We start from the raw sequence: 57,671 nt of genomic DNA, 5'->3' as shown, positions 1-57,671 counted from the left end.
CGCCTGCCGCACGGCGCTTGCCCGGCGCGGGGTGGCGCATGTCACCATCCCGGTGGACACGCAGTCGCAGGATGTCGGCGACGATGCACGGTCATCCCGCAACGTTGCAAACCATCTTTCGGACCTGATGGCACAGGGTGCCCTGTTGCCGAGCGATGACCAGCTTGCCCGCGCCGCTGCCATCGTGAACGCCGGAAGTAAGGTCTGCATTCTGGCCGGTGCCGGCGCCATCGGGGCAGAGGAACAGGTGACCGCCCTTGCCGAACGGCTGGGTGCGCCTGTGGGCAAGCCGCTGCTTGGCAAGGGCGCCCTGCCCGACCACAGCCCCTATGCGGCCGGTGGCGTCGGACTGCTCGGCACCAAACCTGCGCAAGAGGCTTTGGAGACTTGCGACACGCTGTTGATCGTCGGGAGTTCATTTCCCTACATCGAGTTCTATCCCAAACCCGGCAGTGCGCGGGCCGTGCAGATTGACCTCGACGCGACGCGGATCGGCCTGCGCTATCCGGTCGAGGCGGGACTGGTAGGAGACAGCGCCAAGGTCATAGAGGCGCTGCTACCCCGCCTCGACTACAAGGAAGACCGCAAATTCCTGACGCAGGCGCAGGAAGGGATGAAGGCATGGCGCGCGCTGATGGAGGAACGCGGCACCCGCAGCGACCATCCGATGAAACCGCAGGTCGTCACGCACGAACTCGATAAATTGCTCGACAATGACGCCATCGTCACCACTGATTCCGGCACCACGACCACATGGGTCGCGCGGTATATCACCATGCGCGGCGACATGAAGTTCTCCTGCTCCGGCAACCTCGCGACGATGGCCTGCGGTCTGCCCTATGCCATTGCTGCGGCGATTGCCTATCCCGACCGGCAGGTCGTGGCGGTGGTGGGCGACGGCAGCTTTACGATGCTGATGGGCGAACTTGCCACCTGCGTGAAATATAACCTGAACGTGAAGATTATCATCATCAAGAACGACTCTCTCGGCCAGATCAAATGGGAACAGATGGTCTTTCTCGGCAATCCTGAATATGCCTGCGACCTGCAACCCATCGACTTCAATATTGTGGCGCGCGGGTTCGGTGTGCAGGCTGTCACCATCGACCGCGCCGAAGAATGCGGTGCAGCGCTGAAAGAGGCGCTGTCCCTGCCCGGCCCGGTCCTGATCGAGGCCGTGGTCGACACCCACGAGCCTCCGATGCCGCCCAAGGCGACGGTGTCGCAGGCTGCCCAGCTCGCCAAGGCCCTTGCGCGCGGCACTCCTGACGGTGGCAAGATCGCGCGACGCATCGGCGTCGATGTGGTGCGTGAAATCATATGACGAAGGTGCCATCACCGCGCTCCGCGCAACCCAGTGAACATGACAATCGCGCGGGCCAAGGCCCCGAGATGATAACGGATCAATTGTCGCTGGAAATTAGCAGGCAGAAACGTGCCTGACTTTTCTATCGACGACGTGATCATCCAGTTTGCCGTGGTCGTCGCGGCGGCTTTGATCGTGCAACTGGCATTTGAACGGACCCGTGTACCCGGGCTGATCGGACTGATCATTCTGGGTATGCTGATCGGCCCCGGCGGTGCCGCAATCCTGCCTGATGAACCGGTGGTCGAGCTTTTCGGCTCGATCGGGCTGCTTTATATCATGTTCATCGCCGGGGTCGAAATTGATATCGATCAGGTCAAAGACCGCAAGGTCGAAGCGGCATCCTTTGGCGCTATGGCGTTTGCCTTTACCTTTGTCTCGGCCTTCGCCGTGGGGCTGCTTTTCGAGCTTGATATATGGGGTGCCCTGCTCTTGGGTGCGGCGCTGTCGTCGCATACGTTGGTGGCCTATCCGATGGTCAGCCAGCTTGGGCTTGCGGAACGTCGGCCAATCGTCGCGGCCACGGGGGGAACGCTTTTGACGGATACCACGTCGCTGCTGGTGCTGGTCATGATAATCCGTGCTGCCGAAGGCGACGGAGGATGGTCATGGATGGTCCCGATGGTGTCGCTTGCGGCTCTGGCAGCGGCTGCGCTTTATATTGTCCCGCGCCTTGCGCGCGCAGTGCTGTCGCACGACCTGCATACCTTTCCCGAGAAAGCGTTGTTCGTCATGACAATCCTGCTGGTGCTTTCGGTCCTGGCGGATCTGATAGGCACAGAGGACATTCTGGGCGCGTTTCTGGCGGGCGTTTGTCTGAACACGGCTCTACACCGGCGGGAGGACCTCAAGCAGCATATCGAATTTGTCGGGCGGATGCTGTTCCTGCCATTCTTCTTCGTGGACACAGGGATGCGTCTTCATCTCGATGCCCTGCAAGAACTTTCGACGTGGTTTCTGGCGGTCATCCTGATCGCGGTGATCATCGTCACAAAGGGCCTGAGCGCTGCAGTCACAGCACGGTTGTTCGGATATTCAAAAATCGAGGGGCTTGCCGTTGCAAGCCTGTCCTTTCCGCAGGCTGCAGCGACGCTTGCGGTGGTCGTCATCGGCCTCGAAATGGATCTGGTCGATCCGGGAACGGCAGATGCGATCATCATCGTGATCTTCGTCACCTGCCTTCTTGGATCGCTTCTGACCCGTTATTCTGTGAACCGGATGGCAGGCGACAAATAACGTCACGATTCCTGCGGTGTGCGACCAGTTTCTAAGTCAGTAATGACAGTCGCAGCCGCATACCGGGCATCAATGTGTCAGGGACGCAAAGCCACAAACAAAGAAGCGCCACCGCGCAGCAGGCGGATCAACAGCGGGCGGTCCTCTGCCATGGCCTCTGACCAGGCCTGCGAAATATCACCGGGGCCGTCCACCAGCTGCGTGCCCGCTTCGACGATCACGTCATTGCGCCTGATGCCGGCTTCCTGCGCCGGGCTGCCGGGGACGACGTCCTGCACCATCGCGCCGCTTGATCCGGGCAGGTCCAGTTCGCGCCGGATCGCGCTTGGCAGTGGGCTTAAAGCAAGACCAAGACGCATGCCCTCGGGCAGCGCATCGTCAGGGGCCTCTGCCGGCGAGTCCGGCGTTTCTGGCGGGCGAAGCTCACCTATCATCACCTCGACCTCCATCTCTTCGTCGCCACGCAGGATGGTCAGCACCGCAACCGTGCCCGGCGCAAGCTCTGCAACCGCCAGCGACAGGTCGCGCGGCATTTCGATGTCCTGATCGCCCAGTTGCAGAATGATATCGCCCATCTGCAACCCGGCGTCATCAGCCGGTCCGTCCGGCACCACCTGAGAGACAAGAACGCCCTGCACATCATCCAGCCCCAGCGCCTCTGCCAGTACTTCGGTCATTTGCTGCAGATTTACACCAAGCAAACCGCGGCGGACTTCGCCATCCTCGATCAACTGGTCCACGATCAGCGTGGCAAGCCGCGACGGGACGGCAAAGCCGATCCCAACATTGGCGCCGGTGGGCGAAAAGATGGCGGTGTTGACGCCGACCACTTCACCCTGCGCGTTAAAGAGCGGCCCCCCCGAATTACCCTGATTGATCGATGCGTCGGTCTGCAGAAATTCGTCGTAGGGTCCTGACCGAATGTCACGCGAACGCGCAGACAGAACACCCACGGTCACCGTCTCGCCCAGACCAAAGGGGCTGCCGATGGCGATGGTCCATGCGCCGGGAAGCAACGCATCTGAATCGCCCCATGACGCGACCGACGTACCCTCGGTCAGGTCGTCCACCTGCAACACGGCAAGGTCGGTCGCCGGGTCAGTGCCGATCAGTTCGGCAGGCACGCGCGATCCGTCGGCCAGCAGCACCTCGATCTCGGTCGCTTCCTGAATGACGTGGTTGTTGGTGACGACATGCCCTTCTTCGCTGATGACGAAACCCGATCCCTGCGCGGCGGCGGTGCGTGGTGGCGCGTCCGGCTCGGCCCCGCCAAAGGGCAAATCCCCCGCCCCGCCGCGCATTGGCCTTTCGCGCTGGGGGCGTTGTGCAATGATGGCGACAACCGTGGGACTGACCTCTGCCACGATCTGGGTAAAGTCGACGGGCGACGCCTGCACGGGTTGGGGTGCCTGCCCTTGTTCCTGCGCCTGTATCGCAGCCGGAACAAACGCAAGAAGCGACACGATGGCACCGGACCAGGCGACGTTTCGGAAACGGTTCATAACTTATGTCCTCCGATAAATTGGGTTGAGAGGGCTTTCGCCCGCTCGCATAAAACTGTGAAACGGACCCGCCGGGGCTGATAATACCGTCAGCCATTCACCAACGACGCTTTCCCGAACACGTCAGCGAAAACCAAAGCAAGCGCGGATTGTTCCGGGTTTCGCGCTGTGCCAACGGATCTACAGCGGGTCGGAGCGCGCCAGATCAACCTCCAACTGCGCGGACAAGGCTTGGTACAGGGCGTCCGACGTGCTGACCACGCCGCTTTCGAGGTTCAGCTTCGCGCTGAAGACATCCAGATTGAAACTGCTGACGCACGACCAGTTTCCGTCCACCAGCGCGACCTTGGCGTGAACCATGCCGGGCGCGTAGGCGCGCACCTCAACGCCATGCCGTCGCAGCGCATGTGCAAAGCGATGGCCGATCAGGTCGAGGACACGATAATCGCTTTTCTTCGGTATCAACAGCCGTACCGCCACGCCGCGTTCGGCAGCCGTCAGGAATGCTCGCCAAAGGCTGCGATCCGGGACCAGGTAAGGAGTCGTCAACGAAACCGATCGCGACGCCCCCGCAATCCTTTCAGGTAAAATCTTGCGCAGATCGAAAGGCGTGTGAACAGACGGCCCGCTCATTGCGAATGACCAGCCGCGATCCGTCACCGCATCGCCAGCCCTCAAAAGCGGGTCCGGCGACAGGTGCTGCGCATAACGCCATAACCTCTCGAATTCGGACATGATCATTGGCGGCAGCGGACCACGGACAAGGATCATCGTATCGCGCCAGTTCGCCATACGGTCGTGATAGCACGAGCCGCCGATCATGTAATTTGATCCGTCGCAGACAAGGGTCTTGCGGTGCAGCCGATGCAATCTTCTCGTTGGACTGCGGAGAATTCCGGCGACACCGTTGAACATCATGATACGGCCACCATTCCGGATCAGGGCGCGCCCGCCTTCGCTTTGCGCAAGCCCCAGACTTCCCAGCCCATCGGCCAGAATTCGCACCGCGACGCCCTGCCTTGCCTTATTGGCAAGCAAGTCAAGGAGCCGTCGCCCCACACCTTGCGACGCAAAGATATATTGTTCCATATTGATGCTGTGCTTCGCCGCGTCGCATTGCTCGAAAACTGCGTTCCAGATCGCCGCGTTGTCTTGAAACAGCTCCCACTCGGGCTCGGCGGACAGCCAGCGGGAAATACCTGATGTTTGTTCTCTTGCGGACATAGCATGTAAACGTCGTCATGCTCCCGAATGTTCAATCCCATCGTCACGCTTCAGGTTTTCCGCCAAAGCGTGTCCGCCATTCGGGCATCGCCTTGTCTCATCGGTCAGTTACATACCCGATCCGTCACGGATCTTCACGTTATCATCGCTCACCCGTTTAACTGACATGAGAGCTTTCATGGATACATTATCTCGCTGACTTTTCCTGTGCTCCGGCTGCTTGGTCATACGCGCACCCGGATCGACTTGGGATCGTAGAACGGCGCAAGGCTCGCTTCTGCGGGCACGATGCGTCCTGCGATTTCAATAGTATAGTCCGACGCCAACATGGCGTCGGCGCACTCGCCCGGTTCGCGACATGGCACGTAACCGAGACCGACAGCCGCGCCCAGCGCGTGACCGTAATTACCGGATGTCAGAAAGCCGACAATCCGGCCATCGCGCAGGATCGGCTCATTGTGGAAAAGCAGCGGCGCGGGGTCGCGCAACATGAACTGGACAAGGCGGCGTGAAAGCCCTTCTTCGCGCTTGCGCAAGACGGCATCGCGACCGACGAAATCGGTCTTCGCGGTTTTGACCGCAAATCCCAGCCCAGCTTCCAGAACGTGATCTTCGTCGGTGATATCATGTCCGAAGTGACGATAGCCTTTTTCGATGCGGCAACTGTCCATTGCATGCAGACCGCACAGTTTCAGCCCGACCTGTTTGCCCGCCTCGATCAGTGTTTCAAAGACATGTACGGCCTGATCGGCAGACACATAGAGTTCCCATCCCAGTTCTCCGACATAGGTCACACGATGCGCCCGGGCCAGGCCCATGCCGATTTCGATCTCTTGGGCTGTGCCAAATGGGTGTGCGTCGTTGCTGAAATCATTGGGCGATACCAGCGACAGAAGCTCGCGCGAGCGCGGACCCATGATGGGCAATACGGCTTCGGCTGCGGTGACGTCGGTGATCACGACGAATTCATCTCTCAGATGCTTTCGCAGCCAGGCCAGATCCCTTTGCAATGTGGCGCCCGGCACGACAAGGAAGAACACGGTCTCTGACAACCGGGTAACGGTCAGATCGCACTCGATCCCGCCGCGCTGGTTCAACATCTGTGTATAGACGATGCGACCGGCGGGAACATTCATATCATTGGCGCAAAGCCGGTCCAGAAACGCCAGCGCATCGCGACCCTCCACGCGGATCTTGCCAAAGGACGTCATGTCCAGCAGCCCGACACCTTCGCGCATCGCCATGTGCTCTGCCCGCTGATTGTCGAACCAGTTCTGGCGTTTCCAGCTGTAGCGGTATTCGCGTTCCTGCCCGGGAAGGGCGAACCAGTTGGCCCGTTCCCAGCCCGCGACTTCGCCGAACACGGCACCATGGGATTTCAGACGTTCATGAAGCGGCGAGCGCCGAATACCCCGGGACGTGGCCATCTGCCGGTAGGGAAAGTGATCGGCGTAAAGCAACCCCAAGGTTTCGGTCACCCGTTCCTTGAGATAGCTACGGTTCTTCTGGAAAGGTTGCGCGCGCCTTATGTCAACCTCCCAAAGGTCGAAAGGGGGCTCACCATCGTTCATCCACTGTGCCAGCGCCATACCGGCACCGCCAGAGGAAACAATCCCGATCGAATTGTAACCTGCTGCCACCCAATAACCCTTCACCTCCGGTGCCTCGCCCAGATAGTAGCGATCATCCGGAGTGAAGCTTTCGGGGCCGTTGAAAAACGTATGAATCCCCGCTTCCGCCAGCATCGGCATCCGCTCGACCGCCTGTGCCAGAATAGGTTCGAAATGGTCGAAGTCTTCAGGAAGCTGATCGAAACAAAAATCCTCGCTGATACCGTTCATGCCCCAGGGCTTTGCCTTGGGTTCAAAGGCGCCAAGCAACATCTTGCCTGCATCTTCTTTATAGTACGCACATTCATCCGGCACGCGCAGAACCGGAAGCTGGGTGAGGCCCGGAATACTGTCGGTAACAACATAGAAATGCTCACAGGCGTGCAGCGGCAGCGTCACGCCATTGGCAGCGGCAAGATCGCGCCCCCACATGCCGCCACAGTTCACCACCATGTCGGCATCGATGTGACCAGCTTCGCCACCGCCTTGCCAGTCGACGCCCGTCACCTGGTTATTCGCGGTCGTGACCCTTGTGACCTTGACCTGCTCGATGATTTTCGCACCACCTGCCCGGGCGCCTTTGGCCAATGCCAGCGCGATGTTCGCCGGATCAGCCTGACCGTCGCCGGGCAGATGAACGCTGGCAACGACATCCTTCGGGTTTAAATGCGGATAGAGGTTCAGCACCTCTTGGGGGCTGAGTTCACTAACTTCGACGCCAAACGCGCGTGCGAGGCTGGCCTGACGATAGATTTCCTCTCGCCGTTCATGGGTCAGAGCCACGGTGATCGAGCCGCATTGCCGAAGGCCGGTCGACAGCCCCGTTTCCGTTTCAAGATTGCGATAAAGGTCAGCAGAATATTTGGCGAGCCGGGTCATGTTCTGACTTGCCCGCAGTTGCCCGATCAAACCGGCCGCGTGCCAAGTCGTACCACTGGTTAGCTGCTTGCGCTCCAGCAGCACGATGTCTGTCCAGCCAAGCTTTGCCAGATGATAGGCGACTGAACATCCTGAAATGCCGCCGCCGATGATGACCACGCGCGCATGCGCAGGAACGTTGACCATTCTACAGCTTTCTTTGTGTTTAGGCCGACATCGAGACGATGAAGGCGCTGGGATTGTAGGCAATCGGCGCTACCCGGGGGGGGCGAAGGTTACGCCCTGATCCGGGTGTTCTTCGGGTCCCAGAGGTCATTTTCATCGTTGATGGTTGCCGGATAGCGTTGGTCAAAGATCTCGACCTCCAGTTCGACACCGGGAATGTTCAGATCATTTTCGATCATTCCAAGACCGATACAGGCGTTAAGCCTGTGGCCCCAACCGCAAGAGGTGAGTTCGCCGACGATGCGATCTCTGTGCCAGATCGTAGACATGTAAGGGGCATCACGCTCCGCGCTCCTGATCTTCAGTGTGACAAAGCTGCGCGGGCGCGGTCTGTCGCGCTCGGCCAGCAAGGCGTCGCGACCGCGGAAGTCAGGTTTTTGCCAGTCCACGAAACGTGCAAGCCCCGACTGCAGCACGGTGTAATCGGTGGAAAGGTCGCCTTTCCATGTGCGATACCCTTTCTCGATGCGCAGCGAGTTCAGGGCAAACATGCCGAACGGGCGCAGACCATGCGGCTGACCTGCCGCCAGAACGGCGTCCCAGACCATTGCGGTATCATCGGCCCGCGTGTGCAATTCCCAGCCCAGTTCACCTGCAAAGCTGACCCGCGCGACCCACACATCACGGCCCGCGATCTTACCCCATTGATGGGTCAGCCACCCTTTGGAAAGATCGGCTTCTGCGTCAGCATCCTGCAAAATATTCCTTGCGCACGGGCCGGTCAGGATCTGTGTCGCCCATTCGGCGGTTTCGTTAGTCAGGGAAAGCCCGTCGCCAAGTTGCGCCTTCAACCATTCGTAATCATGTAGCTCCGCTGCGGCGGCGGTGATCAGCACGATCTCGTCCTCGGCCATTCTTGCTACCGACATCTCTGTCACGACGCGCCCCGCGTCATCGGCAAAATAGCCCAGGCCCAGCCGTCCGACCGATGGCATCTTGCCGGTCATCTGACGCGACAGCCAGTCGGCCGCGCCTGTTCCGGTCAACCTGAACCGCGAAAATCCGGGAAGATCTAGAATGCCGGCCGCATCACGCACTGCGGCACATTCCCCGCGGACCGCTTCGAACCACGGCCCTTCGCGCCGCCAGGTCCGCTGTGCCTCTTCGCTGGTGTCGTCATCGGAACGGGCATACCATAATGCCCGCTCCCAGCCGTTGTAGGGGCCAAACTGCGCACCCAATGCCGCGACACGGTCATGCACGGGCGAAAGCTTCTTCATCCTGCCTTCAGGCCAGACATGATGCGGGAAATGGATTGCATATTCGTTGGCATAGATTTCCTTGCCTTTGGCGATGGCATAATCGGCATCCTCGAAACCGGTAAAACGCCGTGGATCACAGGACCACATATCCCATTCTGTCGCGCCTTCGGTAATCCATTCGGCCAGCACCTTGCCCGCGCCGCCACCCTGGCAGATGCCAAAGGTGAATACGCATGCCTCGAACGCATTCGGCACGCCGGGCATCGGGCCGATCAGCGGGTTACCATCGGGCGTGTATGGGATCGGCCCGTTGATGACATTCGTGAGTGCGGCGTTTTCCAGCAACGGAACGCGTGCCATCGCATCTTCGATATGCCATTCGAGACGGCCAAGATCGTCAGGATATAGCTGAAAGCTGAAGTCTTCGGGGAACGGATCGTCCGGGGTGACCCAATGCGCCCGGCAATTTCTTTCATACGGGCCCAGGTTGAAGCCATACTTTTCCTGCCGAAGGTAGTAACTGCTGTCCACATCACGCAGCAGCGGAAGCTTGTGGCCGGCTTCCTTTGACCAGGCCTCGATTTCCGGAAGATTGTCGAACAACATATATTGGTGGCTCATCACCACCATCGGCAGGTCGCGGCCAAACCAACGCGCCACTTGGCCCGCGTAATAGCCTGCTGCGTTGACGACAAATTCACAGCGGATGTCCCCCTTGGCTGTCGCGACAATCCATTCGTCACCGTCGCGTCGCACGCCCGTCGCGGGACAATGACGTTCGATGCGTGCGCCCATCTGACGCGCACCCTTTGCCAATGCTTGGGTCAACTGCGCGGGATCAATGTCGCCATCATAAGGATCATGCAGCGCGCCGGTCAGACTGTGTGTCGATATGAACGGATATTTCCGGCGCAGCTCCTCTGGTGTCAGGATCGTCAGGTCCATGTTCTGCTGACGCCCCATCCCCACCACGCGACGGAACTCGTCCAGACGCTCTGCGCTATGACCGAGACGAACCGAGCCAGTGACGTGATAGTTCATCGGGTAATCGACCTCTACCGCCAGACGACGGTAGAGATCTGCCGAGTATCTTTGCATGTTCATGATCGACCAGTTTGCAGAAAACGTGGGGACATTTCCGGCCGCATGCCATGTCGATCCTGCCGTAAGCTCATTCTTTTCCAGAAGCACGCAATCAGACCATCCCGCTTTTGCGAGATGATAAAGCGCCGAGACGCCGACAACGCCGCCTCCTATGATTACAACCCGGGCAGAGGTCGGAAATGCGGACATGAGGCGCCTCCTTAACAAAACCCTACCGGGTGCCACCAGCTTCATCAGCTTAAAATGAAAATCAAGATAAAAATTTCATTTTATAATAATTTTTAAGAAAAGTTCATTGTCACTGTTTTTGCAGCCTTGCTCTTGGCGGGGTCTGAAGGGATGCTACGGTTGCAAATCGCTGATCAGGACACTGCCTTGATGTTGAACAATCTCGTCGGCAACGACATCAGAGCGCTACGAAAATCGCGCGGCGTTACCATCAAAGAATTGTCGCTTGTGCTCGGCCGCTCGGTGGGCTGGCTCAGTCAGGTTGAAAGAGATCAGGCCATTCCATCCATCAAGGACATCGCAACCATCGCATCGCATTTTGGAGTGAACATCAGCTTTTTTTTCAGAACAGCCAACCAGCGTCCGGAAGAAAGAGGGCTTGTGCTCAGAGCCGCCGAACGCAGCTCGATCGGTTCGAGTGAGAGTGGCTTGATCGAGGAGCTTTTGTCGCCTTCACTTGGTGGTAGCTTTGAGATGATCAAGTCTACTTTCGCCCCAAGGGCGAGCAGCAGGGGAATGCGAACGCCCCGAAAGACAGAAGACGGCGGCGTGTTACTGTCGGGGCAACTGACCCTGCGGATAGGGGATCTGGAGGTTCACCTCAACGCCGGCGATAGCTTTCAGTTTGTCGAGAAAGAGTACGGCTGGTCGAATAACAACAGCGAGCCAGCAGTGGTGATCTGGATCGTATCGCCGCCGATTTATTAAAACATCAGCCATGTCGATCAAGCATGCCCCGCGCAGGCAGACATTCCCGCATCGGTTGCGCCGAACATCCGAATTTAGCCTTAAATCATTCATTGGATGGTGCTGGCGATGGTCCCGGCCTGCGCCGCCCGCCATTTTGCCGGGGGCATGCCTTCCCACTTTTGGAAAGCTCTATAGAACGAGCCATGGTCGTCATAGCCCAACAAATAGGCGACTTCGGAGATGTCTAACCCTGATTGAAGCAGGTAGTCGCAGGCCAGGACATGCCTTACGCCCGACAGCAAGGACTGGAAACTGTGACCTTCCTCGCGCAATCGCCGCTGGAGGGAGCGTTCGCTGATCGTGAGATCTCTTGCAATTCTGTGCAGCTCCGGGCGTCCGGCCGTCAAGCTGCGACGCAGCAGCCAACGCACCTGATCTGCCAGCGTTGTCGATGGACACAGGTCTTCGACTTGTTTCTGCAGGCTCTGGTCCAGCAGATCCAGCAGTTCATGGTTATAGCTCTGGAAGGGCCTTGCAAGGTCAGACGCGTGAAAGATCAGTCGATCCTTCTGGGCGTGCCAGCGGACTGGACACTTGAAATGCTCAGAAAAAGCGCGACGCGACGCACCGCGACGCTCGATCCGCATAGGGCGAATGTCTGCACCCGTGCCAGAGCTTGCCAGATTGATGATTGAAGCCATGGTGGCATCGGTCAGGGCCATGGGGACGGCGGCCAGCCCGTGTGGCCAAGAAACAGTGACATGACAGGTACCGCCATCGGTTTGGACGTCCATTTCCTCGGGCGCGCAGAGCATCTTGAACCGCCGCACACGCGCGAGTGCATCTCTTAAGTCGCGCGCATGATACCCGACCAAGAAAGAAGGCGGCATGACAGAGCCATCGAGGGCGTTCGCTAGCGCGAGCCCCACATCAGGACCCTTCAGCACCTCCAGCCCGCCCCAAAGCGCAAAGAACTGCGCGGTTGTCAGATGGGCATCCGCTTGTCCCGCAGCAACAGGTAATGCGGCCGCGCGCAGCAGCTCGGACCGCCTGAGGTTCAGGCGATCCACGCCCAGCCAGAAGGCGGGCGGAATCTTAATGCGGTCGGGTAAGGTCATCTTGCCTGATAGCCACCGTCGATGCTCAGGACGTGACCGACAACAAAACTTGACTCATCTGACAACAGCCAAACGATGCCATTGGCAATCTCTTCGGGTTGTCCGAGACGGCCTATGGGATGCATGGCGGCCAGACCCGCTTCGTCCGCTTCAATTTGGGCAGCAATGATATCGGTACGGATTGCACCTGGGGCGACAGCGTTAATGCGTATACCTTCGGCAGCGTGATCAAGGGCCGATGATTTCGTGAGTCCGACGACCGCGTGCTTGGTCCCGACATAAGCTCCTGTCATCGGTACGCCGTTCAGGCCCGCGATGGAGCCAAGGTTGACGATGGCCCCTCTCCCTTGCTTCTTCATCTGCGCGATTTCATACTTCATATCGTAGTAAAGCCCAAGAACGTTCACCTCGATCATGTCACGGAATTTCTGTGTGTCTGACTCATCGATGCTTGCGGCTTCGTTATAAAGGCCAGCGTTGTTGACAGCCATGTCGAGGCGTCCGAATTCGCTTACGATCCGATCAATCAGCGCCTCTGCCGCAGCCTCGTCGGTCACATCGTTCTTGATGAACCGCACCTGAGCGTCGCCAGTCGCAACTGCTTCGATTTCCTTTACTGCGCGCGCTCCAATATCTTCACGGCGCCCGCTGATGACAACGGTAATACCCTTGCCTGCGAGTTTCTTGGCGGTTGCCTTGCCGATGCCGCTAGCACCGCCGGTGATGAGCGCAACTTGGTTGGTCATGGGATAATTCCTTCTGGTTGACTTGAAGGAGATTTATGGACAGCAGCCACGCTTCGATACTGCGAAAGCCGCCATCGGACTGGCCTTATACGCCAATCTTTACATGCGATCCGCCCGTCTGGCCAATGGAGATGAGCACGCGGAAACTTGGCGCGCGCGACGACGATCACCGGAAGGGCAAGCTGAAACAGCCTCAGATGCGATGAGCCACTGGGCAGAGAAACACGTTATAACTTTCGCTTCACCTCATTTCATTCTGATTACCTAGTAATTTTTTATAAAATTCATAAATTTATCCAAAATCAGGGATGGAAGAAGAAAACTTCTTGTGATCAGAGGGCCTGCCACCCCGACGAATAGTCGCGTGCGTTGCGCTCAAGCTTTCACACTGGGCAAGTTTATATTCGTTAATATACTGATTATAAGTGATAAAAACTTGATGCGGAGATAACGATGTTTAATGCGGTCGATATGATCGACACCTCGGTAACGATTTCATCTTGCCTTGGTTCGGCTTGCACTTTACTCAGTAAATGAAATAAAACGAAACTAAATGTTGGAGGAAGATCCATGGGCAGGATTCTGGGACGCAAGATCACGCTTGGCCTGGTCATCGGCAGCCGTGCTTTTTTCAGTCCGGCGCCATGCAAGGCTGCACGCGACGAAATCACGGCAGAACTGGAGGCTTTGGGCGTGAATATCATCACCCTGCCCTTTGAGGCGACAGCGAATGGTGCGGTGCAGTGCGTCGAGGATGCACAGCTCTATGCGCAACATTTTCGCGAACATGCTGCAGAAATCGATGGCCTTGTGATCTGTCTGCCGAACTTCGGTGACGAAATCGCAATGATCGAACTGGTCAACAGGGCAAAGCTGGACGTACCCATTCTGGTACAGGCCGCGAATGACGAAAACGATCAGGTTGATGTCCATTCGCGCCGTGACGCCTGGTGCGGCAAGATCAGCGTCACGAATAATTTCTATCAATATGGCATCCCTTACAGTGAACCGTCCCACCATACCTCTGATATTGCTTCCGATGAATTCCGCGCCGATCTGCGTCGTTTCATCGGTGTATGCCGCGTGGTCGGCGGTGTGCGCGGTGCAAGGTTGGGCGCTATAGGCGCACGTACCAAGCCTTTCCAGACGATGCGCTATTCCGAAAAACTGCTGCAACGCGCCGGTGTCACGGTCGTCACAGTAGACCTGTCCGAACTGATGGGGCGCGCCGGCCGGTTGGCGGATGACGATCCGGATGTTTTGGAAAAGATGGAGAAAATTCGCACTTACGGCCGCATCGCACCACATATCACCCACGATCAGCTGACAAGGCAGGCAAAATGGACTGCCACGGTAAATCGCTGGATCGCGGAAAACGAATGTGACGCCTCTGCCATCCAGTGCTGGAGCGCGCTGCAAGACAACTTTGGCTGTGCGACCTGCGTGACGATGTCCATGATGAGTGAGGAACTGATGCCATCGGCCTGCGAGGTCGATATCATGGGCGGCCTGTCGATGTATATGCTGGCCCTCGCCTCCGAAGCGCCGCCTGCGATCCTTGACTGGAACAACAATTACGCCCGTGAAGAAGATATGGTCGTCGCCACTCATTGCGGCAACTTCCCGAAATCCTTTATCGGCGACACTCCTGAAATCGGCGAGCTTGATGTGCTGGGCGAGGCTCTGGGGCGCTCCAAGTGCTTTGGCGCGGTCAAAGGCAAGGTGAAGGCCGGTGACATGACCTATTTTCGCGTGTCCTCGGACGACACCGACGGTACGCTCAAGGCCTATGTCGGCGAAGGTGCATTTACCGACGATCCGTATGCCATGGATGGCGGCATCGCGGTATGCCGCGTGCCGCGCCTGCGCCAATTGATGGGATTTGTAACCCAGCAAGGGTTCGAACATCACGTCGCGATGGTCAGGGGCCACCATGCCGCAGTCCTGAACGAAGCGATGACCCGCTATCTTGGCTGGCCGTTCTACGATCACGACACGCCGCCCGAACCGCAACTGTTTCACCCGCGGAGATTCTGATGTCTGACCGGTCCAATACGCTCGCGACGATCCGTGACAACGCCCTCTGGATGCGCCGCCGGGCCATGTCGATGGTGCATAGCGCACAATTGGGGCACATCGGTGGCGATTTTTCCGCGACCGATATTGTCGCCACGTTGTTCTTCGGGGTGCTGAACTTTGACCCGGATCAGCCCCGCAAACCTGACCGCGATCGCTTTGTCATGTCCAAGGGGCATGCCACAGGTGTGCTTTATACCGCCCTCTGCCGCGCTGGATACTACCCGGAGGCGTGGCTTGATACCTATATGCAAGCCGGGTCAAGGTTGAACGGACACCCGAACCGGCAATATCTTCCCGGAGTCGAGGCGAATACCGGCCCGCTTGGCCATGGCCTGCCGATTGCTACGGGTATCGCGATTGCAGGGCAGATCGACGCTTCAAATTACCGAACCTTCGTCCTGACAGGTGATGGCGAGATTCAAGAAGGGTCGAACTGGGAGGCCGCGATGACGGCCAGTCACAGAAAGCTGAAGAACCTGACTGTGATTATCGACCGCAATCGTCTGCAACAGGGACAAAGCACGGAAGAGACCACAGCCGTCGATCCTTTGCCCGATAAATGGGCCGCCTTTGGATGGGACGTGATCGAGGTGGACGGCCATGATCATGCGCAACTGCTTGACGTTCTGGGTGCCGCGCCCCGTGACAAACCGCGGGCGATCATCGCGAACACAATCAAGGGCAAGGGTGTTTCGTTCATGGAGAACGACGCAAAATGGCACCACGGTGTGCCCAGCGACGAAGAATTCGCGCAAGCTATGAAGGAACTGGTCTGATGGCCGACGCTACCACTCTCACGAGGTCCGAATATAAGGACTGCCGCACCGCCTGGTCCGAAACACTGAGCGAACTGGCAAAAGCAGACGACCGTATCGTCGCCGTGGTCAATGACTCTATCGGGTCATCGAAACTGGGCGACTTCGCCAAGGCTTTTCCCGAACGCACTATCAACGTCGGCATCGCCGAACAGCTGATGGTCGGTGTCGGTGCGGGGCTGGCAAATGGGGGCAAAGTGCCGTTCGTGTCCGCAGCAGGGTGTTTCCTGACGGGACGCGCGCTGGAACAGATCAAGGCCGACGTGGCATATTCAGGCTATAACGTGAAACTTGTCGGCCAATCGTCCGGCGTCGCCTATGGCGAGCTTGGCGCGACGCACCATTCCATCGAGGATCTTGGCTGGTTACGCCAGCTGGGCCAGATCACGGTGATCGTGCCCGCGGACAGTTGGGAAACGGCACAGGCCGTGCGGTGGGCCGCAGATCACGACGGTCCGGTCTACCTGCGTGTGTCCCGGATGAAAGTCCCAGATCTGGACATAGCGGATCGCGTGTTCCGGCCAGGTCGTGCCGAGATTGTTTGCAAAGGCTCTGACATCGCGGTCCTCGCCTGTGGCACCACGGTGCATCTGGCGCGCGATGCCGCCGCCGCGCTTTCAAAAGACGGCATATCAGCGCGGGTTCTGAACGTCTCGACCATCAATCCGCTGGACGAAGAGGCGGTGGCCGAGGCTGCGGCGACCGGCCATATCGTGACGGTGGAAGAAGCGCATATCCGCGGTGGCCTTGGCGGCGCCGTCGCCGAATGGACCGCGGCAAATCATCCTTGTCGCGTCACGCGCATGGGCTTTGACGGGTTCAGGACAACCGGGTCGGTCGAACATCTGTTCGAAGACGCAGGTCTGACGGCGAAGGGCATCGCAGCACAGGTGCGCCGGGTGCTGTCGAGATGATACGCATCCTTGCCATCGACCAGGGCACCACCAATACCAAGGCGGTGCTCTTCGACCAAAACCTCGCGCCGGTCGCGACGGCAAGTTGTGCCACCCGGACCGCTTACCCCGCCGATGGTTGGGCAGAACAATCGGCCGATGATATCTGGGACAGTGTCAAGACCGTTATCGCCGAGATCGTGGCATCCGAAGGGACCGCAGGCATCGAAGGCATCGCCATTTCCAACCAGCGCGAAACTTTCGTGTTCTGGGATGTCGAAGGAGGCCCGCAGCCTTGCCCGGCAATCCTGTGGCAATGCCGACGCACCTCGGCCTCTTGCGCCGCTTTGGTTGCGGTGGGGCATAATGACATTGTCAGATCTGCGACAGGTCTTGGCATCAATCCACTCTTCCCCGCCTCAAAACTCACTTGGGCGCTTGAGAACGTGCCAGAGGTTGCCGCCCTTCATGCGGCAGGTCGATTGCACGCCGGCACTGTAGACGCGTGGTTGTTGTGGAAGCTGACAGGCGGCGCCGCTTTTGCCACAGACTATTCCAACGCTTCACGCACACTTCTTTTCGATACTGGCACATTGGGCTGGTCGGACGAGCTTGCTGACATCTTTGGCGCACCTCTCGACATCCTTCCCGCACCGTTGCCCAGCGATACCCGTTTTGGCGAAACTGCCGAAGGGACGACCGCACTACCTGCCGGGCTGCCGATCTTGTCGATGATGGGCGACAGCCATGCTGCGCTGTACGGCCACGACCTGCGCAAGCCGGGCGAGGTGAAAGCCACCTTCGGCACAGGATCGTCGCTGATGACGCTGACGCTCGGTCGCGTCGCTTCGGAAAATGGTCTGTCCGGTACCATCGCCTGGAGCGAGGCAGGCGCGACGGCCTATGCGCTGGAAGGAAACATAACCGTTTCTGCACAAGCCGCTCAGTTCGTGGCAAAATTGCTGGACGTGCCCTCGCCGACTGAACTGTCCAAGCTCGCTCAATCCATACCAAACGCCAATGGCGTCAGCTTTGTGCCAGCTCTCGCGGGGTTGGGCGCACCTTATTGGGATGATAATGCGCGCGGCACTATTGGTGGTCTAACACTCTCGGCCACGCCCGCACACATCGCCCGCGCGACTTTCGAGGCGATCGCGCACCAAGTGGCGGACGTCTTCGAAGCGATGGAGGCTGATATAGGCGCACCGCTTGAGGCCCTGAGGGTGGACGGCGGCGCATCCGTCAATGACTTTTTAATGCAGCTTCAGGCCGACCTGCTCGGCCGCCGTGTGATCCGAAGAAATATGGCCGAAGTTGGCGCACGCGGCGCTGCCGCCATGGCCTTGCGCAGCCTTGGTCATAAGGTTGAGACTACGCAGGACACGCAGCAGATTTTCACGCCTGCCATGCCCGCATCTGAGCGCGTGAGCCAACGCGACGCCTGGAAAACCGCAGTGCGCCAAGCGCGGTCGCGCATATGAGGTCGGACAATTCAGCTTTGCAATGGATCGCCGCATCATCAGCCCGATCCGAGATACAATGTCCTTCAGAGCCGGGTCGGCATCGACACAATTGACAGAGGCATCAACAGCATATAGCCGCATGGCATTCTCAGGGCGGGGTGTAATTCCCCACCGGCGGTCAGAGCCCGCGAGCGCCATTCCTTTGGGATGGGTCAGCAGATCCGGTGGAACTCCGGGGCCGACGGTATAGTCCGGATGGTAGAGAATGGGGTGTTCAGGCGAGAGCCTGTGCATTCTGACGCTCTGGGATTCTGTCATTTTGAAAGGATCAAGAGCAATGACAAAATCCCCAAAATTCGCCTTTATCAAGGCGCGCTGGCATGCCGAAATCGTTGATCAGGCATTGATCGGCTTTGAAACCCGCATGAGGGAGTTGGGTATCAGCAACAACGTCGATGTCTACCAAGTGCCTGGTGCATTTGAGATGCCGCTTTTGGCACAAGAGCTTGCAAAGACCGGGCAATATGCGGCGATTGCCGCCGCCGCGTTGGTTGTGGACGGGGGGATCTACCGACATGATTTTGTCGCCCAAACTGTCGTATCCGGCTTGCTGGAGGCGAGTATGAAAACCGCTGTGCCAATCCTGTCAGTGTCGTTGACGCCGCATCATTTCCAACCTTCGGATGAACATCGTGATTTCTTCATGCAGCACTTTGTCAAAAAGGGCCGGGAAGCCGCTGATGCTGCCGTCGAAGTGGTCGCACTTTATCAAACATTAGCGGATACAGACAACGCTCCTGACTAAAGCCTCCTGCATCGCTCGTTTTTGAGCGGTGCGCGTGTTTCTGGGCGGAGCTCCTGTAGCGGGATCTGCCATGATATAATGTTCATAATTTGTAAGTGATGTTCATCCCCGATGATGCCTGCGGCCCGCCGGTCCCAGTGATCGCGTAATGCGCAGCAGAAAGCTGATAAAATCTAAAAATAAAGCCCATTCCAATTGTTTGCGGTTGTTCTAAGAACTGAAACAAATATAAAATGGAAGTATAAAATAACTATCGAAAGTCATATCAGGATGAGACCAGCAAAGGGTACAGGACGTGGGGCGAGCGGTTCGGCAAAAGGCCAATCCGGCGTCCCTCTGGCCGAACCCCGCCGGATGATGATCCTTGAGTGGGTCCAGGAGGAAGGCAGCGCCAGGGTGCGTGACCTGGCGCAGGCGTTCAAGGTTTCAGAGGCGACGATCCGCCATGATCTGGAACGGCTTGAGAAAAGCGGTCAGATCTCGCGCGAGCATGGTGGCGCGTTCCTCAAAACCATGCCGCAGCAGGTCAAGTCTATGACGCTGCAAAGCAGTACGAACATGGTCGAAAAACGCAAGATCGGTCAGTTGGCCGCAACGATGGTGGCGGATGGTGATTCCATCATCATCGACTCAGGCTCTACCACCACCGAATTTGCGCATTGCATAAGCGACCGGAACGCCTTGAACGTCATCACCAACGCGCTGAACATTGCGCTTTTGCTTGGTGCGATCCCATCAAACACGATCCACATGCCCGGCGGTCAATTCAAGGCACCGACCCTTTCGTTGAGCGGCGAGAGATCAGGCAAATATTTCGAAGGGCTTTTTGCGCAAAGGCTGTTTCTGGCCACCGCCGGCCTGTCGTTCGACAGCGGCCTGACCTATCCTGCCATTGGCGACACCTACGTCAAGAATGCCATGATCGCCGCGGCAAGCGAAGTCGTTCTTCTCGCAGATTCCAGCAAAATCGGGCGCGTGTCCTTCTCGTCATTGGGGTCGCTTGAAAGGGTGGATATCCTGATTACCGATAGTAACATCTCGGATGAGCATGTCGTCCAATTCGAAAATATGGGGCTGAAGGTAATGGTCGCAGTCTGAAACGGCAGGTTTGCCCCGCTAGGGCCTCCACAATCTCGACAGGCGCCCGCGTCGCTTGATCGGCATCCATGCTGGTCTGCAGTCAGCCTGCAGCGTCGAAAACTCGCTTGCAGCAGCCCCGGTGATGACGGGACAAACTTTCGACATCCCGGGGCAAGGGCCTGGCATCTCAGTCTCGTTCGAGCCTGATGCCAGTCTCAGTATCGAAGAAATGTGCGTTGGGGCTCGACAAGTTCAGATGTATCTTATCCCCTGCCGCAATGTTCAGACGTTCCGACAGGACGCAGACCACGCGCGACCCCGCAACGTTGGCGACAAGGTGCGTCTCTGCACCTGTGGGTTCGACCACATCGATGGTTGCAGGGACGCCCTCTCCCTCGACCGCCAAGCTGATATGCTCTGGACGCAAGCCATATACCACAGGCCGACCGCGCGCAGATCGGGGCGCTGTACCCAATGGCACGCGCAGACTTTCGCTGACAGCCAAGGCAGGCGCCGCATCCTCGGTAATCGTGCCGCGCAGGAAATTCATCGCCGGCGAGCCAAGGAACCCCGCAACAAACAGATTGCACGGATTGTCATATAGATCGAGTGGCGCGCCGATCTGTTCGATGTGGCCACCCTGCATCACGACAATCTTGTCAGCCATAGTCATCGCCTCTACCTGATCATGCGTCACATAAACGATGGTCGATCCCAGACGCAGGTGAAGGGCCTTGATCTCGGCCCGCATCGCGACACGCAATTTGGCATCAAGATTCGAAAGCGGTTCGTCAAAGAGGAATACCTTGGGGTCGCGCACCATGGCCCGGCCCATCGCAACGCGCTGGCGCTGCCCGCCAGACAACTGCCCCGGTTTGCGGTTCAGTAGCGGCATCAGATCAAGGATATTGGCGGCGTGCTCCACCTTCTCACGAATCTGCTGTTTTGGCATACCCTTGAGCTTGAGTCCAAATCCCATGTTTTGCTCAACCGTCATCTGTGGATAAAGAGCATAGTTCTGGAACACCATGGCGATGTCGCGATCCTTGGGGGCGACGTCGTTCACGATGCGCCCTTCAATCGTGATCTCGCCATCAGAAATGGATTCCAAGCCGGCAATCATCCGCAAAAGCGTCGACTTCCCGCAGCCCGATGGACCAACCAGAATGACGAATTCGCCATTTTCGATATCCACCGAAACCCCGTGGATCACCTCCACCCCACCATAGTCCTTGAACAGGTTCACAATTTTGACGGCCGACATTGTTTGTTCCTTCCTCCCTGAACGATACTGCGGCGCCCGGTGCGCCGCAGTGTATTTTATCCGAACGACAATCAGGTTCTGCGGCGCACCCGGATCGCGAGATAAGGCTGCGTCGGAAGTTCGACGCCGAAGGCGGCATCCGGCTTGCCCCCGCGGATGATGTCGCCGTGCCGGATCGTGTGCTGCTCGGGTGCCGTGACGACCTTGGCCGGTGTGACAGTCATGTTCCAAGTGTCGATGACATCCACATCATACGCGGCATCGTCTTTGGGCAGCCCAGTAGACCAGATGGACGGCTGATGCTCGCCCAAGTAGATGTAGCTGACATCGCCGTCTGCTGCGCCGGACACGCGACTCCAGGGCCACTCGCCCGAATGGCCACGCGGTGTCAGCCCGTCCTTGACGTCTTCTTCGAGCAGGTTTCGCAGGAACGCAATCCGCGCAGGCGCCTCTCCGTGCAGGACGCCACCCTTGGCCCACCAAAGGATTTCGTCGGGGTGCTGATAGGTTTCGCCGTGGCCGATATATCCGCCGCGCATCATTGTGATCCAGTAGCGGTGCACGAGTTCCTGCGGGGTAATATTGCCCCAGCATTGCAGGATATTGCCCTCGTATTCAGGTTCGTCGTTGACCACGGGCTTGCCATAGGTTTCGCGCCATTCGGCCGTGCGTTTTACGTCCCAGTTCTGGATGCAGGTATGGGTAACCCACGGTTTGCGGTGATCGTAATTGGCGTTAACATCGCCATTATGAATCGACGCGAGGTGCCAGTAAGGATCATTCTCTTCAATGATCTGGAAGTACCGATCCCACTGGTGCATGGGTTTGGAGTCGATCATGAAGTCATATTCATTCGCGAGCGACCACCATACATTACGATAGGCAGCTATACGCGCGGTCAGATAGGCGACATAACGGTAGTCCTGCTCTGCCGGCATGTTGGCGTGATCCCACCGGTCGTAGGGGTGGAAGATGATGATATCGGCCTCGATCCCCATGTCCGCCAGTCTGCCGATCTGGGTTTCGAAATGCCGAAAAGCGGCAAAGTTGGGCTCGTCAAAATTCCACTTCCCGTCGTCGTCGGGCATAAACACATCATGCAGGGGGGCGTTGGTATTATAGGGATAATCCTTTGGAAAGACCCCCATGCGGATCTTGTTGAATGGTGCTTCGGCCAGAGTTTGCAGCGTCTGTTCCTGAAGGTCGAGCGGCTGATGCGTCCAAGCGTAACAGGTCGTGCCGAACGGCATGTAAGATGTGCCGTCGGCATAGGCAAAGTGGAACTTGTTACGAACCTTCACGGGTCCACGGTTGTTCTTTCCCGGCGCGGTCGCGACGAACGAGCCGGTTTTGCCGTCCAGCGCGGGTGTCGCAGAGGCGGTTTCATAGGTCCAGTCGCCCTCGACATCGGGCATGAACCGGATCTTGTAGGTTCCTTCGCCGTCGTAGAAACCGGGTACCCGGACGACACGCTCCTTAAATCGGAAACTGGCCTCCAGGGCGACATCAATATAAGGGTTGCCTTCAGATGGCCCTGAAAGCGCCACTTCGAACATACCCCATTTTTCAATCACCTTGTCCGACATTGCAGCTCCTCCTCTGGCTTTTCCTCATTCGGCCGCAGTCGCGTCCACATGCTGGATGACATGAGTTGAAATTTTTAGCAACCATTTGATGTCGATTATTTTCGTTTACTCTTACCTTGCAGGCAATAACAGGCGTCAGCGCATCGATCAGTGCCGACGTACGTTCATCAGCAGCGTTAGGGGTGTGATAAACAGTAGTTTTCGCACATTCTAGCTCGGCCCTATGCATATTTAGTTACATTCTTGCGCCGAGGAAGGCAAAAATGCGCCGTCTCTGCCGCATAACTAGGTCTATAACGGCTTTTTTGGCTGATTTCTCATGTGGTAATCTAGAATATTAATTCGAAAGACGTAGACCTTGACAATAGATGATAGCAATGCAAACTTATCGAAAGTTAAAGTAAATAGCCCGCAGTGCGCGAGGTGCTTTGACGCCATCAATCTTGTCAGGGAGGGAACCAAGATCATGACACTCAGCAAAAAGTTAGGAACCTATGGACTCAGCGCGGCGCTCGCCGCCGTTGCGGTTCCGACGTCTGGCCTCGCCCAGACCGGCACGTCAGAGCCGGTGACCCTGACAATCACCACTACCAGCGGGAGCCAGCCAATCCTGTTCAACTGGGCCGCCGAGAGCTTTAAAGAAACCCATCCGCACGTCACCATCGAGGTGATCGATTACGCCGACGACTGGTATAACCAGAATGCGGTGCGGCTTTTCAATTCCAGCGACCGGCCCGATCTCGCGTTCTTCTGGTTGACGGGTTTCTATCACACCTTGGTTGATGCCGGTGTGCTGGAATCGCTTGACGACCTTTATATCGACGCCGGTTTCATGGACATCCTGCCGGAAAGCTCGCTCGACGTAGCAATGGCGTCGGACGGGTCGCGTTACGGCGTGTCAATGAGTTCGATCATGTCGCCGCTGCTGATGTACAACCGTACCGCTTTGGCCGAAGCGGGATTTGACGGCGAGCCGCAGACGATGGAAGAATTCATCGATATGGGCCCCGCATTGCGCGAAGCCGGCTATATTCCCTGGACTTCGGGCCTGGCGAACGCCAGCCAAGCGACACAGCTTTTCGACATCAACATCCGCCGCCATGTAGATGACGACACCTATGCGAAGCTGATCTCAAAAGAGATCATGGATTATACCAGCCCCGATATCGTCGCAGCTTTCACCACCATGCAGCGCATGGCGAATGAACTGATGGCCCCTGGTTCCGCCGGTGTAGAAGCGCTCGAAGCGCGAGGGCTGTTCGCTCAGGGCCGTGCTGCCTTTTTCAGCGACGGTTCCTGGAATCTCGGCGAACCGAACCTGCATGGTGAAATACCTGAAGGCTTCGACCTTGGCATCATGCCCTACCCCCCGGTTTCCGAAGGATCGAATTACACCCAAGGACTTTATGACGCAAACGGCTTGGTGATTCCGAAGGATTCCAACAACCTGGAGCTCGCGAAAGAGTTCATCACGCATATGCTCAGCTATGATGTCCAGCGCGGCATGGGTGTGGTCAATGCGCAAACGCCGATCCGAACCGACATCACCGCAGAAGATCTTGATTCTTATCACCCCGATATTGCAGCGATCTATCAGCGGGGAATCCAGATGGGGAACCACCGTCTGTTCAACACGATCATGCCAGGCGCATATCGCCCCGCAGCAACACAGCTGATCCAGGGTCTTGTCGGTGGACAACTGACCCCTGAGCAATTCGCCGAGGAGTTCACCGCCATGGTCGCGTCGATCCACTGACCTGACTGCTGCCAATGAAGAAAGGCGCCCGCGTGCGCCTTTCCTTGACCTTGCGATCCGTTCATTCCCTGGAGCCAGCCAATGACCCGTTTTGAATCCGATACGGTCGGTCCAAGCACCACTGTTAGGCGGCCGGCGCCGGCCCGTAAAATATCCCCACCCCCCAGCCTCAGGTCGAGAATACTGGCGCATCGCGCCGCCTATGTTTTCATCTTCCCGTCGATCATATTGATGATGCTGTTCATGATCGTGCCGTTGGTTCATTCCATCGTGATGAGCTTTCACAATTGGAACGGGATCACGCAGCCGGACTATGTCGGATTGGCTAACTACGAACGCTTGTTCAATGACCGTAGGTTCGTCGGCGCCATCCGTAATAACATGCTCTTTCTCGTGCTTTTCACCAGCATGACGATCATTCTGGGCTTCCTTTCGGCTGTCGCGATCTCGCGGCGCATGAAAGGCTGGCAGTTCTACCGCTTTGCGTTTTTCGTGCCCTATATCCTCGTGACCGCAGTCATCGCCGTGTTGTGGGGGCAGATCTACGAGCCGTCTTTCGGCTTTCTGAACACCGCGCTAAGGTCTGTCGGTCTGCAAAGCTGGGAACAGCTCTGGCTGGGAAATCACAACATTACAATGTATTCGATCGTGACGATAGCGATCTGGCAGATCAGCGGTTTCACAATGCTGCTTTATCTCGCCGCGATGGAAGGCATCGATCAGGAAATCCACGATGCGGCGACCATCGACGGGGTGAATGCCTGGCAGCGCTGCGTGTATATAATCGCGCCGATGGTCAAGCAGATCACATTTGTCCTTATCATGCTGCAGATCATCGCGTCGTTGAAGACATTCGACTTGATCTGGGTGCTGACGAAGGGGGGTCCTTTCTATGCCTCGGAGGTGATGGGCACCTATCTTTACCGTGCTGCTTTTGAACAACAACAGTTTGGCTATGCCTCAGCCGTCGCAGTCGTCATGACCGTGATCGTGATGGCCGTGACCATCGTCTATCTGGCCTTAACGAACCTGCCGGGCAAGAAATGAAAGGACAATCCATGAGCCGTATTTTCGGGCTTTCGATCGGCTACTTTGGCCTTTTAATCTGGTCCGCGCTGGTTTTCCTGCCACTAATCTTCATGTTCCTGTCATCATTCAAGACGCATGGAGAGATCCTGCGCACACCCTTTAGCTTGCCCAGCCAAGTTCAGATCGAGAACTACATCAATGCGATGGTCAACAGCACCATCGGGGTCAGCTTCGTGAACAGTGTGATTGTCACGGGGGGGTCACTGATCCTTGTCGTCGCACTGTCGCTGACTTGCGGCTATGCATTGTCGCGGTTCCGGTTTCCGGGAAACAAGCTGCTGCTGCTGGGGCTTGTCGCGCTCTTGACCCTCCCGGTCCATGCGCTTGTCGTCCCGGTTTATTACTTCATGGATATGTTCAACCTGCGCAACGACAGGATTGGCCTGATCATGCTCTATACTGCGTTTCACCTCCCTGTCAGTATCATCATCATGCGCGCCTATTTCGAAAGCCTGCCAAAAGCCGTGGAAGAGGCCGCCCAATTGGACGGATGCGGCGTGTGGGGCGTGTTCTGGTATGTTGCAATACCACTCTCTAAGGCCTCGATCGCGACAGTCGCCATCATCAATGTCGTCGGAATTTGGAGTGAGTATCTCTTCGCGTCAGTGCTCATGACCAATCCGGCCGCTCGCACGCTCCCGGTGTCCGTCGCAGCCTTGGGGACCGGTGAAGGCGGCGTAGACCTGGGTCTGCGCTTCGCGGGGCTCAGTATCGCAACGATACCCGTACTGTTGCTGTATTTTGCCTTCTCGCGCCAGATCATGAAGGGAATTGCAGCAGGAGCGGTCAAGTAACTGCGCCGCGCTGCAACGACTGAAACAGCAGCAGGATCATCCGCCACATGTTCATGGATCACATCGAGCGCCAGCAGCGGATGGCGCAGATGATAGAAGACCCCCATGAACAGCACGAGGTCGAAGCGTTCGCGCAGGCTGGAGATGTCGTAAACCGACATCTGGCGCACGTCGACATCCTGACCGGCGGCGTCGATGACAAAGGCTGCCTGCCGCAGGTAATGCGGGGCACTGTCGATGCTCAGCTCCCGGCCCGTGCCGCTTCATTTCGACCGCGAAGAACCCTGCGTTGCAGCCGATATCCATCAGGCTGCGGCCTTCCAGATCGTCCTGCAGCACATCGCGGAAGCCTTCACATTTTTGGCGGGGATAATCGCCCAGGAAATGATCGGGCGCAGGGTCTATGCGCCGGATACTGAGGTTGTGAACCCACGGTCCGAGCGCTGCGATTTCGCTCCGGATCTGGTTTTGTGTCGTCGTTAATCGTGGCTTGCGCACACACGCGCGTGAGGGCAGGTGTGTCCTGCACGGCAACGATAATATTCTGTGCGTTTTTAACCGCAACGTGTCCGATCTCAAGGCATCACCCCTGCGGTACACCAAGATATTCCTACCGCCTGAGAACCTGCGGCGGCACGACAAGATCACGTCACCTTCTCGCCCAGCGTATGCTCGATCCAGAGCTTTTGAACCGAGATCATTGCGACAACGGTAAGCGGTGCAGCAAGGATCAGACCGACCAGGCCAAAGAGAAGGCTAAGCAACACCTGCACCGCGATAAGCAGCGCTGGCGCAAGATTGACGGCTTTGTGTTGGATCATCGGCACGATAATACTGCCCTCGACATTCTGGATCACGATATAACCGGCCAGCACGATTAGCCCCGTCTGCATCCCCTCTGCGAAACTCACCGCGACAATCGGCACAGTGGCAATCAGCGGGCCGATAAAGGGAATGAAGGTCAGTAACGCGGTCAGCACTGCAAGTGCAAACCAAAGATCGATGCCCATCAAGAACAACCCGAGCCCAACGGTGACGCCGAGCAGGGCCATCGAAGCAAGCTGCCCGAGAAACCACCAGCGCAGACCGTGCGCGAGGGCAGACAGCGTGTCTTCTGCCACATAGCGCCGCACAGGTGGCACCAGCCGTACCAGACCGCCGCGGTACAGGTTCGGACTAGCTGCAATAAAGAGCGTCATGACAATCAGGATGATGATATTCGAGATCGCGCCAGCGGCTCCCATGCCGAAAGTTGTGACATACCCGGCCACATCCCCTGCCGTACCGGCAAGATCACCGCCATCCTCGTTCATCTGTTCGAGATACTCGGTGGCACCCAGGTCGGCGAGCCATTCACGCGCGCGTTCCACAAAGCTGATGACGGTCTCGCTGATCTCCTGAAATTGCTGCACCAGTCGCCGTGCCGTCAGTACGATTGCCCCGATGACCAGCGCAAAGAGGCCTGCCACGACGATCACGATGTTCCAGCCTCGCGAAACCGGCAAATGCCGCGCCATTGCGCGCGCCGCGCCATCCAGCCCGACGGCGATCAATACAGCGGCAAAGACAAGTAGAAGAACATCTGCAATGAGGTAACTCAGGGTAAGAAGCCCGGCCGTGAGAAGGACCGTCCCCGCTGTGATCCGGCTATGCTGTTCCATCTGTCACCCTGTATTGTTCTGACTGAACCATTATTGGAACGGCTGCGGCCCGATCAAGTTCCCTTGATCGTCCATGCGCGCCAATTCACAGAGGCCTCAGGCGGCAATCGCGCGCCCCCGCGGGCGTGACGCTTTCGGCGGGCTATGTTTCGTGATGCCTATGCCGGGCGCAGTGCCTCACAAATGCGGCGATCCCGAAGGTGATGAACGGGTCAAGCCCGCAAGACCCCTTCGCGCGGGCCTGTCAGAATCTGCAGGCATCCGGCGACCGCGTTCGATGCCGGTTATTTTCCCTAGCGAGCGCATGATCTATGAACAACGATGCATGGCAACCAGCCACCCCGTTGGGATCGTGTTTTAACGCTGACGGCTATTATGGCGATGATATTGGCACCGCCATAATAGCCAGTCGTGATGTTAATGACATCAAATTTGAACTAAAAATTTTTACACTCGTTCACGTAGGCAGGATCGTTCACCATTCGAAATATGTGATGAAATTAGCTGAACTTTTCTTATAGTAAACATCCTCAAAAGTATACATAAAAGAAGATATTTGCTTATTTTTGCCTAATTAAAGACATCGTTGTGCCTTATTTGCGACATTCGCGAGCACGCTGTGTATATCGCGCGCTGCAATGGCAGTCGGATCGCGTGCCCTGAGTTTACCGGCCGCAGGAGCGGAACAACGACAATTCCCGCACAGCGCGGCGAATAAAGCTGCCCGTGACGGCGCAGTTACTAGCGCCTTGAATTGGCCTTATTATCTTCTTACCCAACCGTGGACAGCACGCCGGACCTGATTAATCCCGTCGCGGCTCAAAATTTTTCCTGGGGCCTTGGAAGAGGACACTTGAACCCAAAGGTCTATGTTCATGCGTCAAAATAGACGAGAATCTCTTTCCGGACAAATCGTTGGTTCCATCATTATCTTCTTTGCAGCTTGGGTGCTGAGCCTTTTGCTTGTCGGTCACAATGCGATCAGTCTGACTGACACGACCGCCGCTGAAAGACAGGAACGGTTCGTGACGCGCAATCTGGCTGCCGAAATCGACGGTCTTCCCAAAGAACAACAAAGCGCGACGGTCTGGGACGAAGCGGTTCTTAGAACGCAGATCCGCGATTACGACTGGATGGATGAAAACCTTGGCACCTGGATGCAGACCTACTTTGGGCACAACGAAAATTATGTTCTGGATGCGTCAGACCAGCCGTTTTTCGCGACGATTGGAGAAGCGCGCGCTTCACCCGACACGTATGACGACCGTGCCGTGCTTCTTGCGCCGCTTGTGGCACAGCTTCGTTTGGACATTGCCGCATTGAGCCATGGTCTGGAAAACGCCTATGAAGAGTTGGTAGAAGCAGCCGTCGTGACACCCCTATTGTTTGATACCGGGGCGGCCATCGTAAGCATCGTTCCCATCATTCCCAATAGCGGAACGGTCGATCAGACGCCGGGGACGGAGTCGCTTCATGTGGCGATCCGCTATATGGATATGGCTCTGGCCCAAGAAATTGGTGAGGCTGTCGAGCTTCAGAAGGTCGCGTTCACGCCCGCCCGTCCCGAAAGCGGGCGGGCGGGCGTACCTGTGATGGATTCGTCCGGCACGCCCATCGCCTGGCTGATCTGGGAGCCGGAGCGCCCGGGAATGAAACTGCTGATGAGCCTGTTGCCGTTACTGCTGGCAAGTCTGGTGGCAATCGTGCTTTTGCTAAGGTGGCTGGTTCAGCGTCTGAAGCGGGTTTCTGAACAGTTGCAGGTCAGCGAGGAGCGGCTGCAGCAATCCCATAAACTTGAAGCAGTCGGACAGCTGACCGGTGGCATCGCGCATGATTTCAACAACCTGTTGACGATCATCATGGGGAATACCGAAATCATACAGGAGAAGCTTGATCCGCAGCACCCTTTGCGCCGATACGCCGACAACAGCGCCAAGGCTGCGGATCGTGCGGCGGAACTGACAAGCCGGCTGTTGGCATTCTCGCGCAAGCAAGCGCTCCAGCCACAAGTCGTCGACGCAAACCTCGTGCTTGCGGAAATGGCAGGTATGTTGAGACGCACCCTGAGCGAAGATATCGCGATCAGCATTTTGCCCGCACAGGGTTTGTGGCGCACAGAGGTGGACATCGGGCAGTTTGAAGCGGCGATTCTGAATCTTGCGATCAATTCCCGTGATGCGATGACCGGGGGTGGCACCCTTACCATAGAGACGGCAAATGTGTTTCTGGACAAGACCTTCGTCGCGACCGAACCGGGTTTGGCGGCGGGTGACTATGTCCTGATCGCGGTCGCGGATACAGGACATGGTATTCCGAAAAGCCATATCGCGCGAGTGTTCGAACCCTTCTTTACCACAAAGGCTGTCGGGAAAGGCACGGGTCTGGGGCTGAGCATGGTTTACGGTTTCGTCAAGCAGACTGGCGGCCATATCTCTGTTTCTTCGGAAGAAGGCGACGGGACGCTGATAAAACTATATTTTCCTCGCCATGATGGTGACGCGGACGCGCTGGAGGTGGCATCCGTCAAAAGCCATGTTCAGCACGGAAGAGAAACCATCCTGATTGTCGAGGATGACGGTCTGATCCTGCAGCAACTTGCGGCGCAGTTGGCCGATCTGAATTATGACGTTTTGGCTGCGCCATCAGGCGCACCGGCCCTTGCCATGCTGCGTGAGAGACCTGACATTGCCCTTTTGCTGACCGATGTGGTGCTTCCAGGTGGCATGAATGGCCAGCAGGTTGCAGAAGCCGCGCGTGCGATCAATCCGAGCCTCAGGGTACTCTACACCTCCGGCTATTCCGAAAATGCGCTCATCCATCATGGACGTCTCGACCACGGCGTGGAGTTATTGAGCAAGCCATACCGACGATCCGAACTTGCCGCGAAAATTCGCAAAGTTATGGACGCATCGGTATCTGATTAAGCACGGTATCTACGCCGATCAAAATTTTGGAACTGCTATTTTTCGTTAAATCAGACCAGTTACGCTGCTGAGCAAGGAAAGCGTCGACGCGCCAATTCACTTATCGTACAGCATCGCCGCGCGCTTTTATCCCGTGAACGACAAGCTCACAGGTTCGGCGAAGCGCTGGCCGCACCTGTCAGTTACCGGAACCTTCCTCGGGCTGCTGGTGCTTCATACCGTCGAAATTCTATATTTTGCCGGTGCCTACCGCATGCTGTTGTCATGGGAGGCAGTGGGCTTGCTTAGCGCGCGGCGCAGGACGATGGTCTGCAATGCTATAGGCGTCGCCGGAACCGGTATCGCTGTATTCTCGATCAAGCGCGCCATGTTGGACGGGGGTGTTGCCGTGATTCATGAGCGGGAGTGCGCCGTTCTGCGTCCTTGATCAAGGCCCTGCTTCTGATCAGCTTGTCGGCCTTTTAAGCACGAGTCAGACGATGCCATGGACACAAACTGCTGGAACACCTTGTCGCGCGATCAGTTGGGAGGCGATAGGAAACGGAAGGGCAGCATGATGACCGAGCAAAAAGATCACAACCCGCGTGCGGCAACCAAAGCGGACAAAACGCTAACAACCCGGCAAGGCCATCCGGTCACTGACAACCAGTCCCAGCGGACAGTCGGCAGACGCGGCCCTGCCACGCTGGAGAATTATCATTTCCTCGAAAAGATATCCCATTTTGACCGCGAACGTAGTCCTGAGAGGGTTGTGCATGCCAGAGGGTTTGTCTGCTATGGCGAATTCGAAGCGACGGGCATGATCGGCGAGGAACCGGCATCGACTTACACGCGTGCCAAGCTGTTTCAACAAAAGGGCAAAATCACTCCTCTTGCGATCCGCTTCTCGACGGTCATCGGTGGGCGCGACTCGTCCGAGGTGGTGCGCGACCCACGCGGGTTTGCCGTGAAATTCTATACCGAAGACGGGAACTGGGATCTTGTCGGAAATAATCTTGCGATCTTTTTCATCCGTGATGCGATCAAGTTTCCCGACGTCATCCATTCGCTCAAACCCGATCCTGTCACCTTCCGGCAGGAACCAAACCGCATTTTTGACTTCATGAGCCAGACGCCGGAATCGATGCACATGCTGACGCATCTGTTTTCACCGCGCGGCATTCCTGCCAGTTATCGGCACATGGAAGGGTTCGGCGTGAACACCTACAAGATGGTCAATGCGGGCGGCGATACCGTGCTGGTCAAATATCATTTCCACCCGCGCCAAGGCGTCGCCAGTCTGAGCGCCGATGAGGCGGCAAAAGTGCAGGCACAGGATCTGGGGTCGGCGTCCAAGGATCTGTTTACCGCGATCGAGACAGGCGACTATCCGCAGTGGGATATGTATGTGCAGATCATGGAAGATCACGCACATCCCGAACTGGATTGGGATCCGCTAGATGACACCAAGATCTGGCCCGAGAAGGATTTTCCACTTCGCCATGTCGGTACCATGACGCTCAACCGCAACGTCGAGGATTTCTTCAACGAAAACGAACAGATCGCCATGGGCACAGGCGTCCTCGTCGACGGGCTGGACTTTTCCGATGACAAGATGCTTGTCGGACGCACGTTTTCCTATTCTGATACGCAACGCCACAGGGTGGGCACGAACTATCTGCAATTGCCGGTAAACCGACCCAAAGGCAGCAGCGTCGCGACGAACCAGTCAGGCGGCCAGATGTCGTTTCACCGCGACCTGGCACCGGGACAGAACCCGGCGGTCAACTATGAGCCGTCGTTGCACGGCGGCTTGGAAGAAGCAGAGCGCCAACCCAATAACCCGCCGGAAATCACGGGACACCTGACCCGCGATGTCATCGAACGGCGCAATGACTACGTGCAGGCACGCGCGCGTTACTGCACTATGATGGACTGGGAAAGGGATGATCTTGTGCACAACATGGGCACGCTTCTGGGTGATTGCGAAGCAGACGTGCAAAGGCGCATGATCTGGCATTTCTTGTTGGTCCACGATGATTATGGCAGACGCGTCGGCGACATGATCGGCATCACGCAGGATGAGGTGCGCAATCTTGGTCCCTTGCCCGATCAGGTACTGACAGACGAGGATCAGCAACGCTTGGCCAGTCTTGGTAATAATGGGGACCAGATCGACGATACCGTCTGGGGTCAGTGGACAAGTTCCGTCAAAAACCACCAAGCAACGGCAGAAGACGTCCTGTCGGGAAAGGTGCCGTCGCTGCATGGCCGATAAGGTGTCATCCGGGTCGTGTGGCACCGCCCGGATGTCGTAGCACCCCATCAGGTCAGGTCAGCCTGCGTCTCTCATGCACGCTGGGACCGCTGCCAGCGTCGTGCCGACGTTTGTTCCGGCCAAGCGCGATCGCGGCATCGAATGTTAATGTCATATTAGTCATTTTCCTGGTTCCCTTGGCCTATCCGATAGAAAAACCGGATCATCGCGTCACTCGCGTCCGGCCCTTTCGGGTCGGTATATGACCCACCGGGCTGACCACCGGACCATGCGTGACCCAGCCCCTGGACGACCCAATGCTCAATCTCGATCGCGCCGTTCATCTGCGCGATGCTTGTCCGCGAAAAAGATCGCCCTGATGCCACGCCTTGTTTTGTGGTTTCGATCAATTGCCCCTCAGCCGTATTCACCACGGTTCGCGTGATCCTTTCGCTGTTGGACGGATGCACGGTCGTATCCGCCGTGCCGTGAAACACGATGGTGCGGACGGGCTTGCCGCTGGATTGCGACGCTGGACTGTTCTGTCCGTTTCCAGCCATTGCAGCAAAGGCAGAAGGGACATCCCTGGCCGCACCATAGGGCAGGCCCGAATGGGCACCGACAGCAGCAAATACCTCCGCATACGTCTCGCCCAGGATAACCGCCATCGCAGCGCCCGCAGACAATCCGGCGACAAAGCAGGCTTCGCGTGACACGTCGAAATCTTTCATGAGCTGTTGCGCCAGCCCGGCAAGGATCGCCGGTTCGCCCCGGCCGCGTCGTTGATCGCCGCGCCTGAACCAGTTCCAACAGGATTGCGCGTTCTCGCCGCGCGATTGCTGCGGATAGACCACGACAAAACCGTGATCTTCGGCCAAAGTGTTCATATTGGTCCCGGCCGCGAAATCCTCGGCTGTCTGCGTGCATCCGTGCAGCATCATGACGATACCTGTTACGCCTTTTGATGCAGTCGCCGGGACATAAAGCCTGTAGGCGCGGCTGCCTGCATCGCACTTAAATATTTCCTGCCGAAACACTGCCCCTTCCCGAAGCGGGACCGGCGTTGCGTTGTAATGGCCGGGCCGGTTTGCAAATCCGTTCGGCAGTCCACCCGATAACGGAAAGGCGTGCGCCAGGCTTTGCTGTTGCGTGCTATCTGCCGACAGCAGCCCATGCTGGGATAATGTCCGTTGCACCAGATCATTGGCAGCGGCAAGGCGCGCAGCGTAGGCTTCACCTGTCGCCGGGCGCTGTGCGCCGACGTTAAATCTAATCATTTGGGTAGTCCTTGTTTGAGAGTGCGCCGCACCTTAGCGGATACGATCGGAGAGAGCCTTTTTGACTTCAGCGCTGGCTTGCAAAGCGCCCAACACGGTGATCGAGCCGATGGTTGCCAAGGCAAGCTCCGGCGTGACATCGGAATCTATACGCGCAAGACCGACAACCCTGACGTGAAGTATTTCGCCCGCAGCTTGCAGTGCCTCCAGATTGGCGCGTGAGTAATCCCGCAGGCCCAACTCCATTGTATGCCGTTCGATCGTCTTTGTGACGGCCTCGCCATGGGTGTCGAGTTGATTTCGGATCGCTGTCCGGATGAAGTCACTCCGGTTAGAGTAAAACCCTTCCTGCACCAGCAGGTCGATCCGCCCGAGGTCCACATAGCCAAGGTTGATCGTGATTTTTTCACTATCGTTTGACTTGTCACGCAGCAGTCTGACATTGCCCATCAGCATTTCTCCATCTGTATGGATGGTATATGGATGTTTTAATAAATTATGCAAGTGCCAAATTGAAGACGACCCGGCCGGTCATATGCAGGCGCGTGTGCTTGTGGAACAATCGCGGCGCGTTCCTGTTGGAATAGCCCAAGAGGCTGAACATGCGACAATCCTGGTACTTACAACGTTGCGGCGCGGGCAACCTACGATGAGGGATATTGATATGAGTCGCCGCAACCTCGCTTTTGGTGCCCTTGCGGGGATATCGGCCACTATGGCCATGACCCTGGCGATGCGAAACCTGTACCGGTTCCTGCCACCTGGTCACAGATTATGTCACCCTGAGAGGCGCGGGCCGCGAAGTCGAAATCGGGGCGTTCCTGAGCGAAGCCGAGCGACGGCATCTTTTCGACGACCTGAACAGACGGCTGGGTGCTTCATGCAGATAGCGTCCGGGTGAAAGCCGTCCGGCTCAGGACAGCACCCCAAATGAAACCGGAGACCGCTTTCATGCAGACATATAGCCATCTTTGTTATCCGACGGGTATCACCGATGACCAGCACTGACCCGTGGGACTGCATCATCGTCGGTGGCGGGCCAGCGGGGTCGACTGCGGCCATTTACCTTGCCCGCTTCCTGCGCAGTGTCTTGTTGGTGGACGCAGGTGACAGTCGCGCCGCGCTGATCCCCCGGTCGCATAATCATCCCGGTCAGCACGGCGGCATCCACGGCGCGGCATTGCTGTCGCATATGCGGCAGCAGGCACAAGACCTCCGCATGCCATTTCTGGAGGCGACGGTCACCGGCATGAGGCAATTTCCGCAGGGCGTTTGGCTGGCGTGCGCGATCGCGTGCCGCCGGTCCCCGAAGCCCTGCAGCATGTCCATGAGGGACTGACCCGCCAGTGTCCGGTCTGTAGCAGTCAACGGTCGCCGGGGTTTATGGCGCCGGCGATGTCTTGACAGGGCTGAATCAGATCGCGGTCGCCATGGCACAGGGCGAAATTGCGGCGACTGACATTCACAATCGGCTGGGCCTGCGCCCGGATCGCAGGCTGACCTGATCGGATGTATTCTGCAACTGTCCTCGACAAGCTCGCCATTGCGCCATCGCGGACCGGTCGTCCCCTTGTCGTGGAACCACCGGGTTGCAGGGCTGTTGTATTCTGACAACGGATAAGCGGTATCGGAGAAGCTATGGCAGAGGAAGTGAATCCTACGAACAAGGGCGTGGTGAGGGCAACACTGGTCGACACGATTGCCGCGCTGGGGCAGGTTGCGGCCCCCACTTTTGCCAAGGGCCCGATCGTGCGCCGACCCAAAGCCGTGGCACTGGCGGATTGGTTTGATCTTGACGCCAAAGCCGTCGAAAGAATGCAGAAGTTGCGGGAAAAATACGGGACCGGGCCCGTTATCCTTCCGATTCCCGGCCATCCTGAGGCGGTGATCCTCGATGGCGAACAGGCCCGACGTATCCTGGAGAAAGCGCCGGAGCCGTTTGACCCGGACAGCAGCGAGAAGAGCGCCGCGCTGGGGCATTTCGAGGAGCAGGCCTCGCTTGTCTCATCCTGCCCTATGCGCGAGGAACGCCGCGCGTTTAATCGCGCGGTGCTTGAAGAGGATTGCCCGGTACATTCTCTTTCCGACGATATGCTGCGCGTCGTGGCGCAGGAAATGGAAGCGCTTCTGCGGACCTGCGGCGAGGAGTTGAGTTGGGAACCTTTCTTTTCTGCGTGGAACCGCATCGTCCGGCGTGTCGTTCTGGGTGATGGCGCGGCAGATGATGAAAGCCTCACGGAAAAGCTGGAAGAGCTTCGTTTCGCGGCCAACTGGGCCTTCATGCACCCGCGCAAGGACGCACTGAACGACAGCTACCATAACGCCGTCGCTGCCCATCTGGCGCGCGCCGACAAGGGTAGCCTTGCCGAAAGGATTGCCGCGCAGAACCCGGATGAAGGCGTTGCCGCCACGCATCAGGTGGCGCATTACATGTTCGCTTTCGATCCCGGCGGTATGACGACCTTCCGGACCCTCGGTTTGCTGGCGGTGCATTCCGACGCGTTGGCACGCGCAAGACAGGAAGTGGCGACGGGCGACCGCCGTGATCTGAGCTTTCTGCGCGCCTGCATTGTGGAAACGCTGCGACTTTATCCGACCACGCCTGCCATTCTGCGGGAAACTACCCAAGATGTGGAATGGGAGGGGGGCACGCTGGAAAAAGGAACCGGCATCCTGATCTTTGCCCCGTATTTTCATCGTGACGATGCATTGGGCGATGATGCTCACCGGTTCAATCCCGACGTGTGGATGGGGATTGACCCTGCTGACCGCCCGCCCTTCGTGCCCTTCAGTGCCGGGCCGGCCGTTTGCCCTGCGCGCCATTTCGTTCCGATGATCGCCAGCGCCGCGATTGCCTGCATTCTTGACAGGCAAGACGTAGAATTGCTGCAGCCCGACCTTTTCACTGACAAGCTGCCAGGGACGCTGGACAATTACCGCCAGCGTTTTCGCCTGCGATCCCGTCCGATGTTATCATGAGAGGCTTTTTAGACAAGACTGTCGTCATTACCGGCGCTTCCTCCGGCATCGGCCGCGCGACCGCCGAGGCCTTTGCGCGCGAGGGGGCTTGGCTAGTGCTGGCGGCAAGATCCGCTGATGCGCTGGCGCGTGTGGCGGCGATTTGCGAAAGGCTGGGCGGCAAGGTGATCGCCGTCCCTACCGACGTAACGGATGCGGATGCGGTGGAACGGCTGGTCGAACGTGCGCTGGCGTTTTCGGGGCGGATCGATATCTGGCTTTCCAACGTCGGGGTGGGTGCAGTCGGCCCCTTCGAGCAAGTACCGATGGAGGTGCATGCCAAGATCGTGCAGGCAAACCTGATCGGGCATATGAACGACGCACATGCCGTTTTGCCGGTCTTCCTGCGGCAGAAACGGGGAATATTCATCAGCATGGGCTCGCTCGGTGCATTTGCCGCTGCGCCCTATGCAGCCGCCTACAGCGCCGGGAAATTCGGACTGCGCGGCTTCACGTCGGCGCTCCGCGCGGAAATGGCCAGACATCGTCATATCCATATTTGTGCCGTGTATCCGGGATTCGTGGATGCACCCGGCGTTCCTCATGCGGCAAATTATACCGGACGCCGTCTTTCTGTGCCTGCGCCGCTTATCGATGCCCGCCGCGTGGCGCAGGCGGTTCTTGATCTGGCGCGGCGCCCGCGCGACAGCGTGACCATCGGTGCCACAGCGCATGTGCTGCGCCGGGGGCATGTCCTGGTGCCGCAACTGGCGCTGAACTTGGTGGCGTGGCGGACGCGCCGCGCGCTTTCGCGGGCGGCACCCGCCGACCACACGTCCGGCAATGTCCTGCGCCCGCCGGAAGAACGCGCGAGGATCGACGGCGGCTTGCGAAGCGGGCAGGGCGTCCCGGTCGCGGCTATCGCCATTGGCGGGGTTGTTGCCATGATCGCCCTGAAACGATTGCTGAACCGCCAAGGTCGCCGAATACACGGGGACGAGGAAACACTGCGCGACCTGCCGGCCCCGAAAAGATGGAAGATGCGGGACTGTTGGCCATAATTAATGCAACGGTTTCGTAGAGATTAACTTTACTGAAACACCGTGGGTATTTGTCGCGGCGTTCACTGTGAAAATGATCGCTGATTGAGCGGGCTGCCTAATCTTTCTGCAAGAAATAAAATTAAATATTCCAGTTTATATTTGACTGGTAAAAGGCGCCCCATGGCGACCCAAGCACCGAAAAGCCTCGCGAAAAAGCCGAGGTTTTGCTTCCTGGCGTTGGGAATGTCGTCGGGCAGCACGGCATCTACCGGCAGGTCCGAGGCCATCGTGGGCGCTGGCATCGCCCCTTCCGCCAAAGTCCGCCATAAAGGCTCGGCCAGTGCCCGCCCCTGAACGCCAGATAGACCGGCGTATTGCAGCAGGTGGCTAGTGCGCGCTTGCTGAGATGTTCATGGGATAAGGTGAACGTTTTTAACGTGTCAGTGCCCGCAAGGAAACGCACAGGATCGTTGCGATACATGACGAAAGGCGTGGTAAAATGATCCATCAGTATCCGCGCTGCGCCCGCACGGCGCTGCATCCGATCTGCAGCCTCGCGACAGGAGGTGCAGCAGCATTCAACGCGGGCGACGGGGTCGCCCACAACTTCAGGTGGGTCTATCCGCAGGCGCATCCGATCTGTGGGATATCCCCGGTTGCGTCGGCACTTTGATGTCCTACGGCGTCACCCGCGCTCACCCGAAAGTCAGAGTGATGTCGCAGATCTAGCCATTGCATCGGCAAGGATCATTGCCGCCGCCTTTTCCGCGATCATCACTGTCGGGGAATTCGTGTTCCCCGAGGTGATCGTCGGCATGATCGACGCATCGACGATGCGCAGCCCGGACAGCGCCCGCAGCCGCAGGCGCGGGTCGACAACGCTTGCCGGATCGCTACCCATCCGGCAGGTGCCGACGGGGTGGAATATCGTCGTGCCGATATCACCCGCCGCGCGGATCAGTTCTTCTTCGGTCGCGTAATCAGGGCCGGGCCGGTATTCCACCGGCTGATATTTCGCGAACGCGGGCTGTGCCGAAATCCGGCGCGTCAGCCTGATCGCGCGCACCGCCGTCTGGCGGTCGGTTTCCGTCGCTAGATAATTGGGTCGGATCGCGGGGGCCGCGGCATGATCGGGGCTTTTGATGTGCACCGAACCACGACTATCAGGGCGCAGATTGCAGACACTCGCCGTGATCGCCGAAAAGGCATGGACCGGGTCACCAAATTTATCAAGCGAGACGGGTTGCACGTGATACTGCAGATCGGCGGTTTCCAGATCAGGACGCGAGCGGGTGAAGATGCCGACCTGACTGGGTGCCATGGACATAGGCCCGCTGCGACGCATCAGATATTCAAACGCGATACCTGCCTTGCCCATCAGGCTACTGGCCTGTTCATTCAGGGTGCGCACGCCGCTCACCTTGTATATTAACCGCAGTTGCAGGTGGTCCTGCAGGTTTTCACCCACCCCCGGCACATCCACCACGGTTTCAACGCCTGCGGCCTGCAATACATGGCCGGGTCCGATGCCGGAATGCTGCAGGATCGCCGGAGATCCGATTGCGCCCGCGCTCAGGATCACCTCGGCGCGTGCCTTGACCGTTTCGCGCCGCCCGTCGCGGTCACAGACCACGCCGGTCACACGGCCATCGGCGACCGTCAGCCGCACCACATGAGCCTTGGTCAGCACCTTCAGATTGGGCCGTTTTGCAACCGGCCGCAGAAAAGCCTTGGGCGTGTTCCAGCGAAAACCCGCCCGCTGGTTGACGTCGAAATAGCCGCTGCCTTCGTTATCGCCTGTATTGAAATCGGCGCTGCGCGGGATTCCCGCCTCTTCTGCGGCCTGCATGAATGCATCCAGCACATCCCAGCGCAGGCGCGGCTTTTCCACGCGCCATTCGCCGCCCCGGCCGTGCAGATCGCTTTCGTCGCGATAGCTGTCCTCATGCTGACGAAAGACGGGCAGAACATCGTCCCATCCCCAGCCGGTGCAGCCAGCCTGCCGCCACATATCATAATCGCGCGCCTGACCGCGCATATAGATCATGCCGTTGATCGAGGAACATCCGCCCAGCACCTTGCCGCGGGGATACATCAGGGCGCGGTTGTTCAGCCCCGGCTCGACCTCGGTGTGATACATCCAGTCGGTGCGTGGATTGCCGATGCAATAAAGATACCCGACCGGAATGTGAATCCAGTGATAATTGTCGGTTCCGCCTGCTTCGAGCAGCAGGACGCGATTGCGCGGATCGGCCGACAGGCGGTTTGCGATGACACAGCCCGCACTGCCTGCGCCAATGACGATATAATCAAAGTCTTCCATTGCGTTATCCGCCCCTGTCGCCACCGGTCAGAGCATCCGCGACGGCAGCCAGAGGACAAGCTGCGGCAGGAAAAACACCAACAGGACCGCAAGGATTTGCAACAGCACAAAGGGGATGATCCCTTTGTAGATGTCGATGATCGTCACTTCCGGCGGAGCCACGCCTTTGAGGTAGAACAACGAAAACCCGACAGGCGGCGTCAAGAACGATGTCTGCAAGGTCACGGCGAAAAGAACGATGAACCAGATTTCGTTGAACCCGAGCGCCACGACAACGGGTGCCACCAGCGGCAGCATGATCAGCGAAATCTCTAGCCAGTCCAGAAAGAAACCGGCAAGAAAGGCGATGAACAGGATCGTCAGGACAATCCCACCCGGCCCGAATGGCAGGCCTTGCAGGGCCTGACTGATGAACACATCGCCGCCCAGTTGGCGCATGACCACGGCAAACAGCGTCGCCCCCAGAAAGATACCAAAGATAAAGGCAGTGGTCAGTGTCGTCTTGATCCCCACCTCACGCAGCACGGCAAAGGTCAGCCGTCCGTTTGCCAAGGCCAGCAAGGTCGCGCCGAACGCGCCCAGACCCGATGCCTCGGTCGGGGTCGCAAAGCCAAAGAAGATCGACCCAAGCACCGCAAAGATCAGCAAAAGCGGCGGCAGGGTCGCCAGCAGTGTGTCAAAGACCAAACGCCATGTCACGGGCGGCAGGTTTTTCGGTGCCGGGGCCAGATTGCGGAACACGCCGGCGGCCACCAGAATATAGATGATATAGAAGATCCCCAGCATCACGCCCGGGATCAGCGCACCCATGAACAGGTTGCCGACCGACACGGACATCTGATCGGCCATGATGATCAGCATGATGGACGGTGGGATCAGGATGCCCAGGGTCCCGGCCGAGGCGACAACCCCGCTTGCAAAGCTTTTGGAATAGCCTTGCTGCAGCATGATCGGCATCGACAACATCGCCAGCAACACGACCGAGGCCCCGACAATCCCTGTCGAGGCTGCCAGAAGAATGCCGATCAGCACGACACCAAGCGCCAGCCCACCGCGGAAACGGCCAAAAAGCTGGATAAAATTGCTCATCAGTTTTTCGGTCACGCCGGATCGTTCCAGCATCAGCCCCATGAAAATGAACATCGGCAGCGCGACCAGAATCCAGTTCGACATCTGCCCATAGATGCGCTGGATGAATATCCCGAAGATGCGGCTGTCCTGAAGGAAATAGGTGTCCCAGCCGAACCAATCCGACCCGAAGATCGCGATATAGCTGAAAGCGACCGACACGCCTGCCAGCACCCAGGCCACGGGAAAGCCCGTGAACAGCAGGGCGATGAAGGATACAAGCATCCCGATGACCAGAATTTCGTTTACTGCAAGCATATTGAGCCGCCCTGTTGTTCCACCCTGAGCACCGGCACTGGCGATGCAGTCAGCGATAGTATTCTTGTTCTTAAATCGCCCCGCGCATCTTACCGCGCGGATGTTGACCCCGGTCTTCCCATCAGAAAGGCACCGACGCGCAGCAGGCGCGCCGTGGCTGCCAATCCGATCAGAGCAAAAGCAACGATGATGACAGATTTGATCGCCCAACGGTTGGTCAGGCCACCGGGGGCTGACGACACTTCGTTGCGCACCCATGCCCTTTCGACAAAGGGGATGGCATAGCTGATCATCAGATAGACCAGCGGCAGGATGAAAAGCGCGATGCCGATAAATTCAATCACCGCACGGGTGCGCGGCTTCAACATCGCGGCGATGACATCAACACGCACATGGCCATCATGGCGCAGCGTGTAACCGATACCGATCATAAAGCCGACGGCATAGATGTGCCATTGCACCTCTTCCACCCAGACATAGTTCACCGACAGGATATAGCGCATCGTGACATTGGTGACGATGATCACCACCAGCAGCAGCCAGACCCAGTTCACCAGCCCCCCGATAAGATCAATTAGCCATTCGATCTTGTCGGACAGCCATGTGCGCGGATATTCAAACGCTGCCGCAGAGGCAGCCGCCTCGATCTTTTCCAGATCCAGAACGATCTCGGGCTTTTCGCTCGCCATCGTCACCCTCCCAAGTGAAACTGCAGAATTATTCCAGCCCGCGTTCTGAACAACGCGGGCTGGTCCGTCAGTACTGAACGAGGATTACTCCGCGGCTTCGATCCGGGTCTGCCAGTCGCGCGGCAGATATCCCATCTCTTTCCAGGGGCGCAGTTCGGCCTGATAGTCCATCATCGAGGCATAGACCTTGCCGAACATCTCATCATCGGCGGAACGACGTTCCATCACGACCTTCGTCGCCTCATAAAAGCCGGCAATCATGTCATCGCTATAAGTTTCGACATTGGTGCCGCGTTCCTGAAAGCTGGTGATGATCGCACCCTGCAAGGCTTCGGCGCGCGAAATGGCATAGGCATTACCTGCCATACACGCCATTTCGATCATCGCGCGGGTCTGATCCTCCAACCCTTCCCAAACGCCGAGATTCACATAAAGATACTGGTTCGTCGACGGCTGATGCCATCCGGGCAGATAAAGGTAATCGGCGACCTGATAGAAGCCCAACTGTTCATCCACAGTCGGCAGGGAAAATTCGGTGCCGTCAAGAACGCCAGTTTCCAGCGCCTGATACAGTTCGCCACCAGGCAGGATCGTCACGGACATACCGAATTCGGCCATGATTTCACCGCCGACGCCGGCTGCGCGGAAACGCATGCCCTGAAAATCATCCGGGCTGGTGATCGCATTGCGGAACCAGCCAGCGGTTTCCGGGCTGATCGTGCCACAAAGGACCGGGTGGACATCGTAAGGATGGAAAGTTTCTTCCAGCAATTCCTTGCCGCCGTGGAAATACATCCACGCCACGAATTCGTTGGATTCCAGCCCAAATGGCGTCGCGCCGAACAGCGCAGCCGCAGGCACGGTGCCCCATTCATAGCCCATCCATGAATAGCCCGCGTCGATGCTGCCCTCCGACACGTTGTCAAAAATTGCAAGCGCCGGCACAACCGCCCCTGGCTCTGCGATCTGCAGGTCGATTGCGCCACCAGAGATCTGACGTAGTTGGTCAGCAACCCAAGGCATTGTGTCGCCAAGCGCGGTCAACGTTGAGGCGAAACTCATCGGAATCTGCCAGCGAATATTTTCCTGCGCTGTGGCCTGTTGCGGCATGGCGAAAATTGCCAGCGCCGATACGGCCGCAGTTGTACCGAGGTATCGCGTTGTTTTCATTGTCATATAGTGCTCCTCCACTGTTTTCGGCACAGCATTCCAGACGATTATTGAATTTATTGAATGCCTGGAGCGACGGTCCGTTGCCTACATTGCGCGATAGTTTCAGCACGGTCTAGACCCCTATCTGCTTGATAGCGCTATCATCAGAATTTGCAGGTTTTATGATGGCGAGTTTGCAGCGTGGTCGCTTGAGAGCGGCATCGTCCCTCTTGATACGATTGTTCATATATCTGCGGGCGACGGGGTGACATAGGCAGAACGTGGATCATGGCGATGGTTGATTTCGCTGATCACCTTTCGACAGGTCGGCGCTCAGAGTCCAAAAGCCAAGGATCGTCACATCATGAAAAAAAGGAAGTGGTGAGCCGGTCGGGATCCGAACCCGAGACCTACTGATTAAAAGTCAGTTGCTCTACCAACTGAGCTACCGGCCCACTGAGGCGCTACTTAGAAAGCTGGTGCAGCGCGGTCAACCCCCAAATGGCATCACCGCTGGATAAGTGGTTTTGCATTGTCTATATGGCCGCTATGACGCAACCGGATCATACTTTTCTGCCCTTTCGCAAGATGCATGGGCTTGGCAATGACTTTGTCATTGTCGATGAACGCGCATGGCCATCCCGCGTGACGGCCGATCTTGCGCGCGCGATGGCCGACCGGCACCGGGGCGTGGGCTTTGACCAGCTTGCCGTGATCTCCGACAGCGCCGAGGCCGATCTGCACCTGACCTTCTGGAACAGCGACGGATCGACTTCTGCCGCTTGCGGGAATGCGACGCGCTGCATCGCGCGGCTAGTGATGGATCAGACCGGGCGTGACAAGCTGACGATCACCACGGATCGCGGCACCTTGCAGGCGGTTGATGCCGGAAACGGGCTGACATCGGTGAACATGGGGCAACCGCAACTGGCATGGGATGAAATTCCTATTTTGGAACAAATGGATACGCTGCATCTGCCGATTGATGGCGGACCCACGGCAACCGGGATGGGCAACCCGCATTGCACCTTTTTTGTCGATGATGCGGATGCCGTGGACCTTGCCGCGCGCGGTGCCGCGACCGAGATGCACCCGCTGTTTCCGCAGCGCACCAATGTGCAGTTCGCGAGCCTGCTGGCCCCGGACCATCTGCGGATGCGGGTCTGGGAAAGGGGTGTCGGGGTCACGCTTGCCTCTGGTTCATCCTCTTGCGCCACGGCTGTCGCTGCGGCCCGGCGCGGGCTGACCGGAAAAGCCGTGACCATCACCCTGGATGGTGGCGACCTGCAGATCGACTGGCGCGACGACGGGGTCTGGATGACGGGCGCGACGGCCTATGTCTTCGACGGGCAATGGCGGATTTGATGAATATCTCTGCACCGATCTTTTCGAATCACGGCTGCCGCCTGAACGCCTATGAAACCGAGGCGATGAAGGAACTCGCCGCCAGCGCCGGTGTGCAAAACGCCGTGATCGTGAACACCTGCGCGGTGACGGCGGAGGCGGTGCGCAAAGCCCGGCAGGATATCCGCAAACTGCGCCGCGACCACCCGGATGCAAAGATCATCGTCACCGGCTGCGCCGCCCAGACCGAACCCGACACATTCGCGAAGATGGCCGAGGTTGATCTGGTCATCGGCAATACCGAGAAAATGGACCCCGCCACATGGGCTGGCATGGCCCCCGATCTGATCGGCCAGACAGAGGCCGTGCAGGTCGATGACATCATGTCAGTCAAAGAAACCGCAGGCCATCTGATCGACGGTTTCGGCACCCGCAGCCGCGCCTATGTGCAGGTCCAGAACGGCTGTGACCATCGCTGCACCTTCTGCATCATCCCCTTCGGACGCGGCAATTCGCGGTCAGTCCCTGCCGGTGTCGTGGTGGATCAGATCAAACGGCTGGTGGATCGCGGCTATGCCGAAGTGGTGCTGACCGGCGTCGACTTGACCAGCTGGGGGGCTGACCTGCCCGGCACTCCGAAACTCGGTGATCTGGTGATGCGGATTCTGAAACTGATCCCCGATCTGCCCCGCCTGCGGATCAGCTCGATCGATTCGATCGAGGTTGATGACAACCTGATGCAGGCAATCGCCACCGAACCCCGGCTGATGCCGCATCTACACCTGTCCTTGCAACATGGCGACGACCTGATCCTGAAACGGATGAAGCGCCGCCACCTGCGCGACGATGCGATCCGGTTCTGTGAACAGGCGCGCGCGCTACGGCCCGACATGACCTTTGGCGCCGATATCATCGCCGGTTTCCCTACCGAAACAGAGGCGATGTTCGCCAATTCGCTTGCCCTCGTGCGCGAATGCGACCTGACCTGGCTGCATGTCTTTCCCTATTCCGCGCGCGCCGGTACGCCCGCCGCGCGCATGCCCGCCGTGAACGGCAAGGCGATCAAGGACCGCGCCGCGCGTCTGCGTGCGGCCGGCGATACACAGGTCAGCGCGCATCTGGCGGCCCAGATCGGCAAAACCCACCACATCCTGATGGAAAGCCCGCGCATGGGCCGGACCGAACAATTCACCGAAGTCACCTTTGCCAGCGATCAACCCGAAAGCAGGATCGTCACCGCCCGGATCACCGGCGCCGCTGACAACCATCTGACCGCCTGATATCGTCAGGCCTATCAGCGCCACCTTCCCCGCAGGGAAGGTTTGTGCGCTTTGTTCAAAATTCCCCGCCGGAGGCAGTGAATCACTTTGCAAACCCGCCCCATCCTCTGGTCCTTCCGCCGCTGTCCCTATGCCATGCGCGCGCGGCTCGCGATCCATGCCAGCGGCGTGCCGGTGGAACTGCGTGAAATCCTGTTACGGGACAAACCGGCGGCCTTTCTGGCGACCTCGCCCAAAGGCACCGTGCCGGTCGTCGATACCGGCAGCAAAGTGATCGCCGAAAGCCGGGACATCATGCTTTGGGCGCTGGGGCAGAACGATCCCGAAGGCTGGCTGGATATGCCACTCATCGGGCATGACCTGATCGACCATTGCGATGGGCCGTTCAAAACCGCGCTGGACCATACCAAATATGCCGTGCGCTATCCCGATCTGGACCCGGTCGAGGAACGCGCGAAAGCCATGCATTTTCTGCACGATCTCGACGCGCGGCTGAACCATGCGCCCTTTCTGCTCGGGCCCTTGCGCCGCATGGCGGATATGGCGATCCTGCCTTTCGTGCGGCAATTTGCACAGATCGACAGGGCGTGGTTCGACGCGCAGGGGCTTGAGGGTGTCGCGCGATGGCTGGGGGATTTCACCAGTTCCGCGCGCTTTGCCGCTGTCATGCAGAAATATCCGCCTTGGCAAAGCGGGCAGGATCAGGTCTTGTTCCCCTGAATTGCAAAGGAAAGCCGCCATGAAGCTTTTGATGTCCGCCGCCTCCCCTTTCGTGCGCAAGGTCCGCGTCACCTTGCGCGAACTCGATCTGCTGGATCAGGTGCAAGAGGTGGCTGTCACCACCACGCCGCTGGCATCCGATCCCACTGTCGTTGCGGCGAACCCGACCGGCAAGATCCCGGCGCTGGTGCGCGCATCCGGCCCCGCGATCTATGACAGCCGGGTGATCACGCGGTTTCTGAACGATCATGTGGGCGGAAAGCTTTATCCGCAGGCGCGGATCTGGGATGTGCTGACGCTGGAAGCCACGGCGGATGCGATCATGGATGCGACCGTGGCGATGACATATGAAGCGCGTTTCCGGTCCGAGGCGATGCAATCATCCGACTGGGTCGAGGCCCAATGGGGCAAGGCCAGCCGCTGCATCGCGGCCATCGATTCCCGCTGGATGAGCCATCTGAACGGACCCTTGGATATGGGCCAGATCGCTGTCGCCTGCGCATTATGCTATGTCGATTTGCGCCATGACTCACGCGGCTGGCGCAACGGGAATGACACATTGGCGGAATGGCACAGCCGTTTCATGACGCGCGACAGCATGAAAGACACCGAGGTCTGAGGGTCAGAAGTTGAAGCTGACCCCGACATTGACCGCATTGGTAAAAATGTCGCTGCGCAGCTTGCCGCCGGAATCAAGCTCGGCGGTGTTGGACGAAAACGTCCCCTTATATTCGCCGAAAACAGCCCATTGATCGCCGATCGGGTAAGATGCGCCAGCGATCCATGTCGCGGCAGGCCCGGTCAGCTGATAGCCAAAGGTTTCGTCATCAGCATCAGCATGCGTCACTTCGACATGCGGGATCGACACACCCAGACCGGCACCCACATAGGGCGACACATCGCCCAGCAAATTCGGCCAGCGGCGGTAGGCGTTTACAGTCAGGGTGTTCAGGCCGTCGGTGAATTCCAGAACATCAAATCCCTCAGGCATCTCGTCATTCTTGGGATAAACCTTGTTATGCGCAAAATCGAGCCCGTATCCGAAAGTGGGTGACTGCCAGCGTGTCGCGCGGATCCCGTAATAGATCGGCGCGCTGGCGGAACGGCCTTCCCATGCCTGCCGGAAATCCATGTCGCCGATTTCATCATCGCGAATCGATATATCCGACGCCGGCGCGGATTGCGCGCCACCGTAAAAGCTGAGCTCTACCTGCGCAAAAGCAACGCCTGGCGCGACCATCAGCCAACAGAAAAGTGCAAAAGCACGCAGCATTATTGGTTATCCCCTAAAACTTGACTTCGTCGGGTAAAGAATGACACCAAAAGTAACAACAAAACATTAAGTGATGCCCGGGTACCTATAATCAATGTGCCCATGAAGACACAACGTACGGTTTGTTTACCACAAATCAGTGAATACAAACCATACTTTGGCATATCAACCGTGCTGGCGGACCACTTACCCGCCAAAGCATGTCATAACGGCACCATTGATCACAATGTTTGCGCCCACAGGCCCTGTGGCTGGCCCTGCGCCCGATTGTCCGCTGGACGGCTGGGGTTTAGGGGGCTAAACAGCGGCAGATTGGACGGATCGCGACATCGGTCTAAACTTTATGTGGGCGACAAGCCTGATAACGAATCGGAGATGCACCCAGTGTCACAAGTAGAAGAACATCAGGGAACACGCCGCGACTTCCTTTACTATGCCACCGCCGCTGCCGGCGTTGTCGTGACAGGTGCAGCGGTCTGGCCACTCGTCAATCAAATGAACCCATCCGCGGATGTTCTGGCGCTTGCCTCGATCCGCGTCGATGTCAGCGCTGTCAACCCCGGCACGCAATTGACGGTCCTGTGGCAGGGCAAGCCGGTTTTCATCCGTGCCCGCACCGAAGCTGAAATCGAAGCGGCAAATGCCGTTAATCTGGCTGATCTTCCTGACCGTCTGTCACAAAACGCCAACCTGCCTGACGATGCCGATGCCAGCGACGCAAACCGCGCCCTGTCCGAGGATGGCGTCTGGCTGGTCCAGATGGGGATCTGCACCCACCTTGGCTGCGTGCCGCTTGGCCAGTCAGGTGATTTCAACGGCTGGTTCTGCCCTTGCCACGGATCGCATTACGACACCTCCGGGCGCATCCGCCGTGGCCCCGCGCCACGCAATCTTGATATTCCCGTCGCGTCCTTCGTGGACGAAACAACCATTCAACTCGGTTAAGGAGAGCGATCCATGGCTGGTATCCCCCACGACCATTACGAACCAAAGTCCACCGGCGAAAAGTGGCTGCACCGGCGCCTGCCGATTGTCGGCCTGCTTTATGATACATTGATGCTGCCGACGCCGCGCAACCTGAACTGGATGTGGATCTGGGGGATCGTGCTGGTATTCACGCTTGTCCTACAGATCGTGACCGGGATCGTGCTGGTCATGCATTACGTCCCGCATGTGGACATGGCCTTTGCCTCGGTTGAACATATCACGCGTGATGTGAACGGCGGCCATATGATCCGCTATTTCCACATGAACGGCGCGTCTTTGTTCTTTGTCGCTGTCTATGCGCATATGTTCCGGTCGCTCTATTATGGGTCCTACAAGGCCCCGCGCGAAGTGACCTGGATCATCGGGATGCTGATGTATCTGCTGATGATGGGCACCGCGTTCATGGGCTACGTTCTGCCCTGGGGCCAGATGTCGTTCCACGGGACGGCGGTGATCACCGGCCTGTTCGGCGCGATCCCCTTTGTCGGCGAAAGCGTGCAGACCTGGCTTCTGGGTGCCTCCGCCGTGGGCCAGCCCGCGTTGAACCGCTTCTTTTCGCTGCATTATCTGCTGCCCTTCATCCTGCTGGGCCTGACGATCGTGCATATCTGGGCCTTCCACACCACCGGCAACAACAACCCCACCGGGGTTGAGGTGCGCCGCACATCGAAAGAAGACGCCGAGAAAGACACTCTGCCCTTCTGGCCCTACTTCGTAATCAAGGACCTGTTCGCGCTGGCGGTGATCCTGGTCGTGTTCATGGCTGTCGTCGGCTTCATGCCGAATTATCTGGGCCACCCTGACAACTACATCCCTGCCAACCCGCTGGCGACGCCGTCGCATATCGTGCCGGAATGGTATTTCCTGCCGTTCTACGCGATCCTGCGCGCCTTTGACGGCGATGTCTGGCTGGTGATTGCGACCCAGTGGATCACGTTCGGGATCGTCGACGCCAAATTCTTTGGGGTTCTGGCAATGTTCGGTGCCATCGTGGTGATGGCCTTGGCCCCGTGGCTGGACACGTCCAGCGTGCGGTCCGGTCGCTATCGCCCGATGTTCAAATACTGGTTCTGGCTGCTGGTCATCGATTTCTTTGTCCTGATGTGGGCAGGGGCAATGCCCGCGGAAGGGATCTATCCCTATATCGCGCTGATCGGCTCGGTTTACTGGTTCGGCTATTTCCTTGTGATCCTGCCGCTGCTGGGTGTGATCGAAAAACCGCTGACGCCGCCAGCGACCATCGAAGAAGACTATAACGCGCATTACGCGCCGAAGACCGGCGGGACCACCACCGTCGTGAACCCGGCCGAGTGAGGAAGCAGATGAATATGATCCGTAAATTCACACTCGCCGCCACTGCAGCGCTTGCCTTGACATCAGGGCAAGCCATCGCAGCGGGCGCGAAAATCGAAGTGACCGACTACGCATTTTCCTTCGAAGGTCCGTTCGGACAGTTCGACCAGATGCAGTTGCAGCGCGGCCTGCAGGTCTACACCGAGATTTGTGCAGCCTGCCACGGTCTGGAATATCTGTCGTTCCGTAATCTTGGGGATGCCGGCGGACCCGAACTGCCCGAAGATCAGGTTTTCGCCTATGCCGAATTCTATGAAATCTTCGATCAGGCGCTGTTCGAAGGCGAAGGCGATTTCCGCCCCGCTACGCCTGCCGACAAATTCCCCGGATCGAACCTTGCCAATGCGCCGGATCTGACGCTGATGGCCAAGGCGCGCGCCGGTTTTGAAGGCCCCTACGGCACGGGCATGGCGCAATTGTTCCGGGGCATGGGTGGTGCAGAATATATCGCATCGCTGATGACCGGCTACCATGAAGAGCCTGAATGCGCGCTGGAAGGCGAACCGATGGACGGCTATTACAACGTGGCCTTTGCCGCCGGCGGTTTCCCCGAAACCTGCATCGACGACCACGGTCACCACATGGTCCCCGGCAGTTGGATCAACATGGCGCCGCCGCTTTATGGTGATGACGTTGATTATGCCGATGGTGCTTCGACCGAGCTCGACGCTGTCGCCATGGATATCGCCGCCTTCCTGATGTGGACAGCGGAACCCAAGATGATGGCCCGCCAACAGGCCGGTCTGACCGGCGTCGTGTTCCTGACATTGCTGTCGGTTCTGCTCTATCTGACCAACAAGCGGCTTTGGGCCCCTTACAAAAACAAGAAAAAGTGACGGGCGGCATCGCCTGACACGCAAGGCCCGCCATCACGGCGGGCCCTTTGTCTTCAGCCAAGGTAATCCGCCAGAGCAGGTGAGGGATCGCTGAAAAAGGCCTGTGCCGGAACAGGTGCCGTCACGTTGCCATCAGCGACGAAAACAGCCTGATCTGCGATGCGTTTGGCGTCATCCGGGTCATGCGTCACCATCAGCAGCGTGCGCCCCACAGCGCCCAGCGTTTCCCGCACCAGATCAAGCATATCATCCTTCAGCCCCGGCCCAAGCGCCGCGAATGGTTCGTCGAGCAGCACCACAGGTCGCTGCGCCAAAAGCACCCGCGCCAGCGCGGCACGGCTTTGCTGCCCGCCCGACAGCGCGCCCGGTTTGCGGTTGCCCAGGCCCGTTAGACCGACAGCCTCCAACGCGCCATGAACCTGCCCGCGTTCGCCATCGGACAGCCGCAGCGCGGGACGTAGCCCAAGCCCGACATTCTGGGTGACAGTCAGATGCGGAAACAGATTGTTGTCCTGAAAGATCGTAGAAACCGGCCGCGCGCCGGGTGCCAACCCGGTCAGGTCATCCCCCTGCCACAGCACCCGGCCAGAGTCAGGCGTCAGAAACCCGGTGATCGCCGCCAGCAGGGTCGATTTGCCCGCACCGGACGGGCCGATCAAGGCAGTCACTTTCCCCGCGGGGAAGGTCACATCCGCCGTCAGGGTAAAGTCACCTTGCCGCAGCACCAGTTTGTCACAGATCAGCATCGCCGCGCCCCCCCTGGTCACACAGCCAGAAGGCCGCAAGGCTCAGCGCCAGCAGCAACAGCGCGGCACCTGCCGCAGCATCCATCCGGAACGCGCCCATCAGCCGGAACATGGCCAGCGGCAAGGTTTGCTCTGCCTCGCCCGCAAACAAGGTGATGACCCCCAGATCGCCCATCGACAAAGCCGCCGCCAGCCCCGCGCCAAACCCCAAGGGCCGCCGGATGCGCGGCAACACGACGATCCGCACAAAGGCCCAGCCGGTCAGCCCAAGACTTGCCCCCAGACGCCCGAAATCACGTCGGATCGCATCGACCGACGGGGTGATGGCGCGCAGGGCAAAGGGCAGGGCCAAGGTCGCATTGACCAATATCGTGATCGGCAGTGCCAGCCGCGCCGGGTTGATAAACTGATAGACCAGCAAGAATGCCCCGGTGCCGACGACCAGACCGGATGCCGCCAAAGGCAGCACACCGACCACGGCGATCAAGGACCCACCACGCAGAGCAAGGCCCAGCGCCATGACCACGCAGAGCAAGGCTGAACAGGCGGCCACGATAACGGAACGTCCCGCCGCGTCCCAGATCGAGGGCGGCATCAGCGCCAGCCCCGGCACGCCGCGCCAGACGACCATCGCCAAAGGCATTAACAAAAAGACAGCGACCAGCGCGATCATCAGATAGTCCAGCAACGGCCAGCGCAGGTCCCAGCGTTGCACGACGCGGCCTAGCCCTGCGCCCAGCGCGTCTACCGATGTCACCCGCCAGACCAATGCCGCCGCCACGGCGCATAGGCCGAACTGGATCGCCGCCAGCATCGCCGCGCGCCCAAGATCGAAATCAAACCGCAGCGCCTGATAGATCGCGAGCTCTACTGTGGTGGCACGCGGCCCGCCGCCCAAGGTCAGTGCCACGGCGAAACTGGTCAGGCAGATCAGGAAGATCACCAGAAACGCCCCCGGCACGACACTGCGCAGCATCGGCCATTCCAGCAGCCTGCCCACCGGCATGTTCAGCGATGCAGCAAGGCGGAACCTTTCTGCCGGGATCGCGAGCCAGCCTTGCAGGATCAGCCTTATCGCCAAGGGTAGGTTGAAGAACACATGCGCCAGCACGACGCCGTGAAAGCCATAGATCGTGACTGTCGGCAAACCCAGCCATGTCAGGCTGGTATTCACGACACCATTGCGCCCAAAGACAGCGATCAACCCGATCACTGCCACGATTGTGGGCAGCAGAAACGGCGCGCCCAGCAGGGTGATCAGTAGTTTGCGCCCCGCGAATTGCCGCCGCGCAAGGGCGCGCGCGACCGGGATCGCCAGCAACACGCTGAGCGTGGCGGAGACCAACGCCTGATGCAGGGTAAAGCGGATCACCACCCAATCAGCAGGCGACAACCCACGCTGCCATTCGGCACGCCAACCGACAGCGGCCAGCGTGCCGATGGTCAGCATTAGCACCAGCGCCGCAGCAAGGGCACCGGGCCAGCGTGGCGCTATTGCGACAGCGCGTTGCGCCATTCGTCCAAGGCTTCGTCACGGACAGCCGCCGCATCCTCGGGCGACAGCAGCAGGGCGGTGTCGGGGGTGATCAAGCCTTCAAACCCAGCGGGCAGACCATCCATTGGCAGGACAGCGGGATACATCCAGTTGGTTTCAGGGATGATGGACTGGAACACATCGGACACCATGAATGCCAGAAACTGATCCGCCAGTTCCGGCTGGTCGGTAGAGGCGACTTTGGCCGCGACCTCGACCTGCATGTAGTGTCCTTCGTCAAAGGGCCACGCGACCTTGGTGTCATCGTCTTCGGCAATCACGTGATAGGCGGGCGATGTGGTATAGGACAGGACGGCGTCAGCTTCGCCTTCCAGAAACAGCCCATATGCCTCGGACCAGCCGGGGGTGACCGTGACGATGTTATCGGCGAGATCAGCCCAGATGTCAGCGGCGGTGTCAGGATAGGCGGTCTTGACCCACATCAGCAGGCCAAGGCCGGGGGTGGATGACCGGGGGTCCTGAATGACGATCTGGATATCGCTGTCTGCCAATGCGCGCAGGGACGCGGGCGCCTCTTCCCCCGCATTGCCGACAAAGGCGAAATAGCTCCAGTCGAACGGCAGGAAATCAGGATCGTCCCATGCGATCGGCAGATCAAGATCCGCCTCCACCCCATGCGGCGCGAACAGACCCGTTTCGCGGGCGGCAGCGATTAGGTTGGTATCAAGGCCCAGCACAATATCGGCCTCTGTCCGTGGCCCTTCCAATTGCAGGCGCGCGAGCAGGGCAGCACCGTCACCCGTGCCAATGAATTGCAATTCGCAGCCACAGGTTTCCTCGAACGCTGTCTTGATCGCGGGGCCTGGGCCCCATTCGCTGACGAAACTGTCGTAAGTCATGACTTGCAGCACGGGGGTCTGCGCCGTTGCGCCAGAGGCACAAAGGGCAAATCCCGCAACAGCTGGCAGATAAATGGAATTTTGCATTCTATCCTCCAAATGCGACGGGCGGATTGGGGGAATAGCGGGATTGCCATACCTTCCCTCCGCCGGTCCTAACCGGTTCAGGTTCAACGGGTCTGCGTCACGCATCTCAGCCAGTAAAGGCCCCCCGAGGTGGGGCAGACGCTAGGGTGGATCGCAGAGAGGCGCAAGGGAAACCTCTTGAGCCTGATTGCGCTGGCCGATAGACCGATGAACAAACGGGGGTCTGCCATGTCAATCAACAGTTTCGGTCATTTGTTCCGCTTCACCACCTGGGGCGAAAGCCATGGGCCAGCTTTGGGCGCGACCGTCGATGGCTGCCCACCAGGTGTGCCGCTGGAGCCTGCGATGATCCAACAATGGCTGGACAAACGCCGCCCCGGGTTGAACAAGAACACCACCCAGCGCAATGAACCTGACGCGGTGCAAATCATGTCCGGCGTTTATGAAGGGCGCACGACGGGGACGCCGATCCAGTTGATGATCCAGAATACGGACCAGCGGTCCAAGGATTACGGCGATATCATCAACACGTTCCGGCCCGGTCATGCCGATATCACCTATCACCAGAAATACGGGTTGCGCGATCCGCGTGGCGGTGGGCGGTCATCGGCCCGCGAAACGGCGTGCCGTGTCGCCGCTGGTGGCGTCGCGCGCGAGGCGATCAGGGCAATTGCCCCCGGCGTGCAGATCAAAGGCTATATGACGCAGATGGGGGCGAAACAGATTGATCGCGCGCGGATGGATTGGGATCAGATCGACCAGAACGATTTCTTTTGCCCCGATGCGCAGGCGGCGGCAGAATGGAACGAATATCTGACGTGGCTGCGCAAGGATGATCACAATTCGGTCGGCGCAATCATCGAAGTTGTCGCGCGCGGTGTGCCTGCAGGCATCGGCGCGCCGGTTTATGCCAAGCTGGATACTGATCTGGCGGCGGCGATGATGTCGATCAACGCCGTCAAAGGTGTGGAGATCGGTGAAGGCATGGGTGCCGCCATCCTGACAGGCCGCGACAACGCGGATGAGATTTTCATGGGGCCTGACGGGCCGGAATATTCTTCCAACCATGCGGGCGGTATCCTTGGCGGGATCAGCACGGGGCAGGATATTGTCGTGCGGTTCGCAGTGAAACCGACATCATCCATCCTGTCACCGCGCAAGTCGATCATGATGGACGGCAGCCCGACCGAGGTGGTGACCAAAGGCCGCCATGACCCCTGCGTCGGCATCCGCGCCGTGCCTGTGGGCGAGGCGATGATGGCCTGCGTGATCCTTGATCACTTGCTGTTGGATCGCGGTCAGACGGGCGGGACGCGCGGTGTGATCGGCGGCTGACGGGATAGCTGCACCGCCAGAATGCCCAGCGCAATGATCACGACGCCCAGCACGTCGAGCGGGCCGATGCTTTCGCCCAGCAGGATCGCGGCGACAGCCACACCCAGAAACGGGTTCAGAAAGTGGAAGGTTGATGCCTTGACCGCGCCGATCCGGCCGACCAGCAGGAACCAGACCAAGGTCGCGGCAAGCCCCGGCACCAGCACGGTATAGGCAAAAGCCACGATCAACTGCCAATTCCATGTGACGACAAAGGTTTCCAGCGCCAAGGCGGGAACCGCCAGCAGGGCAGCGCCGACCAGCATCTGCAAACCGACGATCATCAGGACATTACCGCCCGATGATGCGCCCATCACGGCAAGCGTGGCGATGGTCAGCGAGATGACACCGATCATGCAAAGGATCAGCCCGAACAGATCAACACCGCCGCTGATCCGCGCGCCCATGATCAGTACGACCCCGACAACGCCCGCCGTCAGACCCGCGATACCCATGGGGCGTACCTTTGTTCCGAAAATAACCCAGCCCACCAGCGCCACCAAAAGCGGCATGGTCGAGGCGATGATCGCCGCCAATGACGCGGGGATCGTCTGCATAGCCACGAAATTCAGGCCCAGATACAGCGCGTTCTGGCACAGACCAAAGATCACGACGCCGGTCCATTGCCGCCGCGACAGCCGTGCTGATTGGCCAAGAAGCCACGCGATCCCCACCCCGATCAGGCCAGAGATCAGGAATCGCAACGCAAGCGCCGACAAAGGCGGCGCATATTCCACAATCACGCGGGCAGAGGTAAAGGCGGATGACCACATGAACGCAAAGGCAAGGCCCATGACGATTGCTTTGATATCCATGTCACCTCAACAACAAAAGGGCCGCCTGTTCAGGGCGACCCTTTCGCGATTTTGCATCC

At 58.5% G+C, this 57,671-nt stretch carries 48 protein-coding genes, 1 tRNA gene, 1 pseudogene and 2 riboswitches (1 of these 52 running past the window's edge); of the genes and pseudogenes, 28 read left to right on the top strand and 22 right to left on the bottom strand.

The window, feature by feature from the left end; genetic code table 11:
• Both ACK4TM_RS02410 and ACK4TM_RS02405 read left to right on the top strand, forming a co-directional pair.
• A protein-coding gene (locus tag ACK4TM_RS02410; protein WP_409696164.1) for a thiamine pyrophosphate-dependent enzyme crosses the window boundary here: on the top strand, positions 1 to 1,324 show its 3' portion. 431 nt of this gene lie to the left of the window's left edge; only the last 1,324 of its 1,755 coding nucleotides appear in the window; its start codon lies off the left edge, out of view; the stop codon is at positions 1,322 to 1,324.
• 111 nt (positions 1,325 to 1,435) lie between these two features.
• Entirely contained in the window at positions 1,436 to 2,602 is a 1,167-nt protein-coding gene (locus tag ACK4TM_RS02405; RefSeq protein WP_409696161.1) for a cation:proton antiporter, read from the top strand.
• 77 nt (positions 2,603 to 2,679) lie between these two features.
• Here ACK4TM_RS02405 and ACK4TM_RS02400 read toward each other — a convergent pair whose 3' ends face one another.
• The 4 genes from ACK4TM_RS02400 to ACK4TM_RS02385 all read right to left on the bottom strand — a co-directional run bounded on the left by ACK4TM_RS02400 (position 2,680) and on the right by ACK4TM_RS02385 (position 10,537).
• Positions 2,680 to 4,104: a Do family serine endopeptidase gene (locus ACK4TM_RS02400; protein ID WP_409696158.1), complete on the bottom strand. Its 1,425-nt coding sequence runs from the start codon at positions 4,102 to 4,104 to the stop codon at positions 2,680 to 2,682.
• A gap of 180 nt (positions 4,105 to 4,284) precedes the next feature.
• A complete protein-coding gene (locus tag ACK4TM_RS02395; protein WP_409696156.1) occupies positions 4,285 to 5,328 on the bottom strand; it encodes a phospholipase D-like domain-containing protein in 1,044 nt (347 codons plus the stop codon).
• Positions 5,329 to 5,552: 224 nt separating this feature from the next.
• Entirely contained in the window at positions 5,553 to 8,003 is a 2,451-nt protein-coding gene (locus tag ACK4TM_RS02390; protein ID WP_409696152.1) for an FAD-dependent oxidoreductase, read from the bottom strand.
• Between the two features lie 89 nt (positions 8,004 to 8,092).
• Positions 8,093 to 10,537 (bottom strand): FAD-dependent oxidoreductase, encoded by a 2,445-nt coding sequence (locus ACK4TM_RS02385; RefSeq protein ID WP_409696149.1) that lies wholly within the window; start codon positions 10,535 to 10,537, stop codon positions 8,093 to 8,095.
• Between the two features lie 159 nt (positions 10,538 to 10,696).
• On the opposite strand from ACK4TM_RS02385, the gene ACK4TM_RS02380 reads away from it, so the two are divergent.
• Entirely contained in the window at positions 10,697 to 11,284 is a 588-nt protein-coding gene (locus tag ACK4TM_RS02380) for a helix-turn-helix domain-containing protein (protein ID WP_409696146.1), read from the top strand.
• An 89-nt stretch (positions 11,285 to 11,373) separates the two neighbouring features.
• Here ACK4TM_RS02380 and ACK4TM_RS02375 read toward each other — a convergent pair whose 3' ends face one another.
• The gene (locus tag ACK4TM_RS02375; protein WP_409696144.1) at positions 11,374 to 12,384 is read right to left on the bottom strand and encodes a helix-turn-helix domain-containing protein; all 1,011 of its coding nucleotides are present in this window, start codon (positions 12,382 to 12,384) and stop codon (positions 11,374 to 11,376) included.
• Complete coding sequence (locus tag ACK4TM_RS02370) at positions 12,381 to 13,130, bottom strand: SDR family NAD(P)-dependent oxidoreductase (RefSeq protein WP_409696141.1); 750 nt, start codon at positions 13,128 to 13,130, stop codon at positions 12,381 to 12,383. Before ACK4TM_RS02370 ends, ACK4TM_RS02375 begins: the two co-directional genes overlap by 4 nt.
• 570 nt (positions 13,131 to 13,700) lie before the next feature.
• On the opposite strand from ACK4TM_RS02370, the gene ACK4TM_RS02365 reads away from it, so the two are divergent.
• From ACK4TM_RS02365 to ACK4TM_RS02340, 6 genes are all read left to right on the top strand, one after another.
• Complete coding sequence (locus ACK4TM_RS02365) at positions 13,701 to 15,167, top strand: L-fucose/L-arabinose isomerase family protein (RefSeq protein ID WP_409696138.1); 1,467 nt, start codon at positions 13,701 to 13,703, stop codon at positions 15,165 to 15,167.
• Positions 15,167 to 15,985 carry a transketolase gene (locus ACK4TM_RS02360; RefSeq protein ID WP_409696135.1) on the top strand — a complete coding sequence of 273 codons (819 nt, stop codon included), beginning with the start codon at positions 15,167 to 15,169 and terminating at the stop codon, positions 15,983 to 15,985. The genes ACK4TM_RS02365 and ACK4TM_RS02360 overlap by 1 nt, the downstream gene beginning before the upstream one ends.
• Positions 15,985 to 16,938: a transketolase family protein gene (locus ACK4TM_RS02355; protein ID WP_409696132.1), complete on the top strand. Its 954-nt coding sequence runs from the start codon at positions 15,985 to 15,987 to the stop codon at positions 16,936 to 16,938. Before ACK4TM_RS02360 ends, ACK4TM_RS02355 begins: the two co-directional genes overlap by 1 nt.
• On the top strand, positions 16,935 to 18,398 hold the full coding sequence (locus tag ACK4TM_RS02350) for an FGGY-family carbohydrate kinase (RefSeq protein WP_409696129.1): 1,464 nt from the start codon (positions 16,935 to 16,937) through the stop codon (positions 18,396 to 18,398). Before ACK4TM_RS02355 ends, ACK4TM_RS02350 begins: the two co-directional genes overlap by 4 nt.
• Before the next feature lie 122 nt (positions 18,399 to 18,520).
• Positions 18,521 to 18,651, top strand: a riboswitch (FMN riboswitch).
• Positions 18,652 to 18,717: 66 nt separating this feature from the next.
• Positions 18,718 to 19,185: a 6,7-dimethyl-8-ribityllumazine synthase gene (locus ACK4TM_RS02345; RefSeq protein ID WP_409696126.1), complete on the top strand. Its 468-nt coding sequence runs from the start codon at positions 18,718 to 18,720 to the stop codon at positions 19,183 to 19,185.
• A gap of 195 nt (positions 19,186 to 19,380) precedes the next feature.
• Complete coding sequence (locus ACK4TM_RS02340) at positions 19,381 to 20,283, top strand: DeoR/GlpR family DNA-binding transcription regulator (RefSeq protein WP_409696123.1); 903 nt, start codon at positions 19,381 to 19,383, stop codon at positions 20,281 to 20,283.
• A gap of 169 nt (positions 20,284 to 20,452) precedes the next feature.
• Here ACK4TM_RS02340 and ACK4TM_RS02335 read toward each other — a convergent pair whose 3' ends face one another.
• Both ACK4TM_RS02335 and ACK4TM_RS02330 read right to left on the bottom strand, forming a co-directional pair.
• Positions 20,453 to 21,529 (bottom strand): ABC transporter ATP-binding protein, encoded by a 1,077-nt coding sequence (locus ACK4TM_RS02335; RefSeq protein WP_409696120.1) that lies wholly within the window; start codon positions 21,527 to 21,529, stop codon positions 20,453 to 20,455.
• A 71-nt stretch (positions 21,530 to 21,600) separates the two neighbouring features.
• Complete coding sequence (locus ACK4TM_RS02330) at positions 21,601 to 23,115, bottom strand: DUF5060 domain-containing protein (RefSeq protein WP_409696117.1); 1,515 nt, start codon at positions 23,113 to 23,115, stop codon at positions 21,601 to 21,603.
• A 466-nt stretch (positions 23,116 to 23,581) separates the two neighbouring features.
• On the opposite strand from ACK4TM_RS02330, the gene ACK4TM_RS02325 reads away from it, so the two are divergent.
• The 4 genes from ACK4TM_RS02325 to ACK4TM_RS02310 all read left to right on the top strand — a co-directional run bounded on the left by ACK4TM_RS02325 (position 23,582) and on the right by ACK4TM_RS02310 (position 27,173).
• Entirely contained in the window at positions 23,582 to 24,871 is a 1,290-nt protein-coding gene (locus ACK4TM_RS02325) for an ABC transporter substrate-binding protein (RefSeq protein WP_409696114.1), read from the top strand.
• 231 nt (positions 24,872 to 25,102) lie between these two features.
• Positions 25,103 to 25,918 (top strand): carbohydrate ABC transporter permease, encoded by an 816-nt coding sequence (locus tag ACK4TM_RS02320; RefSeq protein ID WP_409696111.1) that lies wholly within the window; start codon positions 25,103 to 25,105, stop codon positions 25,916 to 25,918.
• Between the two features lie 11 nt (positions 25,919 to 25,929).
• Positions 25,930 to 26,754 (top strand): carbohydrate ABC transporter permease, encoded by an 825-nt coding sequence (locus ACK4TM_RS02315; protein WP_409696108.1) that lies wholly within the window; start codon positions 25,930 to 25,932, stop codon positions 26,752 to 26,754.
• Positions 26,755 to 26,801: 47 nt separating this feature from the next.
• On the top strand, positions 26,802 to 27,173 hold the full coding sequence (locus ACK4TM_RS02310; RefSeq protein WP_409696105.1) for a hypothetical protein: 372 nt from the start codon (positions 26,802 to 26,804) through the stop codon (positions 27,171 to 27,173).
• A 225-nt stretch (positions 27,174 to 27,398) separates the two neighbouring features.
• Here the strand turns inward: ACK4TM_RS02310 and ACK4TM_RS02305 are convergent, their stop codons facing one another.
• Positions 27,399 to 28,415 carry an AI-2E family transporter gene (locus tag ACK4TM_RS02305; RefSeq protein WP_409696102.1) on the bottom strand — a complete coding sequence of 339 codons (1,017 nt, stop codon included), beginning with the start codon at positions 28,413 to 28,415 and terminating at the stop codon, positions 27,399 to 27,401.
• Between the two features lie 869 nt (positions 28,416 to 29,284).
• Here ACK4TM_RS02305 and ACK4TM_RS02300 point away from each other — a divergent pair.
• The 3 genes from ACK4TM_RS02300 (at position 29,285) to ACK4TM_RS02290 (ending at position 33,596) form a co-directional block, all read left to right on the top strand.
• Positions 29,285 to 31,339 (top strand): ATP-binding protein, encoded by a 2,055-nt coding sequence (locus ACK4TM_RS02300; protein WP_409696099.1) that lies wholly within the window; start codon positions 29,285 to 29,287, stop codon positions 31,337 to 31,339.
• A gap of 133 nt (positions 31,340 to 31,472) precedes the next feature.
• Entirely contained in the window at positions 31,473 to 31,766 is a 294-nt protein-coding gene (locus ACK4TM_RS02295; protein WP_409696096.1) for a hypothetical protein, read from the top strand.
• A gap of 129 nt (positions 31,767 to 31,895) precedes the next feature.
• On the top strand, positions 31,896 to 33,596 hold the full coding sequence (locus ACK4TM_RS02290) for a catalase (protein ID WP_409696093.1): 1,701 nt from the start codon (positions 31,896 to 31,898) through the stop codon (positions 33,594 to 33,596).
• 155 nt (positions 33,597 to 33,751) lie between these two features.
• Here the strand turns inward: ACK4TM_RS02290 and ACK4TM_RS02285 are convergent, their stop codons facing one another.
• Both ACK4TM_RS02285 and ACK4TM_RS02280 read right to left on the bottom strand, forming a co-directional pair.
• Positions 33,752 to 34,852, bottom strand: a complete 1,101-nt coding sequence (locus tag ACK4TM_RS02285; RefSeq protein WP_409696090.1) for an alpha/beta hydrolase family esterase — start codon at positions 34,850 to 34,852, stop codon at positions 33,752 to 33,754.
• 33 nt (positions 34,853 to 34,885) lie between these two features.
• Positions 34,886 to 35,302: a CopG family transcriptional regulator gene (locus tag ACK4TM_RS02280; protein ID WP_409696087.1), complete on the bottom strand. Its 417-nt coding sequence runs from the start codon at positions 35,300 to 35,302 to the stop codon at positions 34,886 to 34,888.
• A gap of 314 nt (positions 35,303 to 35,616) precedes the next feature.
• Between ACK4TM_RS02280 and ACK4TM_RS02275 the strand changes: the two are divergent.
• From ACK4TM_RS02275 to ACK4TM_RS02260, 4 genes and pseudogenes are all read left to right on the top strand, one after another.
• Positions 35,617 to 35,742, top strand: a pseudogene (locus tag ACK4TM_RS02275) (DUF2244 domain-containing protein); the annotation flags it as partial.
• A 104-nt stretch (positions 35,743 to 35,846) separates the two neighbouring features.
• Positions 35,847 to 36,191 (top strand): NAD(P)-binding protein, encoded by a 345-nt coding sequence (locus ACK4TM_RS02270; RefSeq protein WP_409696084.1) that lies wholly within the window; start codon positions 35,847 to 35,849, stop codon positions 36,189 to 36,191.
• Between the two features lie 335 nt (positions 36,192 to 36,526).
• On the top strand, positions 36,527 to 37,831 hold the full coding sequence (locus ACK4TM_RS02265) for a cytochrome P450 (protein WP_409696081.1): 1,305 nt from the start codon (positions 36,527 to 36,529) through the stop codon (positions 37,829 to 37,831).
• Positions 37,828 to 38,871 (top strand): SDR family oxidoreductase, encoded by a 1,044-nt coding sequence (locus ACK4TM_RS02260; RefSeq protein WP_409696078.1) that lies wholly within the window; start codon positions 37,828 to 37,830, stop codon positions 38,869 to 38,871. Before ACK4TM_RS02265 ends, ACK4TM_RS02260 begins: the two co-directional genes overlap by 4 nt.
• Before the next feature lie 62 nt (positions 38,872 to 38,933).
• Here ACK4TM_RS02260 and ACK4TM_RS02255 read toward each other — a convergent pair whose 3' ends face one another.
• The 6 genes from ACK4TM_RS02255 to ACK4TM_RS02230 all read right to left on the bottom strand — a co-directional run bounded on the left by ACK4TM_RS02255 (position 38,934) and on the right by ACK4TM_RS02230 (position 44,858).
• Positions 38,934 to 39,140 carry a hypothetical protein gene (locus ACK4TM_RS02255; RefSeq protein WP_409696075.1) on the bottom strand — a complete coding sequence of 69 codons (207 nt, stop codon included), beginning with the start codon at positions 39,138 to 39,140 and terminating at the stop codon, positions 38,934 to 38,936.
• Between the two features lie 419 nt (positions 39,141 to 39,559).
• The gene (locus ACK4TM_RS02250) at positions 39,560 to 41,176 is read right to left on the bottom strand and encodes a GMC family oxidoreductase (protein WP_409696072.1); all 1,617 of its coding nucleotides are present in this window, start codon (positions 41,174 to 41,176) and stop codon (positions 39,560 to 39,562) included.
• A 27-nt stretch (positions 41,177 to 41,203) separates the two neighbouring features.
• Entirely contained in the window at positions 41,204 to 42,562 is a 1,359-nt protein-coding gene (locus ACK4TM_RS02245) for a TRAP transporter large permease subunit (RefSeq protein WP_409696069.1), read from the bottom strand.
• Positions 42,563 to 42,651: 89 nt separating this feature from the next.
• Positions 42,652 to 43,251 (bottom strand): TRAP transporter small permease subunit, encoded by a 600-nt coding sequence (locus ACK4TM_RS02240; protein ID WP_409696067.1) that lies wholly within the window; start codon positions 43,249 to 43,251, stop codon positions 42,652 to 42,654.
• A gap of 84 nt (positions 43,252 to 43,335) precedes the next feature.
• Entirely contained in the window at positions 43,336 to 44,427 is a 1,092-nt protein-coding gene (locus ACK4TM_RS02235; RefSeq protein ID WP_409696064.1) for a TRAP transporter substrate-binding protein, read from the bottom strand.
• A 355-nt stretch (positions 44,428 to 44,782) separates the two neighbouring features.
• Positions 44,783 to 44,858 (bottom strand) — tRNA-Lys (locus tag ACK4TM_RS02230).
• Positions 44,859 to 44,952: 94 nt separating this feature from the next.
• Between ACK4TM_RS02230 and dapF the strand changes: the two genes are divergently transcribed.
• The 4 genes from dapF (at position 44,953) to ACK4TM_RS02210 (ending at position 48,366) form a co-directional block, all read left to right on the top strand.
• The gene (dapF, locus tag ACK4TM_RS02225; protein WP_409696061.1) at positions 44,953 to 45,768 is read left to right on the top strand and encodes a diaminopimelate epimerase; all 816 of its coding nucleotides are present in this window, start codon (positions 44,953 to 44,955) and stop codon (positions 45,766 to 45,768) included.
• Entirely contained in the window at positions 45,768 to 47,027 is a 1,260-nt protein-coding gene (gene mtaB, locus ACK4TM_RS02220) for a tRNA (N(6)-L-threonylcarbamoyladenosine(37)-C(2))-methylthiotransferase MtaB (RefSeq protein ID WP_409696058.1), read from the top strand. The genes dapF and mtaB overlap by 1 nt, the downstream gene beginning before the upstream one ends.
• A gap of 87 nt (positions 47,028 to 47,114) precedes the next feature.
• Entirely contained in the window at positions 47,115 to 47,747 is a 633-nt protein-coding gene (locus ACK4TM_RS02215) for a glutathione S-transferase (protein WP_409696055.1), read from the top strand.
• Between the two features lie 19 nt (positions 47,748 to 47,766).
• Positions 47,767 to 48,366, top strand: coding sequence for a glutathione S-transferase (locus ACK4TM_RS02210; RefSeq protein WP_409696052.1), 600 nt, complete (start codon positions 47,767 to 47,769; stop codon positions 48,364 to 48,366).
• Positions 48,367 to 48,369: 3 nt separating this feature from the next.
• On the opposite strand, the gene ACK4TM_RS02205 is transcribed toward ACK4TM_RS02210, so the two are convergent.
• The gene (locus ACK4TM_RS02205) at positions 48,370 to 49,020 is read right to left on the bottom strand and encodes an outer membrane protein (RefSeq protein WP_409696049.1); all 651 of its coding nucleotides are present in this window, start codon (positions 49,018 to 49,020) and stop codon (positions 48,370 to 48,372) included.
• Positions 49,021 to 49,404: 384 nt separating this feature from the next.
• Here ACK4TM_RS02205 and petA point away from each other — a divergent pair, with 384 nt between their 5' ends.
• Genes petA through ACK4TM_RS02190 form a run of 3 tightly spaced genes read left to right on the top strand, consistent with a single transcriptional unit; the run spans position 49,405 to position 52,196 of the window.
• Entirely contained in the window at positions 49,405 to 49,965 is a 561-nt protein-coding gene (petA, locus tag ACK4TM_RS02200) for a ubiquinol-cytochrome c reductase iron-sulfur subunit (protein WP_409696046.1), read from the top strand.
• A gap of 12 nt (positions 49,966 to 49,977) precedes the next feature.
• Complete coding sequence (locus ACK4TM_RS02195) at positions 49,978 to 51,321, top strand: cytochrome b (protein ID WP_409696043.1); 1,344 nt, start codon at positions 49,978 to 49,980, stop codon at positions 51,319 to 51,321.
• 8 nt (positions 51,322 to 51,329) lie between these two features.
• Positions 51,330 to 52,196 (top strand): cytochrome c1, encoded by an 867-nt coding sequence (locus ACK4TM_RS02190; RefSeq protein ID WP_409696040.1) that lies wholly within the window; start codon positions 51,330 to 51,332, stop codon positions 52,194 to 52,196.
• 53 nt (positions 52,197 to 52,249) lie between these two features.
• Here ACK4TM_RS02190 and ACK4TM_RS02185 read toward each other — a convergent pair whose 3' ends face one another.
• Genes ACK4TM_RS02185 through thiB form a run of 3 tightly spaced genes read right to left on the bottom strand, consistent with a single transcriptional unit; the run spans position 52,250 to position 55,423 of the window.
• Positions 52,250 to 52,942 carry an ATP-binding cassette domain-containing protein gene (locus tag ACK4TM_RS02185; protein ID WP_409696037.1) on the bottom strand — a complete coding sequence of 231 codons (693 nt, stop codon included), beginning with the start codon at positions 52,940 to 52,942 and terminating at the stop codon, positions 52,250 to 52,252.
• Complete coding sequence (locus tag ACK4TM_RS02180) at positions 52,929 to 54,458, bottom strand: thiamine/thiamine pyrophosphate ABC transporter permease ThiP (RefSeq protein WP_409696034.1); 1,530 nt, start codon at positions 54,456 to 54,458, stop codon at positions 52,929 to 52,931. Before ACK4TM_RS02180 ends, ACK4TM_RS02185 begins: the two co-directional genes overlap by 14 nt.
• A complete protein-coding gene (gene thiB, locus ACK4TM_RS02175; RefSeq protein WP_409696032.1) occupies positions 54,434 to 55,423 on the bottom strand; it encodes a thiamine ABC transporter substrate binding subunit in 990 nt (329 codons plus the stop codon). The genes ACK4TM_RS02180 and thiB overlap by 25 nt, the downstream gene beginning before the upstream one ends.
• A 37-nt stretch (positions 55,424 to 55,460) precedes the next feature.
• A riboswitch (TPP riboswitch) is annotated at positions 55,461 to 55,560 on the bottom strand.
• Between the two features lie 91 nt (positions 55,561 to 55,651).
• On the opposite strand from thiB, the gene aroC reads away from it, so the two are divergent.
• Positions 55,652 to 56,758, top strand: a complete 1,107-nt coding sequence (aroC, locus tag ACK4TM_RS02170) for a chorismate synthase (protein WP_409696028.1) — start codon at positions 55,652 to 55,654, stop codon at positions 56,756 to 56,758.
• Here the strand turns inward: aroC and ACK4TM_RS02165 are convergent.
• Entirely contained in the window at positions 56,722 to 57,612 is an 891-nt protein-coding gene (locus tag ACK4TM_RS02165; RefSeq protein ID WP_409696025.1) for a DMT family transporter, read from the bottom strand. The genes aroC and ACK4TM_RS02165 overlap by 37 nt on opposite strands.
• Between the last annotated feature and the right edge of the window lie 59 nt (positions 57,613 to 57,671).

This window comes from Yoonia sp., assembly GCF_046292185.1.
Classification (GTDB): domain Bacteria; phylum Pseudomonadota; class Alphaproteobacteria; order Rhodobacterales; family Rhodobacteraceae; genus Yoonia.
The sequence above is the reverse complement of the archived record's forward strand: the minus strand, read 5'-3'. Positions and strand labels throughout refer to the sequence as shown.

Excerpts from the sequence above, each read along its gene's own strand:
- ACK4TM_RS02375 (WP_409696144.1), bottom strand. The coding sequence starts at position 12,384 with ATGACCTTACCCGACCGCATTAAGATTCCGCCCGCCTTCTGGCTGGGC.
- ACK4TM_RS02285 (WP_409696090.1), bottom strand. The coding sequence starts at position 34,852 with ATGATTAGATTTAACGTCGGCGCACAGCGCCCGGCGACAGGTGAAGCC.
- thiB (WP_409696032.1), bottom strand. The coding sequence starts at position 55,423 with ATGCAAAATTCCATTTATCTGCCAGCTGTTGCGGGATTTGCCCTTTGT.
- ACK4TM_RS02240 (WP_409696067.1), bottom strand. The coding sequence starts at position 43,251 with ATGGCGAGCGAAAAGCCCGAGATCGTTCTGGATCTGGAAAAGATCGAG.
- ACK4TM_RS02195 (WP_409696043.1), top strand. The coding sequence starts at position 49,978 with ATGGCTGGTATCCCCCACGACCATTACGAACCAAAGTCCACCGGCGAA.
- ACK4TM_RS02180 (WP_409696034.1), bottom strand. The coding sequence starts at position 54,458 with ATGGCGCAACGCGCTGTCGCAATAGCGCCACGCTGGCCCGGTGCCCTT.
- ACK4TM_RS02385 (WP_409696149.1), bottom strand. The coding sequence starts at position 10,537 with ATGTCCGCATTTCCGACCTCTGCCCGGGTTGTAATCATAGGAGGCGGC.
- ACK4TM_RS02235 (WP_409696064.1), bottom strand. The coding sequence starts at position 44,427 with ATGACAATGAAAACAACGCGATACCTCGGTACAACTGCGGCCGTATCG.
- ACK4TM_RS02350 (WP_409696129.1), top strand. The coding sequence starts at position 16,935 with ATGATACGCATCCTTGCCATCGACCAGGGCACCACCAATACCAAGGCG.
- ACK4TM_RS02190 (WP_409696040.1), top strand. The coding sequence starts at position 51,330 with ATGAATATGATCCGTAAATTCACACTCGCCGCCACTGCAGCGCTTGCC.
- ACK4TM_RS02300 (WP_409696099.1), top strand. The coding sequence starts at position 29,285 with ATGTTCATGCGTCAAAATAGACGAGAATCTCTTTCCGGACAAATCGTT.
- aroC (WP_409696028.1), top strand. The coding sequence starts at position 55,652 with ATGTCAATCAACAGTTTCGGTCATTTGTTCCGCTTCACCACCTGGGGC.
- ACK4TM_RS02260 (WP_409696078.1), top strand. The coding sequence starts at position 37,828 with ATGAGAGGCTTTTTAGACAAGACTGTCGTCATTACCGGCGCTTCCTCC.
- dapF (WP_409696061.1), top strand. The coding sequence starts at position 44,953 with ATGACGCAACCGGATCATACTTTTCTGCCCTTTCGCAAGATGCATGGG.
- ACK4TM_RS02205 (WP_409696049.1), bottom strand. The coding sequence starts at position 49,020 with ATGCTGCGTGCTTTTGCACTTTTCTGTTGGCTGATGGTCGCGCCAGGC.
- ACK4TM_RS02255 (WP_409696075.1), bottom strand. The coding sequence starts at position 39,140 with ATGGCCTCGGACCTGCCGGTAGATGCCGTGCTGCCCGACGACATTCCC.
- ACK4TM_RS02290 (WP_409696093.1), top strand. The coding sequence starts at position 31,896 with ATGACCGAGCAAAAAGATCACAACCCGCGTGCGGCAACCAAAGCGGAC.
- ACK4TM_RS02250 (WP_409696072.1), bottom strand. The coding sequence starts at position 41,176 with ATGGAAGACTTTGATTATATCGTCATTGGCGCAGGCAGTGCGGGCTGT.
- ACK4TM_RS02310 (WP_409696105.1), top strand. The coding sequence starts at position 26,802 with ATGTTCATGGATCACATCGAGCGCCAGCAGCGGATGGCGCAGATGATA.
- ACK4TM_RS02245 (WP_409696069.1), bottom strand. The coding sequence starts at position 42,562 with ATGCTTGCAGTAAACGAAATTCTGGTCATCGGGATGCTTGTATCCTTC.
- ACK4TM_RS02390 (WP_409696152.1), bottom strand. The coding sequence starts at position 8,003 with ATGGTCAACGTTCCTGCGCATGCGCGCGTGGTCATCATCGGCGGCGGC.
- ACK4TM_RS02360 (WP_409696135.1), top strand. The coding sequence starts at position 15,167 with ATGTCTGACCGGTCCAATACGCTCGCGACGATCCGTGACAACGCCCTC.
- ACK4TM_RS02355 (WP_409696132.1), top strand. The coding sequence starts at position 15,985 with ATGGCCGACGCTACCACTCTCACGAGGTCCGAATATAAGGACTGCCGC.
- ACK4TM_RS02370 (WP_409696141.1), bottom strand. The coding sequence starts at position 13,130 with ATGACCAACCAAGTTGCGCTCATCACCGGCGGTGCTAGCGGCATCGGC.
- ACK4TM_RS02330 (WP_409696117.1), bottom strand. The coding sequence starts at position 23,115 with ATGTCGGACAAGGTGATTGAAAAATGGGGTATGTTCGAAGTGGCGCTT.
- ACK4TM_RS02335 (WP_409696120.1), bottom strand. The coding sequence starts at position 21,529 with ATGTCGGCCGTCAAAATTGTGAACCTGTTCAAGGACTATGGTGGGGTG.
- ACK4TM_RS02395 (WP_409696156.1), bottom strand. The coding sequence starts at position 5,328 with ATGTCCGCAAGAGAACAAACATCAGGTATTTCCCGCTGGCTGTCCGCC.
- ACK4TM_RS02185 (WP_409696037.1), bottom strand. The coding sequence starts at position 52,942 with ATGCTGATCTGTGACAAACTGGTGCTGCGGCAAGGTGACTTTACCCTG.
- ACK4TM_RS02315 (WP_409696108.1), top strand. The coding sequence starts at position 25,930 with ATGAGCCGTATTTTCGGGCTTTCGATCGGCTACTTTGGCCTTTTAATC.
- ACK4TM_RS02210 (WP_409696052.1), top strand. The coding sequence starts at position 47,767 with ATGAAGCTTTTGATGTCCGCCGCCTCCCCTTTCGTGCGCAAGGTCCGC.
- mtaB (WP_409696058.1), top strand. The coding sequence starts at position 45,768 with ATGAATATCTCTGCACCGATCTTTTCGAATCACGGCTGCCGCCTGAAC.
- ACK4TM_RS02270 (WP_409696084.1), top strand. The coding sequence starts at position 35,847 with ATGACCAGCACTGACCCGTGGGACTGCATCATCGTCGGTGGCGGGCCA.
- ACK4TM_RS02345 (WP_409696126.1), top strand. The coding sequence starts at position 18,718 with ATGACAAAATCCCCAAAATTCGCCTTTATCAAGGCGCGCTGGCATGCC.
- ACK4TM_RS02325 (WP_409696114.1), top strand. The coding sequence starts at position 23,582 with ATGACACTCAGCAAAAAGTTAGGAACCTATGGACTCAGCGCGGCGCTC.
- ACK4TM_RS02165 (WP_409696025.1), bottom strand. The coding sequence starts at position 57,612 with ATGGATATCAAAGCAATCGTCATGGGCCTTGCCTTTGCGTTCATGTGG.
- ACK4TM_RS02400 (WP_409696158.1), bottom strand. The coding sequence starts at position 4,104 with ATGAACCGTTTCCGAAACGTCGCCTGGTCCGGTGCCATCGTGTCGCTT.
- ACK4TM_RS02365 (WP_409696138.1), top strand. The coding sequence starts at position 13,701 with ATGGGCAGGATTCTGGGACGCAAGATCACGCTTGGCCTGGTCATCGGC.
- ACK4TM_RS02280 (WP_409696087.1), bottom strand. The coding sequence starts at position 35,302 with ATGGGCAATGTCAGACTGCTGCGTGACAAGTCAAACGATAGTGAAAAA.
- ACK4TM_RS02320 (WP_409696111.1), top strand. The coding sequence starts at position 25,103 with ATGATGCTGTTCATGATCGTGCCGTTGGTTCATTCCATCGTGATGAGC.
- ACK4TM_RS02305 (WP_409696102.1), bottom strand. The coding sequence starts at position 28,415 with ATGGAACAGCATAGCCGGATCACAGCGGGGACGGTCCTTCTCACGGCC.